This is a genomic window from Woronichinia naegeliana WA131 (assembly GCA_025370055.1).
GTDB classification, from domain to species: Bacteria; Cyanobacteriota; Cyanobacteriia; order Cyanobacteriales; family Microcystaceae; genus Woronichinia; species Woronichinia naegeliana.
The window spans coordinates 7,149,718-7,207,388 of the sequence record CP073041.1; the positions used below are offsets into that span (position 1 = coordinate 7,149,718).

Below are 57,671 nucleotides of genomic sequence, written 5' to 3' on the forward strand. Positions count from 1 at the left end.
ACTCAGTATTAAAAACGCTTGTTTTCCCTCTTGAATCACATTTCTTATGTTTACCTTTGGCAAATCTACCAGATTTTCTAGAAAAAATAACATTGATGCCATCCTCATATAGTGTATCTTATTATACATCTTCTACCGCAAAGCCAGAAGAACCAAAAGTTGTAGAGTCGTTTTTCTTGTGAAAAATGGTGTTAATTTTCCTCTCTTTTGTGAGGAGTGATTTGTGTTGACCTTTTTAGACAGAAAGGAACAATAGATTAAACAAAATCTGTATTTTGATTTGTTTCCATAAGGATAAGTTATCTATGCTTTTTCAGTCCATACTTCCCTAACCCACATTTCTTTCGTTTTTTGACTTTTTCAGCAAGCCCTACTTATTTTCATATTTTTCCTTATCTGCTCTAGCGTTGAGCCATCTGCTATCCACACTGCACTAAACTTTTCTCTTATTTTTTCCCATTTTTCTCCTACTTGGAGCTTCTTCCCTTTTTCGGCTGCTTTTTCTAACACTACCTTTAGTAATATTGCAAATATTTCGGCTGGCACATTCATCATTCTTTTTGATACTGCCTGTTTGCTTACTTTTAATGATGCTACCCATAGCAATCCCTCTTCCTCTAACAGTCTTACCGCTTCACTTATACCCGCTATTTGACGATACACTATACTTAACACTAATGCCACCATTACTGGTAAATTTAACACCCTATCTCTCATCATTTTCTCATGAGTTCCCTGTAAATATTTTAATGGTGTAAACATTGTGGGTTCTAGTAATTCAAACAACTCTTTTGTTATTTCAGGGATTTCTACCCCTGGCTGATTTGTCTTACGACGTAAGTCTGGGTTTCCTTTTCTCCGAGGATGTTGTCTTGCCATTTGTTTTTTGCTCACTTTTTTATATACTAACCTTTTTTTCAGCCTACTCTTACTTCCGCCTGCTTTTAGGCTAATCTTTTGTGAGTAGGCATTTTGGCTTAAGTTGACACCAATGGCAAGCCTTGCGCCCCTACAAAATTGCTGTTTTGAATCGAGAATTATCAACTATTCACTATCAACTATTCACTAATCGGCGATTGCTTATAATATACTTAGGGCTTGCTGAATAAGTATAGAACCCTTGCCAGATAATGCTTTCAAGCATTTTAAAAACGATCAGGTGCAAGGTTATGGCCTTTGGAGGCTCAAAGCCCATGCACGTCGTTGGAAAACTGGGGGTTGAAATTGGAAACTACTCTCTGAAGTCACCATTTTTCGCCTCCTGTGGCATCTAGGTTCGTTTTGTGGACTTTTTCAGCAGACCCTACTTAGGGCTTGCTGAAAAAAGCTGAGACCTTTACGGAGAAAAATAGTAGGCGAATTAAGAACCGCTAGAATGCACGAAAATAGGGTAGAATGCCTCAAAACCATTGCATTAAGAAGAGAGAAAGCAGATGTACCGAAAGCAACAGTACTCAATTGAAACACCAGAAAACTTGAAAAATCTGTTCGGCGGGCAGTTAGACGAAGAAAATCGTTGGATAGAAATGTCAAAAATGATTCTTTGGGAAGAATATGAGGAAGAATATGCAAAAAACTTCACAGAAAAAAAAGGAGCCCCAGCCAAATCATTTAGAATGGCATTAGGAGCATTAATTATCAAAGAAATTTCAGGAAAAAGTGACAGAGAAACAGTAGAACAAATAAAAGAGAACCCTTATTTACAGTACTTTATAGGAATGGAAAGCTATAGTAGCAAAGAAGCATTTAATGCGTCAATGATGGTTCATTTTCGTAAAAAAATAGGAATGGAATTAATAAATAAAATTAATAAAGAAATAGAAAAAAAAGCGACGGGTGTAGCGTCAGAAAAAAAAGAAAATGAAGGAAAGTTATTGTTAGATGCGACTTGTACACCAGCAGATATAAAATATCCAACGGATATAGGAATATTGAATGATGCCAGAGAAAAAACAGAAAAAATAATAGATAAGCTGTATGAAGAAATAAAAGAGAAAAGGAAAGAAAAGCCGAGGACTTATAGGGAAGTGGCAAGAAAAGAGTACTTAGCCATAGCAAAAAAACGTCGTGTGTCAAAAAAAGAAAGAAGAAAAGGAACAAAAAAACAACTAGGATATATAAAAAGAAACTTGTCTCATATAGAAAAAATGATAGAAGAGGGAGCAAAGTTAGAAAAACTAACGAAAAAAGAGCAAGAAGAGCTTGTAACGATAGGAAAAGTGTATGAGCAACAGTTAGAAATGTATGAAAAAAAGACAAATAAAGTAGAAAACAGAATTGTGAGTGTAAGCCAACCTCACGTGCGTCCAATAGTGCGTGGAAAAGCGGGAAAAGCAGTAGAGTTTGGAGCTAAAATATCGGCAAGTAATGTGAATGGCTTTGTCTTCTTAGACAAATTAAGTTGGGATAATTACAACGAATCGGGAGATTTACAAGCGCGAATAGAAGAATATAAAAGGGAAACAGGATGTTATCCGGAATCGGTTCATGTGGATAAAATCTATCGAACAAAAGCGAATCGAGCTTATTGTAAAGAAAGGGATATAAGAATGAGTGGTCCCCGATTGGGAAGACCGCCGAAAGAGGTGAGCAAAGAAAAAAAGAAAGAGGCACGCTCAGATGAAAGAGTGCGTAATGCCATTGAGGGTAAATTCGGACAGGGAAAGAGGAAATTTAGTCTTGGTCGAGTGATGGCCAAACTACCTGAGACCTCGGAAACGGTAATTGCGATGAACTTTTTGGTAATGAATCTTTCTACTCTACTTCAGAAGACAAAAAGTAAAAAGTTGTAGAGTCGTTTTTCTTGTGAAAAATGGTGTTAATTTTCCTCTCTTTTGTGAGGAGTGATTTGTGTTGACCTTTTTAGACAGAAAGGAACAATAGATTAAACAAAATCTGTATTTTGATTTGTTTCCATAAGGATAAGTTATCTATGCTTTTTCAGTCCATACTTCCCTAACCCACATTTCTTTCGTTTTTTGACTTTTTCAGCAAGCCCTACTTAACAGTTCTTTGAATGAGCCATGACAACCACACCCACTACAGTTAGCTATACCCTCGAAGATGTTCTAGATCGCTTTGAGCAAAAAATGGACAGGTAGTTTGCCGAAGTCAACAAGCAATTTGCCGAAGTCAATAAACAGTTTGCTGAAGTCAATCAGAAAATAGACAGGCAGTTTGCCGAAGTTAACCAAAAGCTTAATAAATTGGAAATTGGGCAAGTGGAAATGTCGGGCGAAATTAAAACCCTAGACGAAAAAGTCAGTGGCATTGATAAACGTCTAGATAATCAGGAATTTATTAATCGAGGAGTCTTAGTTGCACTGATTGTTGCTCTCATTGGTGGAGCCGCTAAACTGTTTGGATGGTTGCCGACCAGTTGAACTCTCTCAATTTTGAAAGCGATCACTTTTTTCTTTTTTGCAGAGTTAAGGGGCGATCGCACTATCACTATATGTGGATTGCACAACTTACGAATTGAGATAAAGCCGTCGTAGAACGACGGGGTTTCTACCCATTTTTTTGATAAGCGGGTGATGAGACTCGAACTCACGACATTCACCATGGGAAGATGACGTTCTACCACTGAACTACACCCGCAACGAAATCTATCTTATCATTAACCTTCTCCACTGCCTAATCAACTATCTAGAAAATATTAGAAAGAGGCCATGGCTGGAACCTGGGCTAGGGCAGAGGACAAGAATTGCAGAGCGAGAATCGCTAAGATCGGAGAAAAATCCATACCGCCCAGAGGGGGAATAATAGAGCGAAAAATATTGAGATAGGGGTCAGTGATCGGAGCTAGAAAACCCATCGCACTACTTGCCCAGTCTGCGGTTTGGAACCAGGACAATAAAATTCTAATAAAAATCAACAATAAATAAATATTGATGAAATTAAGCAGGGTTTGTATAACTAATCCAGTTGCGTTCATAATTTTAGGCTTTTCCCTGAAGCTATTGATGTAACAATTTTTATCCTGATTTTAGCTTGAAGCTTGTCTGATCGCTAGGATTGAGCCAGAATTTGTCGAGCAACGGTCAAGGCCGAATAGCTAACGCCGGCAGTTCCTTCTCCTGGATGGGTAGAATCTCCCACTAGCCAAAGATTCTGAAAAGGAGTACGAGTGGCAAGGCCAAAGGGGCCAAAGCTGGAAAGCCGTTGACCGATTCCCCCCACAAAACCCTGTTCCCTGGCGGTAAAGGTGGCAAAGGTACGAGGAGTGGCGACTTCTTGATGCAAAATAGTCTGGGAATTTAACTGAAAATAGCGGTTTAAATGGGCGATCGCCGTTTCGGTGTAATTTTTTTTAAGGGCTTGATATTCCTCTGGAGAAGCTGACCACCAGGGTTTAACCTCGACAAAAGAAGAGGCGATTAAAGTTCGTTGACCCAAGGGAGCGCGACCATCACCTGGCTTGCTGACGGAAACAAAGAGAGAATTATTTTCGCCAAGGGGGCCATCCTGATCGTAGAGAAATTGGAGATGGGGAGGACAGGCTGCCGGTATGGCGGCTTCAGTAACGCCCAAATAGACCACAAAGGCTCCAGAGGGTTCCGGTAATTTATCTAGCCGTTGTTGATAGTTAGCCGGCACAAAATCTAGTAATTTTCCTAAATTTTGAACTGTGACATTGGCAACAATGTGATCGGCCGTTTTTCTCTGAGTTTGGCCCGTGCGGCGATCGCGAACAGTGATACTTTTAACGGTTTTTCCTTCCGTCTGAATTTGCTCAACGGTATGACGCAAGTGAATTTGACCGCCATATTTTTCTAAACCCGCTACCAGGCGATCGCTTAACACCTGCATACTGCCCTGTAAATGATAAAGTCCCTGGGGAGCCTGGGAAACCGCCAACGCCGTCGCGCCATAGAGCAAAGCCGTTTCTTCCGCATTTACCTGGGAATAAAGTTTCAGTTGCAAATCTAAAAAAGTTTTGAGACGCTGATCTCGCCCTAAACCATACAACCGCAGCGCATCCCCTACAGTTAACAAGGCAAAGGGAAAAGTGATTAACGTATCGGGTCGTAAAGCGGCCACTAACTGCTGAAGATCCCAGAGATTACGAGGTGGTAAAACCGGATCACGGGTTTGGAATTGCCAACTAGCTTGAAACAATTTACTAAGCAATTGCCAAAAGGGTTCACTACCAGGAAATTGGAATTGTCGTTCCTGTTGCCATTGCAGGGGATCACGCCAAATGTTAATCGGCTCTTTTTCGCCAGGCAAAAACACAGCACAGGCTGGATCACAAAAACTGGCTTCCGGTAAGGGGATCTCTAACAGTTGAAAAATACGCTGATGAATACCACCCATTTCTAGTCCAGCGACCTGGGTGGCTCCCACATCAAAGATAAAATCGCGCCGCCGAAAGGTTGATGCACAGCCCCCTACCGCGATCGCCTGTTCATAAACCGTAACTTGATAACCCCAACGGGCCAACAGGGCTGCGGAGGTCAAACCGCCAATTCCTGCCCCAATGACGATTACTGTTTGAGTCATTCTGAGTTTTTGGGCTAATTTTGTTACATTTCTTTACATTATTACAAATATGGCAAAAAATTATTGACAAGCTTCCTCTCATAATGAGAGTATGATCAGGAGGATTGGAAAAATGACCCTTACTTTTAATCCCTCGCCCGTAGAAACTTCAATACTTCCCTTCGTTATTCAAACCTAGTTCCGCATGAGTTTGTGGCTACGAGAGAATAAGGCTTTGAGCCTCCTGAATCCCGTTCAAAAGTTCTTTGATGGCGTGTTTTTCGCTCAATAACACTCATTGGAAGGTACAAAAGACGATGTTTGATGTATGTTTTTCCGTAAAGCCCTTGAGCAAGAAGCTTTTAGAAATACAAGAAGACACAAACTAATTCGGAATCAGCCATTTTTAACACATTTTTCTGGCTTCTTTATTAACTCTTTTACACAGGGAAACCAGATTTTCTCTATACTTAGTTTTTCCAGATTTAAAAATCTCTGTATTTTTCTCCTTCTACTTTCCATTAAGATGGGAATTGGTAGAGCTTCCGCTATTCTTTCTAACCTCATATCTTGTAATATTTGCAAGCATCCTACTACTACAAATAGGAATAAGTATTCGGCTCGACTTAGATTCTCTTGTAGAGTGGCTTCATATTCTTTTGCTATCATGTTTTCCTTTTGGGGTTATTGTACTTTTTTATAGAGTATCTTGTCTTGTTTCTTTCTACTGTAATCCTTGCTACACAGGACTTTTACCTACTCTTGTCGCCCCACCAGAAGGCGTATATTAGCAGGGCAAACGCATCTAAATTCTAGACTCCTTATCTGATAAGCCTTTCAGCGTTTCATAAAAAATCAATCATGATCTCGAAAACCCTTATCCAGCCTACCTTTCAAAAATAAGATGCGTTCGCCCTGCGTATATTAGAAAATAGCAGGAAATATTAGGGAGTTTTAAGCAAACTTTCCAATTGATTACTTAGGTCAATCCATTGAGACAGACTTAATTCTTCGGCCCTTACCTGGGCTTCAATCTGCAAGTCTTTCAATATTGGCATTAAGCGATCGCCGTCTAGTAAACTTTTGAGATTATTGCGTAACATTTTACGCCGATTAGCGAACCCTAACTTCACCAATTGCTCCAGAAAACGGGGATTATGGGCTGGACTTGTCAAGGTATAGGGTGATAGGCGAAGGATGGCTGAATCGACCTGGGGAGGCGGTTGAAAGGCTTTTTTGGGAACCTCGGCAATCCATTCACAACGGGCTAAATACTGGACTCTGACCGACAATCCACCATAGAGTTTGGTTCCAGGTTGAGCTACCAACCGTTCGGCCACCTCCTTTTGCATTAATAAAACAATGCTGTCGTAACTGGGTTGTCTGGGTTGAGCGATCGTGCCTAGTAATTTTTCCAAAATGGGGCCGGTAATGTTGTAAGGAATATTGGCAACCACTTTGTTAATGGGGCGAAAATGGGGAAAGGCTTGTAAACAGTCCTCTAAACTGAGATTTAAAATATCCCCAGATAATAGTAAAAAATTCTCAACTTTTCCTAAACTTTTGCTTAATTGCTGACAGAGATCCCGATCAATTTCCACTGCTACAACTGAAGCCGCTTGGGGAAGTAAACGACGAGTTAAAATCCCTGTTCCTGGCCCAATTTCTAAAAGATGATCCTTTTGTGAAAGTTCTGCGGCCGCTACAATTTTAGACAGGGCTAACTCACTGCGTAACCAATGTTGTCCAAAACGTTTACGGGGACGAAAACTCATGGTTAAACCCTAAGAACGGGACAGAAAACCTGAAAAGACCAAAATTAATATCCCAAATACTAATCGATACCAAACAAAAACCCAGGTGCTTTGTTTCTTCAAAAATTCCAGTAACCAGGCAATAGAAAGGTAAGAAAAAACGGCGGCTGAAATGACTCCTAAGACTAACGGAAGTACAGTGGTTCCTGAAAATCCTGCTTTAAAGGCATCTTTTAATTCCAATAAACCGGCTAAGGTAATGGCTGGAATACCTAATAGAAAAGAAAATCTGGCGGCGGTTGCCCTTTCCAAGTTAATAAATAAACCGGCTGTCAGGGTAGAACCAGAGCGAGATACTCCTGGAATAATGGCCATAGCCTGGGCCAATCCCATCGTTACTCCATCCTGCCAACGTAATTTCTCAAACTGCCGACGGTGGGTTCCCAATTTTTCGGCTAGGGCCAATAGCAATGACATGACAATAGAGGCGATCGCGATCGTCGTTAAACTGCGTAAAGGAGAATTATCTAAATCGGACACGAAGATTTTTAACAATAGTCCAAAAAGGACAATAGGAATCGTGCCTAAACCGATACCTAGAGACAGTTTAAATTCGAGGGAATCATATTGCTTCGTTTGAATAGCCTGGATCATTCCTAGGGTAATTTGACTTAAATCCTGCCAAAAATACCAAATCACCGCCGCAATACTTCCCAATTGGATAACCGCAGTATAGGCAACCCCTGGATCACCCCAACCCAGGGCCAAAGGAATAATTTTTAAATGGGCAGTGCTACTAATGGGCAAAAATTCTGTCAACCCCTGGATGAATCCCAGAACAATTCCCTGAAACCAATTCAATGTGGCGATCGCCTCTTTGGGAGCCTCGACAACCGGTTGGGCAGCAACCCAGGCACCGTGAAAGAGAACCGTGATCACCGTTGTTAAACTGACGGCACTAAAAAAACTGAGTTGACGGGAAAACATTCAGGACTTCATCAAAAGGGTCTAGAAGATTTTAGCCTACTTGGGTTCTCACGCACGGCAAAGCATCGGCTTAAGATCATGTAAACCACTCCCCCACATCGCCCCTAAAGCCTGGTAACAAAACACTGGTTAACTGATCGCCAGGGTATAACGTCACCGCTAATTTCAAAACGCCATTTTCCCGCCGATAAACTTCTACCTGTTTTCTTTGGCGATCGCAGATCCAATATTCCTGCACCCCTTGCACCGAATACAATTTAAACTTCAATTGGCGATCGCGCTTTTCCTGATTTTCCCCAGAGGATAAAACCTCGATCACTAATTCCGGTGCGCCGGTTAAATGTCCTGCCTCATCTAGCAGTGTCGCTAACCGTTCCTGGCTAATCCAGACCACATCAGGAATCACATTGTCATGATCATCAAAAATAATTCCCGGAGTTGTTGCTGCTTCCCCCAAGCCGGATTCCCTAGACCATCGTTTTAAGGCCAGACAAATATTATCCGCCACAACTTGATGCCGCCAATGAGGTGCTCTAGTCACCAGTAACTCTCCGCCAATAATTTCATAACGATTGTCGTTATCGGGAAAGAGGGCTAAATCTGCTGTTTTCCAATAAACCCCTTCAGGCCGAATCGCGATCATCACCCCAGCCTCGTTATCTACTCCATTGTTAGCCCCATTCTAGCGAGCACAAATCTAACTAGCACTATCGGATTCCACCTTGGCCGCCGTCTTTTCTTCCTCTAAACGAGCCTGCATCTTGACCGATTCTTCGATATTTTGAGCCTCGCGCTTAAATTCACTTTCAAATTCCTTAGAAGCATCCTGAAAGCCCCGCAAGGCCTTACCCATACTGCGACCAATTTCCGGTAACTTCTTCGGGCCAAAAACTAAAAGGGCAATGACCATAATCAAGGCCATCTCTGGCAAACCAATCCCAAAAACATTCATCGCGATCGCTCCATCATCACAAAAAAGAGAAAAAGACCCCGGAGAACCGGGATCAAGCGGTCAATAATTGACAAAAAAGGTAAAAGGACAGAAGTTCTAACCTCCCCAATTTACGGAGAACCCTTCTAGAACCAGAGAGGAGTTGTAAATTTGTAGGATGATCAATAAAAAGACGAGAAAGAGACCCATAAAAACACCCATAACAGGGGTGGTTCCCCAACCTGGAACAACTTTACCGTACTCAGAGTTGAGAGGTCTGAGGATATCTCCTAACCAAGTGCGCTGTGCCATAGATTACCCGCAGTATCGCTAAATTAGATTTTGTAACGTTCTGTAATATTATAGGAAAAGCGGTATCACAATCAATCTAACCTATGGAACCTGCAATAGTTCTTAGCATCACCTTCGCGGTCATCCTGATCGGCATTACTGGATTTGCTATCTACACGGCCTTTGGCCCGCCTTCTGCCAAGTTGAGCGATCCTTTTGAGGATCATGAGGACTAACTTATCGTGTCCTTCACTACCTGACTCTTGCTGTTTATTTGCGTACCAAATCTAAATAGTACTTTCTGGCGAGACAGTCTTAACTATCCCAAGGCACCAGTGCTTTGATATTTATCGGGCAACATCTTAACGACTGGACAGTGCGAAGTTTATGGATGCCAGATAAGGTAATAACTATGCGGCCAAAGTAAGCATATCAGGGCTTGGGGAAGAGGCAAGTTTAGCGGCAAGGAATTTAGGCAAAAGCAGACTGGGTGGACTTTGAGGAAAAATCATTTGGGCTTGATGTTGAAGGGCTAGTTGAGCAATCCGTTCACTAGGGTAGCCATGGGATGGTAATGTCCGAAACCATCGAGGAAAATTAGCCCAAATCCCCTGGGGGGTGCGACCTTCAGTTGATAAAAGCTGTTGTAATCAGGGTTCTACAGGGAACCCATATTGATCAAGTTTTGCCCAAAATTGACTCCATCGTTCCTTGGTCAATACCAAAGCTCGTAGGCTCAAAATAATTCCTGCTCCTTTTTCCTTCCATCGCATCCCTGAACAACATAATCGTTGTTTGACCAACGTCTTACAAGCTGCTTCCGTAACACCTGAACCAATCGGATACTTTTTCTCTATGTATTCAGCATAATCCATTTGATGCTGATGATTCTCGTAATAAGTAATCGCCGCTTGTAGTTTCTCGGTAAGATTCTTAGAATGACTTTTTTCTTCTTTGACTTCTTTCATCAGATTTAGCAGTTCTCCTGCTTTTCCTTTTTCATGCTTGAGTTCTCGACAATTTTCAGTCAACCATTCTTTTTGTTTTGACACGGTATTCGGATGCAACGCTTCTGCCAAGGCACCTAAGTAACCAGAGGCATGATAGAAATCTAATATCTGTTCTTCCGTTTGCTTTTCTAAAAACTTCCAATTTGATTCTGCCCCGTCTGCTATCCCGACCAATGTTGCCTCTGGATAACGTTTTTTCGCTCGCTCAATTTCTCTTTCTAATCTTTCTAGAAAACTCTTTTTTCCATACTCTGGTGCCGCACCTAGATAGATTGTATGTTGACGTTCTCCCTCACTATCGTATAGGGAAACGGTTCCCACCATTGCTTCACGGTAGCCATCCTCACACATCAGCATACAGGTTCCATCTAATCCTATTCCCACTGTTGCAATTTGGCTATCCTCCTTGGGCGGGGCATAACTCCACGCTTCTTCTTTTGCCTGTACCACACTTCCTACTGCTTCACTCAATCTTTGGATATAGGATAGCGCTACTTTTCTACCATGATTTTCTAATAAATCATTTTTCACCTCTTTGCCTGCCATCCCTGACATTTTTGAGCAGGGCGAACGCATCTAAAAATGATACAGATACAAGAACATTATAGAGGGATGGATAAGGGAAAATAAGGGAAAGTGCATAGAAAACAAAAGCGATGAAACTCCGACCCAAATATAGACTGGTAGAACACTTTGCCGAAATAGATGACCCTCGCATCGAACGAACAAAACGGCATAAACTCATTGATATTCTAACGATTGCCATCTTAGCCGTCATTTGTGGAGCAGAAGGTTGGGTAGCCATGGAAAGTTTCGGCAAGGCTAAACATCAATGGCTAAAAAAAATTTTGGAATTGCCAAATGGCATCCCCTCCCACGATACGTTTGCGCGTGTATTTGCTAGTCTGAATCCAGAGCAATTTCAAGACTGTTTTCTGCATTGGGTCAAAAGTATAGCGGAGGTAAGTGAAGGGGAAGTGATAGCGATTGACGGCAAAACCCTTCGCCACTCCTATGATAATGCCAACGGAAAGGGCGCAATTCAGATGGTAAGTGCATGGGCAACAGCAAATCGTCTAGTACTAGGACAGTGCAAGGTGGAAAGCAAATCGAATGAAATCACGGCGATACCCAAACTCCTGAAAATGCTAGAGGTCAAAGGTTGTATCGTAACGATTGATGCCATGGGAACTCAGACAAAGATTGCCCAACAGATAGTAGGGCGAGGGGGAGATTATGTTTTGGCATTGAAAGGCAATCAAGGTAATCTATGTGAGGATGTTGAACAATTATTTGCTCATGCTCAATCGGTTAATTTTGCGGGAATTAAGCATGATTTTCATCAAACAATAGACAAGGGACATGGACGGATTGAAATTCGCCGTTGCTGGACGATGGAACAAACAGAATTTTTGCTGGGTGGGGAGAAATGGGCAAAGTTGACGAGCATCTGTATGATTAAAGCGGAGAGACGATTGAAAGACAAAACAGAGTATGAGACCCGCTACTATATCAGTAGCCTGCCGAGTAATGCTCAAAAATTATCCCAATCTGTTCGTAGTCATTGGTTGATAGAAAACTCTTTACATTGGGTTCTAGACTTGGCCTTCAACGAGGATGCTTGTCGCATTCGTAAGGATTTTGCTCCTGAGAATTTAGCCGTCTTACGCCATATCGCTCTTAACTTGCTCACAAAGGAAAATACTCTGAAACTTGGTATCAAGAATAAACGGCTACGCGCTGGTTGGGACGAGGACTATCTCCTTAAGGTTTTACTCGGATAAGATGCGTTTGCCCTGCATTTTTGAGGATACCTGTTTTGCCAATAATGGCGTTGATGTTATGATTATCCTTGCTTCTCTTTCTAAGGGGCAATACGTTTTTCCTCAAAGGTGAACGCTGATATACATGACGATTCACTATAACCTCACCATAAGGTGTTTGATATTCTTTCGGTTGCTCTCCCTTACTCTTCCAGATTTCTTCACCGATTTTTAAGGGTGAACCATCTGTATCTAAATATTTCAAGGCTTCTTTGCTGGCGATGCAACCTACTTCGTTTAAGCCTTTTTGAATATTTATTTCTGTATCCAACATTGAACGACTGAGTTCTAATGTTAGTTCTATTTTTATCTTTGAACCCTCTACATTAATTAGTTTTGCTGTCATCATTGTTTCCTCTTTGTCACTTTTCATCTCATGTTAACACTTTTCTTTTCCTTCATCAACTAAAGGTCGCACCCCCTGGGGTAACTCTAAGGCGAGAATTTGAAGTAGCCCTAAAGCAATGGCATTAAGGTTAACAAAACGCTCAAAGGCTTCTACCTTGTTTAAAATCTGAGTCTGAACAGCTTGTGGATAGTCACTGAGGATAAGATTGCTGGGCCAGGTAGGTAAAGTCTAAGTACAGGACAAAAAATGTAGGGAGTCGAGAAAAAGAGAAAAATTGGGTAGAGAAGGATTAAGAACAAGATGACGAAGATGGTCAAAACCAAGACGAAAAAGACTCTGCGCTAGGCGACCATGTTTCTTGAGGGGAATGGGATGAAGATGATGAATTGCTAGACCAGTTTTGAGAGACCAAGCCAAAGCTAAAGTCAGTAAAGCCAAAAGCTTACGAAGACGCTTGGGGTCAGTAAAGTGAGTAGATTCCAAGCAAAAGCCACGAGTCTTAAAGATGCCAAAAAGGGTTTCAATGCCCCAACGCAGGGCATAATCGTGAATAAGACCTTGGGAATCGGGATGTCCAATGACGATGAGTAGAGAATTATCAGGCAAGCGAAGAGCCTCTACAGAAACAGGATATCCCCAAACCCGACAACTCCCTTGAAGACGTTGAGATTCACTCTTTTGCAAGATGGGCAAAAATGACTTTGGCGGCCAAAAGCTTGCCATTGTGCTCAATCTTGTCCGTAGCCCGAATTCTCAGACAGAAAGCCAGTAGCGGTTCGAGCAGAAGATAGCGAAGCCAAGCCTGACCAATAAACTCACGGTCGCCACATAAACAACGAATCAGGGCGGTGGGAAAAATCTTGAGCATCTCCTCGATAAAACGCATTCGTTCATCACTGTTAGAATTGCCCTTTTTCTTGCTAAGCATCCACCACAAGATGGGAATGGCTACTCCTTCATGGACAATGCCGACAGTGAGGATATTATAACCATGACTGCCAAACTCCCAGGTTGTGCGGTCAATACTTAATACCCAAGGTTGAGGGATATCCAGCCAACTGACTACAATACGGGCAATGTGATGGTAATCCAGCTCAAATCCTGAGAAAAAGCGTTGTAAGCGTTTGTAATGAGAATCCACCAATGCCCGACCTTCAAAACCCAGAGCCAATTCTTTAAGGTTAACCGTTTTCACTTTGAGGAGGGCGAGTAAGAACAAGGCTAGGAAGGAGAGTCTGGCACCATGCCATCCCAAATGGGGTTTTAGGGCTTGTTTCAATGCGTTATATTGGTTCATGGGTTTTCTTACATTACGTTCATCTTCCATGAAACCCCTTTCTCGTATACTTTTCAAGCCTTTTGTCCTGTACTTAGATTCTCATTATCAAACGAAAGGTAACGGGGAACGTAAAATGTTCATTTGTCAAGAATGTAGTTCTTGTTTTGCTGAGACTTATGGTAGCGTAATCGCTGGCTTAGAAACCCCATTAAGTGAAATTGTAAAAGTATTAAAAGCCAGAATGGAAGGAATAGGATTGAATGCAGCAGCCCGAGTATTCGGCTACGCGAAAACAACAATATTGAATTGGGAAAAGAAATTATCAGGATTACAAGAGACATTATTTTTATACGCCTTAGTGAATGAATTTGTTAAATTAGTAATAGAAGGGGATGAACTATACACAAAAGTTGGAAAAAATAAAGAAGCAAGTGCCTCTGAGGGGTGGACAATCGTCCTCATGGACAGGGCTAGCCGCTTTATTTGGCATTTAAAATGTGGTCGAAAAGAGCAGAAATTATTTCTAGAAGCAATGATGACGGTAGCGGAATTATTTGAAAGGAGTGCAGAATCTCTCCAGTTATTTACAGATGGAGAAAAGCGATATAGTCAACTGCTATTTAATATTTGTCACGAAGTATTAAGGACTGGAAAGCGAGGTCGTCCCACCAAAGTATTACCGAAGGGTCTTGTGGTAAGACTAAAAAATAAGAGTAGTAAACGTCGAGATTCTGAGGGTAAACTAAAGAAAGTAGAAACTCCGAAACCAGAACATCCAGAGACAACAGAAAAACCAGAAGAAAAGGACGTCCATGCCAACCACGTTGAGGCATTTAATAGTGCTATCCGACGCTATTTAGCCGCCTTTCGTCGTCGTACAAATACTTATGCTAAATCTGTTGTGGGATTACAGCGAGTCCTAGATATTTTCTGGATGGTTCATAACTTTGTTCGCAGCCATTTTACGACTAGAGAAGTTCCTGCTGTAGCTCTCGGTATAATTGAAAAAGGGTTAACTTGGGAGGACTTACTCCAAATTCGCCTGATTTCTTGAACCTCTCGTATTGCAACGTTTGTAGCTTCTAGCTAGACGATACCAGTGCCAGACCTAAGCGTAGTGGAAAAATGTCATTACGGTCATCGAGGTAAGCCCCGACTCCATGAACAGCCGATTCGTCGTAGCTACCCTGCTCAAGCCACTTTAAGTCTCAATATGGCGAAAGTTGAACTTGCGGAGCGGGCAGCAGGACGTTTTGTCTTGGCGACGAATCAGCTAGATGGAGACTCTTTGAGCGATGAGCAACTGCTTGTCCACTACAAGCAACAGCAAGGGGTAGAGCGAGGTTTTCGCTTCCTTAAAGACCCTCTGTTTTTTGCGTCCAGTGTTTTTCTCAAAACCCCTGAGCGGATTATGGCATTGAGTTTCATCATGGTGTTGTGTTTACTGGTGTACAGCTTGGGACAACGTAAACTGAGACTGGCTCTGGCAGAGCAGGAGGAGACTGTGCCTAACCAGTTGGGAAAGCCGACTCAGCGTCCGACACTGCGTTGGATTTTTCAGATGTTGAGAGGAGTTCATTGGGTTGTACTGGATAATTGTCCCCAAATAATCAATCTAACGCTTGAGCGAGAGAGGATTTTGCGCTTTTTTGGGGCTACTACTTGTCAGTATTATCTTTTGTCATAATGACTTTTCTTATTTTCTTTGTTCTTTTTTTATGTACGGAATGTGGGTTACACCATAACTTTTTCCAACTTTCCAACTTTGATCAGACGATACCAGTTCCAAAAGAGAGGCTTTTTCGCACCAGTCGAGAGATTCTTTGTCGAAAGGTATTATTTAATCTTTCAACATGATTAGTTTGTCCCGTCTCTTTACCGACTGCTCGATGACGTTTACTGGGAATAACTTTCTCAGAAGATACCCAAAAATCCGTGTAAGCAACGGCACATTGTCGGTAAACAGCAGGCAAACTTGCCCAAAGTTTTTTGGCTGATGCACGGCTTCTGCCCCCAATATAACAACCAACAATTTCTCTTGTTGTTCTGTCTATAGCTAACCAGACATAAAACTTATTTTCTTTGGAGAAAACAAATGACCAAAGCTCATCACATTCGACTGCTGGGGCGACAAGATAGCTAGAAGACAGACATAGCAAGCTCCATAGCCCTCTGACCTCGAATGTAATCCCTCAACCGATGACGACTAATTTGCATTAGCTCTTGAATTATTTTTTCATACATCTGCCGTAGTCCCAGCCACAAATGGAGGTGTTGACCTACATAAAAGCTACTGTGACGACGTTTACTCGTTCTTTTCGATTCTGGTCTGACCACATATTTTTGAATTCCTTTTTCCTTGACCATTTGACCTTGTAGAATTGCACTCGTATGGGCAATCGCTGCCACAATTAATAGCTTTGATAGTCGTTCTGCCTCTAGATTTGTTCCCTCTAGATTATAGCCTCCAGACTTCAAATCCCTAAACATTTCCTCGATACCAAATCTTTTTTGATACGATTTAATTGCCTCCTCTAGGCTTCCTAAATTTGTCAAGATAAACCAAGGCTCTTTTGTCTTAAATCCGCCGTAGGTCTTTTTCCATTTACAGGCTAAATTAAATCCTCCAAATCCTTTCATTTTGGTAACGTTTACTTCGTTAAAAAATAGACTTGTTCCCGGGGATAATCCCAACGCTCTCATTTCTTGGTAAAGCTGCTCATCTTCCGACACATTTGTCGTCTTTTTCTGTCTCAAACAAAAGTATAGACCCTTCTTTCCTAGCCACTTTCCCAGTGTGACTGAACAGAATTCTCTGTCCCCTAATATCACTATTTTGTATTCTGAGAATAGGCTTATTGCCTTCTCTAATACCCTTTTTTGAGCCGTTAAATTACTATTTCCTTTTTTGTCTAAAAATTCCCAATATACTAGCACCGCTCTTTTCTCATAAATTAAGCTTACTGTCAGGATGTTTATTACACCCTAATTTGTTCTATCTATTGCTAGATATCTAAGTACAGGACAAAAAATGTAGGGAGTCGAGAAAAAGAGAAAAATTGGGTAGAGAAGGATTAAGAACAAGATGACGAAGATGGTCAAAACCAAGACGAAAAAGACTCTGCGCTAGGCGACCATGTTTCTTGAGGGGAATGGGATGAAGATGATGAATTGCTAGACCAGTTTTGAGAGACCAAGCCAAAGCTAAAGTCAGTAAAGCCAAAAGCTTACGAAGACGCTTGGGGTCAGTAAAGTGAGTAGATTCCAAGCAAAAGCCACGAGTCTTAAAGATGCCAAAAAGGGTTTCAATGCCCCAACGCAGGGCATAATCGTGAATAAGACCTTGGGAATCGGGATGTCCAATGACGATGAGTAGAGAATTATCAGGCAAGCGAAGAGCCTCTACAGAAACAGGATATCCCCAAACCCGACAACTCCCTTGAAGACGTTGAGATTCACTCTTTTGCAAGATGGGCAAAAATGACTTTGGCGGCCAAAAGCTTGCCATTGTGCTCAATCTTGTCCGTAGCCCGAATTCTCAGACAGAAAGCCAGTAGCGGTTCGAGCAGAAGATAGCGAAGCCAAGCCTGACCAATAAACTCACGGTCGCCACATAAACAACGAATCAGGGCGGTGGGAAAAATCTTGAGCATCTCCTCGATAAAACGCATTCGTTCATCACTGTTAGAATTGCCCTTTTTCTTGCTAAGCATCCACCACAAGATGGGAATGGCTACTCCTTCATGGACAATGCCGACAGTGAGGATATTATAACCATGACTGCCAAACTCCCAGGTTGTGCGGTCAATACTTAATACCCAAGGTTGAGGGATATCCAGCCAACTGACTACAATACGGGCAATGTGATGGTAATCCAGCTCAAATCCTGAGAAAAAGCGTTGTAAGCGTTTGTAATGAGAATCCACCAATGCCCGACCTTCAAAACCCAGAGCCAATTCTTTAAGGTTAACCGTTTTCACTTTGAGGAGGGCGAGTAAGAACAAGGCTAGGAAGGAGAGTCTGGCACCATGCCATCCCAAATGGGGTTTTAGGGCTTGTTTCAATGCGTTATATTGGTTCATGGGTTTTCTTACATTACGTTCATCTTCCATGAAACCCCTTTCTCGTATACTTTTCAAGCCTTTTGTCCTGTACTTAGAATGAGAATGTATTTTTACATTTTCACTATAGCAATGAGGACAGTTTTTCTTGAATAAGGCATCCTCTTTTTCTTGGCACAAGCCAACATCATTCAGGATTTCCATAGAGCTTTTCTTTAATATTGACATTGTTTTCTGTTTCCTTCTTCTTTGATATAATGACAATAATAATAGTATAATAAAAACGGGCCGATGTCTAGTCTTAAACTATTTTTCTATTTTCTCAAAGCCTTACACCATAACTTTTTCCAACTTTGATCAGACGATACCAATTCCGAAAAACTAAGGGGAATAGACCCAAACCCCTATCGTCATCAAATAGTAGAGATACCGCCCATCGTTCTAGAAATAGTAGAACATAGGCTACATGAAAGAGTTTGTGATAATTGTGGACAAAAAACGAGAGCGATATTACCCCCAGAAGTAGAAAGGAGTGGTTATGGGGAAAGAGTAGTAGCTAAGAGTGTCATTGATGAGTGGGATGTATCGTCATTCTCACCGTATGGTAGTGTCAGCCCTGTCGGATTATTTTGGATTGAAAATAGGATTAGGAACAGTTAGTCGTTTGAGAAATCAGGGCAGTGAGGCCGTATCAATAGCTGTAGAGGAAGCCAAAGTTTATGTACAAAGTCAGAGAATAGTGGGAGCGGATGAGACAGGATTCAAGCAGGGAAATGCTGATGGCAAAAATCCAGAGAAAAAAAAGGCTTGGTTATGGGTGGCTGTGACTCCCTTAGTGACTCTGTTTCAAGTGATGTTGGCGCGTTCGACAGAAGCGGCCCAATCCTTATTGGGTGAAAAGTTTAGTGGAATTCTCAACAGTGACCGCTATAACGCCTACAATTGGCTTAATGTCTCCCAAAGACAACTGTGCTGGGCGCACTTAAAACGAGAATTTACCAAAATCTCAGAACGAAAGGGAGTGTCGCGTCAATTAGGGAGAGACCTTTTAGCGCAACAAAAAAGGTTATTTCGACTGTGGTCTAAAGTTCGAGATGGGACTTTAAGTTTTGAGAATTTTCAGGCTGCGGTTTTACCCCTACGAGAACGATTGAAAAAACTCTTGCAACAAGGGGCTGATTATCAGATTGCCCATAGGGAAAAGACACCTTTGGCTCATACAGTACGAACTTGCCGGCAACTCTTAAAAGTAGAACCCGCATTATGGCTGTTTGTTGCGGTTGAGGGGTTAGAACCCACTAACAATGCTGCGGAAAGGGCGATTCATCCTGCTGTCCTTTGGCGAAAAAACAGTTTTGGCTCTCAGAGTGAGGAGGGTAGTGTTTTTGTGTCCAGAATGCTGACGGTTATTACCAGTTTGCGCTCTCAGAATCGCAATATTTTAGAATTTATGACTGACGCAGTTAGAGCTAATCGCAAAGGAACCACTCCTCCTTCTTTGTTACCTCAGTAGCTGTTACACTCCCTCCGAACGATTACTGTACATCGCTATCATTTTGAAGAATTACCCTCTAACACAGAAGTCGAAGAAATTAGCATAGATGGTGGGAAGGTACGACTCAGAACTCCCAAGGGAGAACCCTTAATTTGGCGTGATTATAAAGGAGTCAGTTTTCATCAATTGGGGGTAGCTGCCTTTTTTCAAGATAACTCGGCTTTATTAGATTTGGTTAATTCTCAAATTTTGGCTAAGCCTTTAATTTGTTTGGGAGATGGACATGATGGTACCTGGAACTTATTTCGTGAGATAGGACAGAAACATGAGCGAATTGAAATTTTGGACTGGTATCACTTAATTGAAAACCTCTATAAAGTTGGGGGGTCATTCCAGCGAATTGAGGAGGTCAAGTCTTTTCTTTGGACGGGTGAAGTGGATGCCGCTATCTCCTGTTTTGAGGGATGGTCAGAGCCTCAAGCTGAGAATTTTATCATTTATTTAAACAAGCATAAACATCGGATTGTCAATTATGGTTATTTGCAGGCAGAGGGCATTTCTATTGGCTCTGGCTCTGTCGAATCTCAAGTTAAACAAATTGGTCATCGTCTTAAAATTACTGGTGCGAGTTGGAATTCTGACAATGTACCACAAGTCCTTCGTCATCGCTGTTCCTATTTAAATGATTACCTTTTTTGACTCTTTCATTTACCTCGTTAAGTATTTCTACTTATTGCAAAGGTGAGATGCTCCCGATTTCCACTGCTTTTAGACAAATTCCTACAAATAAACGACTGATGCCAGCCATAAAAATTAAATCTAATACTCTTCCCAGACGGTCATCATTCAGGTCGCTGGCTTTTATTCCTTTTCCTAAGAGATGTTCTAGGGGTTTATCTTCAAAAAAACGACTGAATAAATACAAGGGAGAATTAATAAATCCTAAGCCATTGAGAATCATGGCTTTAACCACCAGACCCGCACTGATTTTCGCACGGTCATTTTCTTGTAACTGTTCATTGATATAATCCACTAGACCTAGTTCATCAACTACGGCCGCGATTATTCCTAAATGGTCGAGATTTTTAACGTTTAATTGGGTCATTTTCTCCTCGGTTTGTTAGCTTTTTTATTTTAACTATTCTGTTGCTATTTTTGAATCTATTTTTATTTTTCAAAATTAGTACGGGATATGGGGTAGAGAAGGATTAAGAACAAGATGACGAAGATGGTCAAAACCAAGACGAAAAAGACTCTGCGCTAGGCGACCATGTTTCTTGAGGGGAATGGGATGAAGATGATGAATTGCTAGACCAGTTTTGAGAGACCAAGCCAAAGCTAAAGTCAGTAAAGCCAAAAGCTTACGAAGACGCTTGGGGTCAGTAAAGTGAGTAGATTCCAAGCAAAAGCCACGAGTCTTAAACCCACATTCCGTACATAAAAAAAGAACAAAGAAAATAAGAAAAGTCATTATGACAAAAGATAATACTGACAAGTAGTAGCCCCAAAAAAGCGCAAAATCCTCTCTCGCTCAAGCGTTAGATTGATTATTTGGGGACAATTATCCAGTACAACCCAATGAATCCCCCTCAAAGTCTGAAAAATCCAACGCAGTGTCGGACGCTGAGTCGGCTTTCCCAACTGATTAGGCACAGTCTCCTCCTGCTCTGCCAGAGCCAGTCTCAGTTTACGTTGTCCCAAGCTGTACACCAGTAAACACAACACCATGATGAAACTCAATGCCATAATCCGCTCAGGGGTTTTGAGAAAAACACTGGACGCAAAAAACAGAGGGTCTTTAAGGAAGCGAAAACCTCGCTCTACCCCTTGCTGTTGCTTGTAGTGGACAAGCAGTTGCTCATCGCTCAAAGAGTCTCCATCTAGCTGATTCGTCGCCAAGACAAAACGTCCTGCTGCCCGCTCTGAAGCTTGAACTTTCGCACTATTGAGGCTGAAAGTGGCTTGGGCATGATAGCTACGACGAATGGGCTGTTCATGGGGACGGGGTTTACCTCGATGACCGTAATGACATTTTTCGACGACAGTTAGGTCTTGAAGAAGATGCCATTCTAAACTCTTCTCCCATCGGCTCAGGGCGGTTAAAGCATCCTCCCGACAAGCAAATTCCTGACGCTGTAATTGTTCTAATTGTCTTTGAGCTTGAGCCGTTGCTTTCTCTGTCTTCTTCGTCAGTTGTTTGAGGTCTAAAGCTTTTTTTGCTCGCTATCTACCACTATCCAACGTTGTTTGACTCCCCCATATTCACTTTCTAAGGAGGTAAGACGATAGCCCTCTAAATCAGTTGTGATGAATTGCTCCGAGGCTAATTGACTGACCGCATCCTGCACTTCTCTAATCGTTTTCGGCACAGAACATAACCAGTATATGCCGGTTAACTTTTGCAAGTTATCGGCACTGTATAAGGCTGAATCTGCTATATACAAACCATCGAATTGCCACTGCTCATTGAACTTTTTCAAGAGTTTAGCAAACTCTTTTTTATCACTTTGATTGCCATCTCCTAATTCGAGAAAAGCGGGAATGTCGCCATCCCCCCAACAGACTAGATTCAAGACAAATTGTTTCAAGTCTGGTCGCTTATCCTTTGAATAGCCATGAGTGATATGGATTATTTGGCTTTCTTTGTCTTCTCTCTCCACCGATAATTTATATTCCCCTTGTACCGATAATGAACTGGAGTCTAAATGGGAACTTTTCATCACTATTTTGAAGATTTCTACGGCTTTTAGACAAATTCCGAGAAACAAACGGCTGATGCCGGCCATAAAGATTAAATCTAAGACTCTCCCTAAACGGTCATCATTCAGGTCGCTGGCTTTTATTCCTTTTCCTAAAAGATGTTCTACTGGTTTATCTTCAAAAAAACGACTGAACAAATATAAAGGAGAGTTGATAAAGCCTAAGCCATTGAGAATCATCGCTTTCACTACCAGACCCGCACTGATTTTAGCACGGTCATTTTCTCCTAGTTGTTCATTGATATAATCCACTAGACCTAGTTCATCAACTATCGCCGCGATTATTCCTAAATGGTCGAGATTTTTAACGTTTAATTGGGTCATTTTCTCTTGGGTTTATTAGCTTTTTTATTTTAACTATTCTGTAGCCATTTTTGAATCTATTTTTATTTTTTCAAAACTAGTACGAAATACGGGCTCTACCCAATTTTTCTCTTTTTCTCGACTCCCTACATTTTTTGTCCTGTACTTAGGGCTTGCTGAAAAAAGCTGAGACCTTTACGGAGAAAAATAGTAGGCGAATTAAGAACCGCTAGAATGCACGAAAATAGGGTAGAATGCCTCAAAACCATTGCATTAAGAAGAGAGAAAGCAGATGTACCGAAAGCAACAGTACTCAATTGAAACACCAGAAAACTTGAAAAATCTGTTCGGCGGGCAGTTAGACGAAGAAAATCGTTGGATAGAAATGTCAAAAATGATTCCCTGGGAAGAATATGAGGAACTGGACAGTGCGAAGTTCTAGGAAAATCAACGAGTTTACTAGGGTTTCAGCCCCCAACTCCCTTCAACCCTCTTCAAAACACACAATCGCTAAAAGGCTTTCAAAGCAAGGTTTTTAGGCATTCTGTCAAAATACCTGACAGAGAACTTCGCACTCACCAGTGAGGAAGAATATGCAAAAAACTTCACAGAAAAAAAAGGAGCCCCAGCCAAATCATTTAGAATGGCATTAGGAGCATTAATTATCAAAGAAATTTCAGGAAAAAGTGACAGAGAAACAGTAGAACAAATAAAAGAGAACCCTTATTTACAGTACTTTATAGGAATGGAAAGCTATAGTAGCAAAGAAGCATTTAATGCGTCAATGATGGTTCATTTTCGTAAAAAAATAGGAATGGAATTAATAAATAAAATTAATAAAGAAATAGAAAAAAAAGCGACGGGTGTAGCGTCAGAAAAAAAAGAAAATGAAGGAAAGTTATTGTTAGATGCGACTTGTACACCAGCAGATATAAAATATCCAACGGATATAGGAATATTGAATGATGCCAGAGAAAAAACAGAAAAAATAATAGATAAGCTGTATGAAGAAATAAAAGAGAAAAGGAAAGAAAAGCCGAGGACTTATAGGGAAGTGGCAAGAAAAGAGTACTTAGCCATAGCAAAAAAACGTCGTGTGTCAAAAAAAGAAAGAAGAAAAGGAACAAAAAAACAACTAGGATATATAAAAAGAAACTTGTCTGATATAGAAAAAATGATAGAAGAGGGAGCAAAGTTAGAAAAACTAACGAAAAAAGAGCAAGAAGAGCTTGTAACGATAGGAAAAGTGTATGAGCAACAGTTAGAAATGTATGAAAAAAAGACAAATAAAGTAGAAAACAGAATTGTGAGTGTAAGCCAACCTCACGTGCGTCCAATAGTGCGTGGAAAAGCGGGAAAAGCAGTAGAGTTTGGAGCTAAAATATCGGCAAGTAATGTGAATGGCTTTGTCTTCTTAGACAAATTAAGTTGGGATAATTACAACGAATCGGGAGATTTACAAGCGCGAATAGAAGAATATAAAAGGGAAACAGGATGTTATCCGGAATCGGTTCATGTGGATAAAATCTATCGAACAAAAGCGAATCGAGCTTATTGTAAAGAAAGGGATATAAGAATGAGTGGTCCCCGATTGGGAAGACCGCCGAAAGAGGTGAGCAAAGAAAAAAAGAAAGAGGCACGCTCAGATGAAAGAGTGCGTAATGCCATTGAGGGTAAATTCGGACAGGGAAAGAGGAAATTTAGTCTTGGTCGAGTGATGGCCAAACTACCTGAGACCTCGGAAACGGTAATTGCGATGAACTTTTTGGTAATGAATCTTTCTACTCTACCTCAGAAGACAAAAAGTAAAAAGTTGTAGAGTCGTTTTTCTTGTGAAAAATGGTGTTAATTTTCCTCTCTTTTGTGAGGAGTGATTTGTGTTGACCTTTTTAGACAGAAAGGAACAATAGATTAAACAAAATCTGTATTTTGATTTGTTTCCATAAGGATAAGTTATCTATGCTTTTTCAGTCCATACTTCCCTAACCCACATTTCTTTCGTTTTTTGACTTTTTCAGCAAGCCCTACTTAGATTCCTGACAAGGAAACTCTCAACAATGAAATTGCTGCTTGGGAAAAACACCGAAATGAACAATTGCGTACCATTGATTGGCAATTTACCACTGATGATGCTCGCATCAAACTCAAGCGGCTTTATCCATCAGTTATACCTTGACTGACTACTAGCTCCCACCTGTTTAATCTTAGACTCCACATCACCAGAACCAATCACAATACCAAGCTGTTGATAGTATTGGTAATCAGGGATACGCTGATAATGCTTCGTCAAATAGGCTTGAAAATTCTTTGCCCTCTTGCTTTTGACTCCATCAAACGCATCTATTGCCTTGTTCACAAAACCCCGCCACAGTAAATGCTCCACTGCTTCTAGCCGTTTGAGAGAGCCACCCACTTTGAACAGATTCTCCTTGAGATGATACCAATCCAACACCTCTCGTCGTATCAGCCACGATTGAGTGGCGAAACTCTCTACCGCATTCCAGATTGCGGGATGACCATCTCCCAAAAAGGTCACTATTGGGGACAAAGGTTGAACATTGCTCCAATTCTTTAAGCCCTCTGGGTCTTGGAAAAAGGCTTCACAGACATTGCCATGAAGACTCACCAGTTTATAATCTCGCCACTGTCCCCCTTCCTTCTCCTCGCCCCGCAGACAAATCTTTCCCCCATCTATACTGACCCCCGCACTCTCTGACTGAGCTTGAGCTAAGGGCAGTTCTGTCCGTTCTACCAAGCGATGTAAACTGCTATGTCCTACTTTTATCCCCATCAACTCCTCTATATCTTCTTCTGCTTGTTGGTAGGATGTTTTCGCACTGGCTCTTAGACAGCATTTCTCTAAACCTGGACTTAAGACGATTTTTGGCGACACCTTTAGTTTTCTGGCTTGTTTTTGGCTTATTTCCACTTCTCCGACTAGGGTTTTGATTTTCCGCTTGTTTCCAGACCGTGGCACTGGTATCGTCTAGCTAGAAGCTACAAACGTTGCAATACGAGAGGTTCAAGAAATCAGGCGAATTTGGAGTAAGTCCTCCCAAGTTAACCCTTTTTCAATTATACCGAGAGCTACAGCAGGAACTTCTCTAGTAGTAAAATGGCTGCGAACAAAGTTATGAACCATCCAGAAAATATCTAGGACTCGCTGTAATCCCACAACAGATTTAGCATAAGTATTTGTACGACGACGAAAGGCGGCTAAATAGCGTCGGATAGCACTATTAAATGCCTCAACGTGGTTGGCATGGATGTCCTTTTCTTCTGGTTTTTCTGTTGTCTCTGGATGTTCTGGTTTCGGAGTTTCTACTTTCTTTAGTTTACCCTCAGAATCTCGACGTTTACTACTCTTATTTTTTAGTCTTACCACAAGACCCTTCGGTAATACTTTGGTGGGACGACCTCGCTTTCCAGTCCTTAATACTTCGTGACAAATATTAAATAGCAGTTGACTATATCGCTTTTCTCCATCTGTAAATAACTGGAGAGATTCTGCACTCCTTTCAAATAATTCCGTTACCGTCATCATTGCTTCTAGAAATAATTTCTGCTCTTTTCGACCACATTTTAAATGCCAAATAAAGCGGCTAGCCCTGTCCATGAGCACGATTGTCCACCCCTCAGAGGCACTTGCTTCTTTATTTTTTCCAACTTTTGTGTATAGTTCATCCCCTTCTATTACTAATTTAACAAATTCATTCACTAAGGCGTATAAAAATAATGTCTCTTGTAATCCTGATAATTTCTTTTCCCAATTCAATATTGTTGTTTTCGCGTAGCCGAATACTCGGGCTGCTGCATTTAATCCTATTCCTTCCATTCTGGCTTTTAATACTTTTACAATTTCACTTAATGGGGTTTCTAAGCCAGCGATTACGCTACCATAAGTCTCAGCAAAACAAGAACTACATTCTTGACAAATGAACATTTTACGTTCCCCGTTACCTTTCGTTTGATAATGAGAATGTATTTTTACGTTTTCACTATAGCAATGAGGGCAGTTTTTCTGAAATAAGGCTTCCTCTTTCTCTTGGGGTAAGCCAATATCACTTAGGAGGTCAATTGAGCTTTTATTCAATGTTGACATTGCTTTCTGTTTTCCCTTTCTTTAATATAATGACAATAATAATAGTATAACAAAAACGGGAATATGTCCAGTCGTAAGTTATTTTCTATTTTCTCAAACTCTTACACCATAACTTTTTCTAGCTTTGATCACACGATACCAGTACCCAGACCGTTTTTTTCCCCCTTCTGAAAAAAAAACTCCCCCATTGTTGGCCCCACAATTTCTAACATCTGGGTTCTGACTTCTACTTCGATGCTTCCAAAGTCCTTCTGTTTCTCTGGTTCCGTACAGCAATTCTAAATTTGCCCTGTAGCAAGGGTTTCAGGTTTTAGTTCGCGTAATACGGGGTAAAATTCAACGGGATTAACAAGTTCATTTTACGAGTCTTCAGGCTTTCAGGCATGGTAGTACACATAGGATTGCCCCAAAAACCCCCTTTGAAATGTTCTTTAAATCCCTAAAAGGCTTGCTGTATCTAAAACTGAGAATTGCTGGGTTCCGTATATTTGCGTAGGATGCGGGCTGATTCGGTGAGATACTGGTTTAACAGTGCTTTTTCTTCTGGGGGAATCGGTAACATACTTTTTTCGCTCATCAGTTTTTTTCCATTTTACCCCAGATTCTATGTACTATTTTATCCGGGATGTACCCAAGTAGAAACTCCGAAACCTGAGCATCCTGAGACAACAGAAAAACCAGAAGAAAAGGATGTTCATGCCAATCACGTTGAGGCATTTAATAGTGCTATCCGACGCTATTTAGCCGCCTTTCGTCGTCGTACAAATACTTATGCTAAATCTGTTGTGGGATTACAGCGAGTCCTAGATATTTTCTGGATGGTTCATAACTTTGTTCGCAGCCATTTTACGACTAGAGAAGTTCCTGCTGTAGCTCTCGGTATAATTGAAAAAGGGTTTACTTGGGAGGACTTACTCCAAATTCGCCTGATTTGTTGAACCTCCCGTATTGCAACGTTTGTAGCTTCTAGCTAGACGATACCAGTGCCGGAAAATCATATTGGGGCAATTTGGTACTTTATACACGACTACAATGCCCAATTAGCAAAGGCTTAAGCCGCCACCACTACTATCGAATCACTACCATGAGCTTTGGTCATTTGTTTTCTCCAAAGAAAATAAGTTTTATGTCTGGTTAGCTATAGACAGAACAACAAGAGAAATTGTTGGTTGTTATATTGGGGACAGAAGCCGTGCATCAGCCAAAAAAACTTTGGGCAAGTTTGCCTGCTGTTTACCGACAATGTGCCGTTGCTTACACGGATTTTTGGGTATCTTCTGAGAAAGTTATTTCCAGTAAACGTCATCGAGCAGTCGGTAAAGAGACGGGACAAACTAATCATGTTGAAAGATTAAATAATACCTTTCGACAACGAATCTCTCGACTGGTGCGAAAAAGCCTCTCTTTTTCCAAAAATGTGGAAAATCATATTGGAGCAATTTGGTACTTTATACACGACTACAATGCCCAATTAGCAAAGGCTTAAGCCGCCACCACTACTATCTATCGAATCACTACCTCCCAGTATTCCCAATCTTGTTAAATATCTGCTATACTTCAAACGTTCATAATCTGAGATTTATCAAAGCGTTGAAATCGTAAGGTGAGCAGAGAATCAAGCTCCTCCTTATATTTTACGTTAGCATCCTCAAGACATCCTGAAATTGCTGCAGAAAACTGCGTAAAATCTTCATAATATTTTGCGTATAAACACTTCTTCTTCACAAACTTCCACAGTCTTTCAATTAAATTCAAGTTAGGAGAATAAGGAGGTAAGTACAGTAACTCTATTCCTAATGATTCTGCCAACTCCTGTACAATTCGGCATTTTTGATAACGAGCATTGTCTAATACCAACGTAATCGGTATTAATAGTCCTAATTCTGCTATCTTTTCTAGGAGTTCACAAACCTGAGTTCCCGTAATATAAGAACTGTTCGTTACCATAATTACTTCATGGGTAATTGCATTTAATGCTCCTAACACATTAAAACGTTTTCTCCCTGATGGTGACTTAATAAAAATCCTCTTGAAGCACCATATAAAATTTACAAATGCTCCCATTACAAAATGAGAGGCATCTACAAAGAAAACTGCCCTTTTTCCTGCTTTTGCCTCTTCTAGCCTTGGTTCTAGCTCTTTTTCTCTATAGCTATTCTGAGCTTCTACATCTGCTTTTGATGGAATTGTTCCCACCTTTAGACACCTCATTCCTATTGACTTTAAAAATTTTCTGACTTGCGTCGGACTTCTTTTTATTCCTGTTAATTCTTCTATTCTTTTTACTGCTTCATTTATTTTTGCTGGTGGATTTGACTCAAAATATGCCTCAATTTTCCCTTGATGCTCTGTTAACTCGCTTTTCGGGCGATTAAATTTTATTTCTTTTAGTTTTTCTATCCCGCCCTCTTGATAATCACGGATATAGCTTGTCACCGTATTTACTGAAACTCCTGCGAATTGAGCAATTTTTTGATGAGACAATCCCTGACTTTTTAGCCATAAAACTTCCATCTTTAGCTGCACTCTAGGATGCGGGTGATTAAACCGACCGTAAGACAACAGTCTTTTGTCTTCTTCTGTAAATTCTAACTTAATCATTTCTCAGCCTCTTGACTAATTTTTCTATTTTTATTATATTATCTCTTATTTTTAGAATTCGCAACCTGTGACCGTGTTTAGTATAGGACTATCAATTCTGAGTGGATTAGGGCTTTATCTGAACCGTCGTAAAATTCCAAGCTAGGACAAGCCGGAAGACAACGAATCTTATGTTAAGTTTTATAAAGTAGTTTTTGGATGGACAAGGACGATGGCATTGGAAATTCCGGCCTCCGTAAAGGTGTGGTCACAGTTCGGACATCCCCTCGTCATGTGGGGACTTTTGGGGTTAGCTCTCTATGCGATGTACTTGGGTTTTCAGGCTCGCAAAATTCGCAATGCGGATAAAGAAATTCGCAAAGAACTGATTCAAAAAGATGTGCGAGGTAAGCACTTTATTTTGGGATCGATTTTGATGGCTATGATGACCTTGGGAACCATTGGTGGTATGGCCGTTACCTACATTAATAATGGTAAATTGTTTGTGGGTCCCCATCTTTTGGTCGGGTTAAGCATGGTAGGTTTGATGACTTCGGCGGCAGCCCTGGTTCCATGGATGCAAAAGGGCAATGATCTGGCGCGTTATCTCCATATCACGCTGAACATAACAGTAGTGGGTCTGTTCGGATGGCAGGCAGTGACGGGCATGGATATTGTGCAACGCCTTATCAGCAAACTCTAAATTCCAAATGCGTCCGTATAAAATTTTGAACCGTTTCTAGTGTTGGTTGGGCGGCGATCACACCTGGTTGGGTGGTGGTCAAGGCCCTGACGGCACTAGTAGTCTAAGGCGTAAGTTAAGATACTATTATTAGGCAACCGATAAAAAGATAAATATAGGTATATAGGAGAAAAAGTCATGCCCCGATTAGCCCCCAAAGAGTTAAAGTTGGAAGCAAAAGAACGAGAACATCTAGAAAAACTGATAAATCGTCATACAACAGAGCAGCAAATTGCCTTAAGGGCAAAAATAGTGCTTCTGGCAGATGAGGGAGAAAATAATCGAGAAATTGCTAGAAAATTAAAAATCAGCCGAAAAATGGCAAGTCAATGGAGAGAAAGATGGATAGCAGGACAGAAAAGTGAAATAGAAATAACAGAAACCCACATTCCGCAAACGCTACAGATAGCGTATAAGTACAAATAGATGCTCTTTCTGTATGGCGTTAATTTGTTCCAATGCACTATGAATAGAGTAGTTTAAATTAATTACTCTATAGGTGGCGGCAACCTGCGGAATGTCGGCAGAAAGAATCAAAGATGCTGAACGTAGTGGAGCACCCGCCAAGTTTAAACGCGAACAAATCTTGAAGTTGTTCAAATTAGCCTGTGATGACCCAAAGAATTATGAGCGTCCGATAAGTCACTGGACAGGACGAGAATTAGCCGAGGAATTAGTAAAGCAAGGAATAGTGGAAAGTATATCTCCTCGACAGGTAGGAAGATTATGGGAAGAAGCAGATATTAAACCCCATCAGTCAGGATACTGGCTGAATCCCCCCCCTGACCCAAATTTTGGGGAAAAAGTGAATGATATCTGCCAAGCCTATGAGAGTGCAATTTTAGGAGAGGAAAAGGGAGAAAAGACTATTTCTCTAGATGAAATGACGGGAATTCAAGCATTAGAGCGGAAAGCACCAGACCTTCCGATGTCTCAGGGGAAGATTCAAGGTCGAGAATTTGAATATATTCGTCACGGCACTCAAACGTTAATAGCCAGTTTTGATGTGGCCAAGGGTCAAGTAATCTGCTCTACAGTCGGAAATACTCGCACAGAGGCAGACTATTTAGGGCTTGCTGAAAAAAGCTGAGACCTTTACGGAGAAAAATAGTAGGCGAATTAAGAACCTGACTTTTCCCGTTAAGTGCGGATTGCAAGCTGCCAGCCTTGGCAAAGGTCATGCAACTTCAACCAACCGCGCCAAAGGACTTGGATACCGAGAGGAGTTTTACGACGATGTTCAAGATAACCACCAAGAAAAGCAACAGACTCGACAGCCCAAGCAACAGTCAAAATAGGGGGAAGTTTTTGAGAGGCGGCTGCTTTTAACACCTGAAGTTGAAGAGGATTAAGAATTTCAATCGCGAGAGCATCGGGCTGGGTACGATGAAGATAAGTAACGTGTAAAAGTTCAACAGCAATGACACTTAAAAAACCCAAAAGAGTTTTCATTCCATCAGAGGCAAGTCGATAACGCTCACTCTGACAACCAGACTTAAGGACTTTATGAAATTCTTCAACCCGCCATCGGTAGGTGTACCAACGAAGAATAGTGACAGCCATCTCAATAGTCTCAACAACTTCTGTAGTCAGAAGCATCCAAGATAAAGGAGTTTCGCCTTCGGGACAATCGATTTCTGTCGCATAAACAGCATAGACATTCAACGGGTCACGATTATCAAAACGATAGGGAGTTCGTAGATTAACTGAGCAAAATCGGACGGCAAGCTTAACCTTCCGTGCTTTTCTTTTTCCTGTACTCGGAATCTCGATTTCTTGATGAAAACGAATCGGTTCTGATTCCAAATGTTGCCAAAGTCGTTCACTATTTTTGTCTAAACTACGATTATGAGACGCTCTGACCAGCACTCCTGTATGCTTGAGTTGACGCACTGAGTCAAAGACTTCTGAAACATCTCCTTCTCTGTCAAATACATGAATTACCCTCGTTGAACTTTCTACCTGTTTCTCACAGGTGTTTAGAGCCTCTACCCATTTGTAGGATTCTTTTTCCTCAAATGGTCTTTGACGAGCTGCTTTTCTTTGTTCTTTCTGTCTTTCTTTTTTCTGCTTCGCCGTTTCATCTGTTGGGGGCTTTTCTTTTACCTCCCTATTCCACAGTTTTTGCCATAATAAACCTAATACTTGTCCTTTTTCTGGCTCAATTGCTAAAGCACTATGCAGTATTAATCCATTCCCTCCTTTTCCAGTCGGCCCATACCCTTCCCTTTTTTCCTTGATATTGCGATAATCTAAGAAGGTCGTATCTCCGACTGATAGCATTATCTTATATTCTTCTACGGCGGCAGTTGTCATTTCACAGTGCGGCTCTATTATCTTGACAAAGTCTGTTTTCGGATTCCCAAAAATTCATAGGCCCTCTTTAACTCGTTTCCTCCCTTAAACACTTCTGATAAGGCTTTTCCAAACCCCTCACTTAACTTTTTCCCAATCGAGAAGGCACGATTGTTTAGCCTCTCGTCTCCCAATTCACAACTGGCAAAGTTTTTTGTCCACCATTCCAACATTTTTTGACCTGCCCTTTAAGATTTTCTCCATTTTACAGTCTCATACTCCCTTCATCCTTTGTTTTTGAAATTTGAACGATAAGCGGGATGATGGCTTCAGAATATTTTTTTCCTGTCAAGAGAATCATTACTCAAACCCTTGCCAGATAAAGCCTCTAGAAGTTTGCATTGCTGGATTTTGGACTTAACGGGAAAAGTCAGAATTAAGAACCGCTAGAATGCACGAAAATAGGGTAGAATGCCTCAAAACCATTGCATTAAGAAGAGAGAAAGCAGATGTACCGAAAGCAACAGTACTCAATTGAAACACCAGAAAACTTGAAAAATCTGTTCGGCGGGCAGTTAGACGAAGAAAATCGTTGGATAGAAATGTCAAAAATGATTCTTTGGGAAGAATATGAGGAAGAATATGCAAAAAACTTCACAGAAAAAAAAGGAGCCCCAGCCAAATCATTTAGAATGGCATTAGGAGCATTAATTATCAAAGAAATTTCAGGAAAAAGTGACAGAGAAACAGTAGAACAAATAAAAGAGAACCCTTATTTACAGTACTTTATAGGAATGGAAAGCTATAGTAGCAAAGAAGCATTTAATGCGTCAATGATGGTTCATTTTCGTAAAAAAATAGGAATGGAATTAATAAATAAAATTAATAAAGAAATAGAAAAAAAGCGACGGGTGTAGCGTCAGAAAAAAAAGAAAATGAAGGAAAGTTATTGTTAGATGCGACTTGTACACCAGCAGATATAAAATATCCAACGGATATAGGAATATTGAATGATGCCAGAGAAAAAACAGAAAAAATAATAGATAAGCTGTATGAAGAAATAAAAGAGAAAAGGAAAGAAAAGCCGAGGACTTATAGGGAAGTGGCAAGAAAAGAGTACTTAGCCATAGCAAAAAAACGTCGTGTGTCAAAAAAAGAAAGAAGAAAAGGAACAAAAAAACAACTAGGATATATAAAAAGAAACTTGTCTGATATAGAAAAAATGATAGAAGAGGGAGCAAAGTTAGAAAAACTAACGAAAAAAGAGCAAGAAGAGCTTGTAACGATAGGAAAAGTGTATGAGCAACAGTTAGAAATGTATGAAAAAAAGACAAATAAAGTAGAAAACAGAATTGTGAGTGTAAGCCAACCTCACGTGCGTCCAATAGTGCGTGGAAAAGCGGGAAAAGCAGTAGAGTTTGGAGCTAAAATATCGGCAAGTAATGTGAATGGCTTTGTCTTCTTAGACAAATTAAGTTGGGATAATTACAACGAATCGGGAGATTTACAAGCGCGAATAGAAGAATATAAAAGGGAAACAGGATGTTATCCGGAATCGGTTCATGTGGATAAAATCTATCGAACAAAAGCGAATCGAGCTTATTGTAAAGAAAGGGATATAAGAATGAGTGGTCCCCGATTGGGAAGACCGCCGAAAGAGGTGAGCAAAGAAAAAAAGAAAGAGGCACGCTCAGATGAAAGAGTGCGTAATGCCATTGAGGGTAAATTCGGACAGGGAAAGAGGAAATTTAGTCTTGGTCGAGTGATGGCCAAACTACCTGAGACCTCGGAAACGGTAATTGCGATGAACTTTTTGGTAATGAATCTTTCTACTCTACTTCAGAAGACAAAAAGTAAAAAGTTGTAGAGTCGTTTTTCTTGTGAAAAATGGTGTTAATTTTCCTCTCTTTTGTGAGGAGTGATTTGTGTTGACCTTTTTAGACAGAAAGGAACAATAGATTAAACAAAATCTGTATTTTGATTTGTTTCCATAAGGATAAGTTATCTATGCTTTTTCAGTCCATACTTCCCTAACCCACATTTCTTTCGTTTTTTGACTTTTTCAGCAAGCCCTAAATAGGAAGCTAACCCTATCAATGCCGAAGCACGGTAGGATTTATAATCAATCCCTCTGGCAATTTCTAAGGCTTCGGATAACAAACTTTCAGGTAAATGGGAAGCTAATCCTGTCAATGCCGAAGCACGTTCGTATTCATCCCCAATGGCTCTGGCAATTTCTAAGGCTTCGGATAACAAACTTTCAGGTAAATGGGAAGCTAATCCTGTCAATGCCGAAGCACGGTCGTATTCATCCCCAATGGCTCTGGCAATTTCTAAGGCTTCGGATAACAAACTTTCAGGTAAATGGGAAGCTAATCCTGTCAATGCCGAAGCACGGTGGGATTCATAATCAATCCCTCTGGCAACTGCCAAGGCTTCGGATAACAAACTTTCCGATAAATAGGGAGATAACCCTGTCAATACTTCTGCACGGTATTTTTCATCCTCAATTGTTTTGGCAACTTCTAAGGCTTCGGGTAACAAATTTTCTGGTAAATGGGGAGCCAACCCAGTCAATGCCTTTACACGGTATTTTTCATCCTCAATTGTTTTGGCAACTTCTAAGGCTTCGGGTAACAAATTTTCTGGTAAATGGGGAGCTAACCCTGTCAATGCCTTTTCACGGTAGAATTCATACACAATGGCTCTGGCAACTGCTAAGGCTTCGGGTAACAAACTTTCTGGTAAATAAGGAACTAACCCTCTCAATGCTTCTTCCCGGTAGTATTCATCTCCAATAGCTTTGGTAAGTTCTAAGGCAGTAGGTAACACTTCGGGTAAATGGGAGGCTAACCCTGTCAATGCCATCGCACGGGAGGATTCATTCTCAATAGCTCTGGCAATTTCTAAGGCTTCGATTAACAAACTTTCCGGTAAATAGGGCTTGCTGAAAAAGTCAAAAAACGAAAGAAATGTGGGTTAGGGAAGTATGGACTGAAAAAGCATAGATAACTTATCCTTATGGAAACAAATCAAAATACAGATTTTGTTTAATCTATTGTTCCTTTCTGTCTAAAAAGGTCAACACAAATCACTCCTCACAAAAGAGAGGAAAATTAACACCATTTTTCACAAGAAAAACGACTCTACAACTTTTTACTTTTTGTCTTCTGAAGTAGAGTAGAAAGATTCATTACCAAAAAGTTCATCGCAATTACCGTTTCCGAGGTCTCAGGTAGTTTGGCCATCACTCGACCAAGACTAAATTTCCTCTTTCCCTGTCCGAATTTACCCTCAATGGCATTACGCACTCTTTCATCTGAGCGTGCCTCTTTCTTTTTTTCTTTGCTCACCTCTTTCGGCGGTCTTCCCAATCGGGGACCACTCATTCTTATATCCCTTTCTTTACAATAAGCTCGATTCGCTTTTGTTCGATAGATTTTATCCACATGAACCGATTCCGGATAACATCCTGTTTCCCTTTTATATTCTTCTATTCGCGCTTGTAAATCTCCCGATTCGTTGTAATTATCCCAACTTAATTTGTCTAAGAAGACAAAGCCATTCACATTACTTGCCGATATTTTAGCTCCAAACTCTACTGCTTTTCCCGCTTTTCCACGCACTATTGGACGCACGTGAGGTTGGCTTACACTCACAATTCTGTTTTCTACTTTATTTGTCTTTTTTTCATACATTTCTAACTGTTGCTCATACACTTTTCCTATCGTTACAAGCTCTTCTTGCTCTTTTTTCGTTAGTTTTTCTAACTTTGCTCCCTCTTCTATCATTTTTTCTATATCAGACAAGTTTCTTTTTATATATCCTAGTTGTTTTTTTGTTCCTTTTCTTCTTTCTTTTTTTGACACACGACGTTTTTTTGCTATGGCTAAGTACTCTTTTCTTGCCACTTCCCTATAAGTCCTCGGCTTTTCTTTCCTTTTCTCTTTTATTTCTTCATACAGCTTATCTATTATTTTTTCTGTTTTTTCTCTGGCATCATTCAATATTCCTATATCCGTTGGATATTTTATATCTGCTGGTGTACAAGTCGCATCTAACAATAACTTTCCTTCATTTTCTTTTTTTTCTGACGCTACACCCGTCGCTTTTTTTTCTATTTCTTTATTAATTTTATTTATTAATTCCATTCCTATTTTTTTACGAAAATGAACCATCATTGACGCATTAAATGCTTCTTTGCTACTATAGCTTTCCATTCCTATAAAGTACTGTAAATAAGGGTTCTCTTTTATTTGTTCTACTGTTTCTCTGTCACTTTTTCCTGAAATTTCTTTGATAATTAATGCTCCTAATGCCATTCTAAATGATTTGGCTGGGGCTCCTTTTTTTTCTGTGAAGTTTTTTGCATATTCTTCCTCATATTCTTCCCAGGGAATCATTTTTGACATTTCTATCCAACGATTTTCTTCGTCTAACTGCCCGCCGAACAGATTTTTCAAGTTTTCTGGTGTTTCAATTGAGTACTGTTGCTTTCGGTACATCTGCTTTCTCTCTTCTTAATGCAATGGTTTTGAGGCATTCTACCCTATTTTCGTGCATTCTAGCGGTTCTTAATTCGCCTACTATTTTTCTCCGTAAAGGTTTCAGCTTTTTTCAGCAAGCCCTAAATAGGGAGCTAACCCTCTCAATGCCCTTGCACGGGAGAATTCATCCCCAATCGCTCTGGCTACTTCTAAGGCTTCGGGTAACAAACCTTCCGGTAAATAGGGAGCTAACTCTGTCAATGCCTCTGCACGGTATCCTTGATTCCCAATGGCTCTGGCAGTGTCTAAGGCTTCGAGTAACAAAGTAGGAGGAAGATAGGGACTAATTGCTGTTAATCCTTTGGCTTGCATTTGATCATCTTGATTTTGCCTTACATAAGCCAATCCCTGGGCAGGTGTCCAGATTTTATTATTAACCAGCGCAGCAATCAATTCTGGTGGAATATTCCCCGCCAAACTATTGAGAGAAGTGGTTATCAAAGCATAACGCACCTGTAAAGCGATCGCCTGACTGGGATTGTTCGCAAAATCAGCTTCCGCCAGTTGCCAAGCCGTAGAAACATCCTTAATAAAAGTCGCCGTTTTCCCTTCTTTCTCACATTTGCTATACCAACCATTGCCTCCTTCTGCCGTTTCTTCCCTCAGTAAGTGATGAATCTCTGTAATCTTTTCCGCCTTTTCCAAATGCCAAATCAATTGATTATAAATGTACCCATCATCCTCTAAACTGTGCCATAAACCATTTTTAGTCTGTTTTTGATACCGATTTAAAAGTTGCTGATGTGCTTCAGCAATCGATAAACCCAAACCCGATAATTGATAAGGGCAACTTGGCTCAAAGTCCCCCAGCATTGGGGGATTTAGGGGGCTTATTCTCTCAGAATGAGGAGACGCTTGTAAAAGATTCCGTGCTAAATCATGTAAAAGGTCATGGACACGATAATTCGTAATTTGTTCACTAGAAACCCCCGTTAATAATAAAGCCTTACCGTGTAAATATCTGAGAGTTTTCTTCGCTTCCGTGAGCCGACAATCCCATAAAGTCGTTGCCATTTTTTCCGTAATCGTCACATCATCAGGTAAAACTCCCAACCAAATAAATTGTTGCAACCTTTGGGGCGATAACCGTTTTAAACTGAGATTAAAAGAAGCAATTAAACTATAATGTTTGCGTTTTTCTTCATTTGTAGTATCTCCAGCTTCTAAGCGATCTAAAATTTCTAAATTAGCGATTTCTGCTCGTAAATCTTCTAATAATTCAGCCCAATGAATGTCGTCTTCAATTTGTGCCGCCGTCAACTCCAACGCTAACGGTAAATAACCAACAATTTTAGCCAAGTTTTTGGCTTGTTTCTGGTCTTCTAAAGTTAATTCATGCTTTAAATAACCCCTTAATAACGCTAAAGACTGTGTTTCCGTCATGATGTCCAAATCATAACGAATTGCCCCTTTTACGGGAGCTTCCCTGGTCGTTATCAACAATTTACAGCCAGCCCCCGCCACCCGAAACGGTTCCACATCCTCCGCATTCCACAGATCATCTACTACTAATAACGCTTTTTTATCTGCTAATAAAGTCCTTAATTGTAACGATGCCGCATCAATCCCCGTCGGCTTAAAATCATAATCTCCTAAAGCCTGTATCCAACTATGAAGAAAGGATAAAATATCGGGTTGTTGCCCTAAAGTAGCCCAGAAAATCCCATCAGGAAAATAAGCTTGAACCGCTTTATCCTGTGCCAACGCCGCCGCTAAAGTTGATTTACCAATTCCTCCTAACCCATAAATCGCACTAATCACTAAGGTTCCTGCTTCGGCTGTTTCTTCAGACAACAAAAGTTTTTTTACCTCAACACTAACCTCTGGACGCTCCACAAAATAACTTGGTTTAGGAGGAGCTTGATTCCGATAGGAAGATATTTTCAACGAAGCTGAGATAACGGGTTTAGGCTCAGGATCAATGTCATATTTTCTAATATCTCACACCACTCTTGATTATTATAAATCCTCGCCAAAGATTCAGCTTCTAAAGATGTCGGACGATCTCTAATCGGATGTCTTGATTGTACCCCAATAACTAACCCATTACAAACAATAGCCGCCCCTGATGTTCCCTCCCAAGGTGATTGATTTTCTGCTAATTTTTCTAATTGTTTATCTGTCGGTTGGATGTCTATATTATCTTTAATATTTAATAACAAACGATTATGCGGCGCACGATTAGCTATATCAATAATTCCTTCAATATGTAACCCTGTCGCGTATTTTATCTCATCTTCAGAATATCGTAAAAATTGAGGAAAACCCAAAAACTCAAACTTCACTTTTTCCGAACTATTAGCATCAGGTAACTGACCAAAATTGACAGGATCACAAGCTTCGATAGTTTCAGGTAATTCTACTAAGACAATATCGATATTATCTGGGGCTTTCCAAATTACCTTAGCGTCTATATCTTGCTTATCAGAATAGTTTAATAGCGCTCTAAATCTTACCTTACAGCGATTATCATCATCAAATAAATGCTTACAAGTCAACACCAAACGTCCCCCAATTCTATAGGCACTGCCATATTTAGGAGCAACAATTTCTACAGCATGATTAGGATGGAATTTTGGCATCATTTTAAATCACTCCTCTGGCCAATCTCCAATTCCCGTGATCGCATCTAAAACAACCTCTAACTGTAATTAGTCACAGCAATAAGTGGGGCTTAATTCTCATTAAGCCCCAAAAATACTAGAGAGGAAGAAAGTCATCAATGGAAGGAGGAGAAAGACCAGAGGAAGATAAAATAAGAGATAACTGTTCGACCGCACTTTTACCTTGAAGTCTCATGGTTTCAAGAAAACTAAACATCATGGCAACAAGTTGTCCGCCCCAATGACTTCTAGCACCGCCACTAACCTTACGATGAATAACAACAGGACGCAAGGCTCTCTCGGCATCATTGTTATCAGGTTTAACTTCAGGAAAAGTAAGAAAAGTAAACCAATCATGCCAATAACGTCGAAAGCGATTAGATAACAATTGGGAATCACTTGCCCATCCCGTGGGCGGCGGATTATCCAGAACCTCTTGAAGTTGAGCTTCTACTAGGGGTCGCTGTTGTTGTAAAGCTTCTAAGCTCAGTTTGCCTTGATGATAATCTCGATGGGATTGACGAGCTTGCTCTAGAATAGGAAAAACTCTCTGAGCAAAAAGTTTATTTTCAGAAAAGTGGGAAGTTTCCAAGGCCTTCAATTCCCGCCCAATATGAGCCAGACATTTCTGTTTATGCTGGGCATTTTGGCGATGGTAAGCCCCCCAACAGTCCGTACTGAGAAGCCCATGAAAATCTTTACCTAATAGGGAATGAACCTCATCGGAACTCCGGCTGGGAGCCAGAAACAAAACACAAACAGAGGAGGAAGTAGCCACCCACATCCAATAGTTAACCCCATTGACGCGATAGCTGGTTTCGTCCACACAACGGACTCCAGGCTCCTGTATGTAAGTCCACCACTGTTCATAACTAGGATACAAGCTTTCGCAAAACCATCGGTGCATTTTAGCTAAACTCCCTTGAGACAGAGGAATGCCAAAGACCGTTTCTACCAAGTATCGTTGTTTTAGCCAAGTCAAATTTCCCCCATATCCCAGCCATCCCACTAAGCTGGATAAGGTTGCACCGTAGCTAAAATCTTCACGACATCCCAAAGGAAGTGGGGCATAACCTTCCCAATCACATTTTGAGCATTGATACTTTTCCCTAACATATTCCCTTACCTCTACTGGTTTACTGACTAATTCAGCTATTTGATTTTTTTTGATGATAGTCTCCTTTTGCTTTTCCACTGACGCACCACATTTTGGGCATTTTTCCATCCTTAAATCTACTATTTCATCTACCCGACCAAACCCGTTTCTGGTTTTACCCACATGGTCGTACTTTGGACCTCTTTTTTTTCCTTTTTGACCGAAGGTTTTGGCGACTTTCTTTTTGTAACCGTCACTGCTTGGGGGCTGAGAGCTATTTTCACTCGTTCTTTGGTTAAGCTTTTTCAGCTTTTCTTTCAACTTTTCTATCTCTTTCTTTAACTCTACCAATTCTTTTCTCAGCTTTTCGTTCTCTTCTTTTTCTTTCTGATAATCTTCATACCAATCTTTTGCCACTTCTTTTTGCCATGGCATTTTCACTTCTTCTTGGTTTAAGTCTGGAACTGGGTCTAGTTTTTTCATAGTCTCCCTATTCTAACCTATCTCTTTAACCGCCTTTCCTTTCTTCATTATTCTTTACTTTTTTCATTTGCTTCTCATTCTCAATAATTTCCTTCTTTATTGCGGTGACTAATTACGAAAATAACTTTAATTATGACTTAGTTCCGCTTGCATTAATCAGGAATATCATCACTTCCCGTCCAGACTGGTTTCCCGTTTTTCCAAATCGGTTTAAAGGGAATTTTAATCTTATGGGTTATGGAATCCTTAGCCGCCATGCCACCACCCATTTCCACGACCCAAAATTTAACCCCGCCCTTGCCCTCTTTGGATTTTTCAATAACGACCTGCATTTCCAGTTCAATTTCTCCCATTTCAAAACGAATCTCCTTACCCTCAGAGAGCAAAATAGATTCACTAATTTCAATTCGCAATGCCTGCAGCGTTTCTTTGAGTCCAAGTTTTTGAATATCCATAGATTTATTTGCACAAACAGAAAAATCAATTTTTACGATTCTACAAGATTATTGGCTGTTTTGTAAAGACAAATTGTAAAATAGTGATACATCAGTTGATTGTTTTCAGCGATCGCAGTTTTCCATGCTGTTTTAAAGAGCGATCGCCCCTTACCCAAAGATAAAAAGCGATCGCTCTTTATTAAGATTCTAAGAAAAACGGAGAGAATGATTAGATTAAAGACTCTTTAAGCTTAGATAATTGCCCAATCTTTCTTTACAACTTCTTTACTTTCTTTTGATAGCTTAGGTGAGCAAGGGTGAATTGACTAACTTAAGACGGAGTAACAGACAATGAGTATTTCTACTGTAATGGATCTAGCAATTGTTTATGATCAACTAACAAGTTTTGCAAATTTAGAGAATTTTTGGCAGTCCTTTGATGCCATTTATGGGACTCAATATAATCAAGCGATCGCTGCAACGTTACAGACCCAATGGCAAACAGGAAACTTTAGTCAACTCCCCCCAATAGAAGTTATTAGTAATAGTGCTTTAGGGGATGCCAAGGGAGCCTACGCCAGTAGCACCAATACAATTTACTTATCCGATAGCTTTGTTAAAAACGCCTCTCAGAATAGTTTAAGTGCTGTTGTTCTAGAAGAAATTGGACATTTTGTGGATGCTCAAATCAATGCTACGGATACCCAGGGCGATGAAGGAGAATATTTTGCCGATGTTGTTCAAGGGATAAATTTAAGTGCAGCGAAATTAGAGCAACTCAAAACCGAAGACGATCATGCGGTGATCACGCTACAAGGGCAAAGTCTGTCCATAGAACAATCCAGTTTTAACTTGGGCCTCATCGACAAAGCAACAACCAATGACGGAGATTCCTTAACCGCTAGTAATCCAACCGATGTTTGGAGTTTTCAACTGGGTACGTTAGCAGGGGGCGGCAGTAATATTTCCTTAACTTCTCCCAATACCTATGGTGATTTAACTCTTACTCTCTACGATGAACTTAATAATTTGATCGTCCAGTCTGCTAATCCTGCCACTAATACCGAACTTCTTTCCCTAGTAGGACTCAACCCTGGCAACTATCATTTGGAAATTTCAGATGCTAGTACTATTGTTGAGGATGTGGATTATAACTTCAGTATTAATGTTACTAATGATCCTATTCCCCCTACTCTGCCTGAACTTTCTATAAATAATATCAATGTGGTTGAGGGGACTGCCAATGCTCTGCTGACAGTGACGTTATCGGCAGTAGCAAGTAGTAGTGTTAGCGTTAACTATGCCCTAACCCCAGGAACGGCAAGTCCGGGCAGTGACTATACCAATATTACTGGCACCCTTACCTTTGCCCCCGGAGAAATCAATAAAACCATTGCTGTTCCGATTCTCAATGACACTTTAACGGAAGGGAGTGAAACCTTTAGTGTCAATCTAAGCAATCCGACTAATGCCGCGATCGCCAATGGTATCGGAACTGTTACTATCATCGATGCCACAATTATCGTCAATAACACGATTGAATCCACTGTCAGCACGACCCTACCCGCTAACATAGATAATCTTGTTCTCGTCGGAACCAGCAATATTGATGGTACAGGAAACGCCAATAATAATAGTCTGACCGGCAATGGAGTTGATAATACCCTAAGCGGAGAAGCTGGCAATGATGTTCTTTATGGCTTAGGAGGCAATGATACTCTGCTAGGAGGGGATGGCAACGATACCCTAATCGGTGATGGAGATACGACAACGAATTCGGGTGGAAGTGTTTTAACGCCAGATGCCAATATTTTCACTCCCTTTGACACTTCTCTCACCGCCTTTGATCTCGGTAATCATATTTTAGGCACGAATAGCGGTATCACTATTACCAGTGCCACCTATACCGGAGCCTTGACCGCGACTTCTTTGTTTAGCTCAGTCAATTTTGGCACAACCAATACTAGCTCTTTCGTTTTAGGAGCAGGAATATTATTAAGTACTGGTGATGCTCAACCGCCCCTAAGCAATACGTCTTCTTCCTATAGTGTGGTTAACGATACGCTAGGGGATGCCAATATTGAACAAATTATTCAAAATGTTTTTCCAGGGGCCGGCATTACCTATGACGCAAGCATACTAGAACTTAGTTTTGTCACCCCAGCGAATACGAATTCGGTCAGTTTAGATGTAATGTTTGGTTCGGATGAGTATCCCGAATGGGCCGATACTTCCTATGTGGATATTGCCGGGATTATCGTTGACGGGGTTAATTATGGCCTATTTAATCAAAATGCGAATCAACCCTTGAGCATTCTCAGTCAAAATGTTATCGATGGTAATTTAACCGATAATACGACTGGAATTCTCTCCATTGAGTACGATGGTATTTCTTCCCCCTTACGAGTGGTGGCAGCTTTAAATTCGGGAACCACTCACACCATCAAAATTGCGATCGCGGATACGGGAGATCAGGTTTATGATTCAGGCCTATTTGTATCCAATCTTCAGATCGGCAACGGGGGGGGTAATGGTGTCTCTCTGATCAACAATGATGACCTCTACGGTGGCAATGGCAACGATGCCCTAGAAGGCGGAATTGGCGATGATTGGTTGGATGGCGGAACGGGGATTGATACCCTAACCGGAGGAACGGGAAATGATATCTATGTTGTTGATAATTCAGGGGATTTAGTCACAGAAACCTCCACTATTGTCGATGAAATTGATACGGTGCAATCCTCCATTACCTATACCCTAGGAAATAACCTTGAAAACTTGACGTTAACCGGAACAGCCGCCATTAATGGGACAGGCAACGGACTGAATAATCTTCTCACCGGCAACAGTGCTGCCAATACCCTCATCGGTGGGACAGGCAATGATATTTACATTGTCGATAATACTGGCGATATTGTCACAGAAACTTCTACCTTAGCCACTGAAATTGATACCGTACAATCTTCTGTCACCTATACCTTAAAAGCCAATATAGAAAACCTGATCTTAACAGGAACTACAGCAATTAATGGCACAGGAAACACCCTCAACAATGCAATTACCGGCAATGATGGCAAAAATACGTTGAATGGTGGGACAGGGGCCGATACGCTAATAGGTGGCCTAGGAAATGACATTTATGTCGTTGATAATCTCGGAGATTTAGTCACAGAAACCTCGGCTTTAATCACTGAAATTGATACCGTACAATCTTCTGTCACCTATACTTTAACGGCGAATGTAGAAATGCTCACCTTGACGGGAACCACCGCTATTAATGGGACGGGCAATGCCCTCAATAATACCTTGACTGGAAATAGTGGGGCCAATCTCTTGACCGGCGGTGGTGGCAACGATACTCTCACGGGCAATGCGGGCAGTGATGTTCTGGTCGGTGGTCTGGGCAATGACACTCTCAATTTAGGTCTTAATGATGGGGCTGTCGATATCGTTCGCTATACCTCTGGAGATGGCACTGATATTATTAATCAATTTGTTAAAGGAAGTGATAAACTCGCCTTTACGGGTATCGCGGCTATTGACGTTAAGGTATCAGGCACAGACACCCAATTGCGACTAGGGAATGGCATTGCTGGCGATACGGGATTTGGTTCGGGAACACTATTCGCTACCATTAAAGGCGTGACAGGTTTTACTACCGCCGAATTAGGCACGGGCGGCACTAGTTTGGATACAACCAACACAGCTAAATTCCTATTCAGTTAACCTCGTTTTTTGCTATGAGAATTCTGCTAGTTGAAGATGACCAACGAATCGCGATCGCCCTTGTAGAAACCCTACAGGATCGACAATATCAAGTGGATCTAGCCCAGGATGGTGAAGCCGCTTGGGAACTACTACAGTCCTTTAGCTATGAGCTAGTCTTACTAGATGTTATGCTGCCCAAACTCAACGGCATTCAACTTTGTCAACGGTTACGAAAAGCCGGAATGCAAACTCCTGTTTTAATGTTAACCGCGAGAGATAGCAGTAATGACAAGGTATTAGGTCTCGATGCTGGGGCTGACGATTATGTGGTTAAACCCTTCGACTTAGCAGAATTGACGGCACGAATTCGGGCTTTATTACGGCGGGGAAACGTTGTTTTACCGAGCGTGTTAGAATGGGGTGAACTTCATCTCAATCCCAGTAATTATGAAGTAACCTATGGGGATAAACTATTACATTTGACCCCCAAAGAATATCAATTATTGGAATTATTTCTCCGTAAACATCAGCTGGTTTTAAGTCGTAGCTTAATCCTGGATCATCTCTGGTCTTTTGAAGAACCACCAGGAGAAGAAGTCGTCAAAGTTCATCTACGGGCTTTACGGAAAAAACTAACCATAGCTGGTGCTGCTCCTGATTTTATTGAAACCGTTTATGGCTTGGGTTATCGCCTCAAACCGCTCTAATTCGTCTTTTGCTCTCAGTCCCCGATTTCAGATCCTACGCTGGCAATTATTGGGGGCTTATTTGGGCATTATGATGGTGATTAATCTCATTTCTAATATTTTAGTTTATCAGTTTTTTGCCCGTAGTCTCCATCAACAAGTTGATCAGAGGTTGCAAATTTTAGCTGACTCTGCGGCCCATAGTCTCGAAGAGATTCAAAGAGATAATATCAATATTAAAAAACAGGCCAAACGCCATCTTGATTATGACCATGACTTAGATTTATCCTGGCAAAATTTACAACAATCCGATCAGAGTATCGAATGGTTTGATGCTCAAAAGCAACTCTTAGGGCGATCGGGAAAAATCTCGATTGCCAGTCCTTTGTCCCTAGGCTTTAGTACTTTGTCCCAATCTTCTCCGATTCGAGTACTACTTGTTCCTGTTTATAACAAAAAACATCCCAATAAACCGTTGATTGCCGGTTATATTCGCGTTGCAGAATCAACGGAGGAAGTGGAAGTTATTCTCCATCAATTGTTTTGGGGCTTTGGCATAGGAGAGGTGATCTCCTTAATCTTGATTGGTGTTGGTGGTATGTTCTTAACTCGACAGTCCTTAAAACCATTAGAAAAAAGCTATCAACAACTTAAGCAGTTTACGGGGGATGCTTCCCATGAATTGCGGAGTCCTTTGACTGCGATTAAACTCTCAGTAGAAGTGCTACAAACTCACCCAGAACGGATTCACCCGCAGGATGTGGAGAAACTCAATAGTATTATTAGTGCCACCAATCAAATGGGGCGTTTAGTGGAAGATTTATTGCTATTAGCTCGTACCGATAACGAGTTAGATCTTATTCATCAAGATCAGGGAATCATTCCGTTGGAAGAATTACTGGAAGATGTCATTACGCTACTGGAACCTCAGGCAGAACAAAAGTCTATTTTAATTACGATCCATTGTTTAGCGAATGGCATGGTTCAGGGAGATACTTTTCAATTACAACGACTCTTTACTAATTTATTAGAGAATGCGATTAAATATACCCCGGCTCCAGGTCAAGTAGATATAACGCTACAGGCCACTGAAAAGTGGGCAACGATTACGATTCAAGATACGGGAATTGGGATTGATCCGCAGCAACTCCCCTTTATTTTTGATCGTTTTTGGCAAGCAGAACAAGCTCGATCGCCTATTCCCTCAACGACATCAACCCAAGCTCAGGGAACAGGTTTAGGATTAGCGATCGCCCAAAGTATTGTTAAAAGACATGGGGGAGAAATTACGGTGAAAAGTATGTTAGGAGAGGGAACTTGTTTTACGGTTCGGCTGCCGGTGGCCTCAACTTTTCTGAAAGCAGACTTCACTCTGAGCTTAACCAATGGCCAAATTCCGCCAAAAAACGATCGCCAATAATAGCTGCTCGAATGCGGGTTGTAAAACGGATTAGTTCCGTAATATTGTGCAGCGACAAAAGAATATAACCTAACATTTCCCGCGATCGCACTAAATGATTAAGATAGGCTCGACTAAAAGTTTGACAGGTATAACAGTTACAAGTTTCATCTAATGGCCGAAAATCTTCCCGAAAAGGGGCATTTTTTAAATTCCACCGTTCTCCTTGTACCAAAGCCGTTCCATGACGGCCAAAACGGGTCGGAATTACACAATCAAAGAGATCAATGCCAGCAGCGATCGCGATCGCCATTTCTCGATAGGTTCCCACACCCATTAAATAACGCGGCTTATGGGACGGTAATAACGGCGTTGTTGCCTGCACCACTTGATGAACTAACTCTGGAGCCTCGCCCACACTGACCCCCCCGATCGCATAGCCGGGTAAATCCAATTTAACCAGTTGTTCCACGGATTGAGCGCGTAGATCTAGATAGGTTCCCCCCTGCACAATGCCAAATAAGGCTTGATCTAGAGGTCTTTGATGAGCCAGGAGACAACGCTCCAGCCAGCGATAGGTGCGTTCCGTTGCCGCTTGTACCACTTCTCGACTAGCCTGACCCGGCGGACATTCATCAAACGCCATGATCACATCTGCACCCAGGGCATTTTGAATTTGAATAGACTTCTCTGGGGTAATTTCAATCAAGCGACCATCCCTCGGCGATCGAAAGATGACACTGTGATCAGAAATCGTTCGCAATTGACTCAAACTAAACACCTGAAATCCCCCCGAATCTGTCAACAGGGGGCCAGACCAGCCCATAAAACGATGTAGTCCCCCCGCTTGCTCCACAATGCTTTCCCCAGGTTGTAAATGGAGATGATAGGTATTTGCCAGCACCATCTGAGCATCAGTCTTGGCCAACTGCTCAGGCGTAATCCCTTTAACCGTAGCCGCCGTGCCAACGGGCATGAAACGGGGGGTTTCAACGGGGCCATGGGGAGTCTGGAAAATTCCCGCTCTGGCCTTGGTATGGGAACAATTTGCTTGACAATGATAGGAAAAATTCACGGTATAAATCAGCAGTTAATCAGCTAAACGACTCACAGGCAAAGGGATTCAAACTCTTATAATCAAGAATTGAGGAGAAGAAATTGGAAAAAAGTGTCACAGCCAATCCCTCCTGGTTCAAGAAATCCCATTATAAATTAGGCGATCGCTTTCCCAAATCAGTTCAGAATGAGCAATTCCGGCTTAAAAAAGTTTGCTATGGTGAAGGATTAGCACTTCTCAAGCCCGTTGCCCCATTTTTAACGCGATAACATGATTGCTGATTCTGCTGCGATTACATTTTCCTCCCCAACTCAGATCTCCAAAACCCTTCGCCCTGTTGCTGCTGTTTCCATCTATGGGATTGTCTTTGACTATGGTACTGACGGGACAGAGCCGCCTCGCCTTTTGGCAGTAGATAGTAAAAATGGTTATTTATTGGCCATTGATCCTCTCACCCAAAATACTCAAATTCTCAACGCTCAACATTGGCAGGAATTTGTGGGAGCAATGGGTTTGGCGATCGCCGATGATCAATTATGGTTTACCTCTGGCCAAAGTGTTTATTCCTGTTCTCTAAAAGAGGGAAACTTTTTACCCGAACGATTTGCCTGGTTAGACTATCCGGCCAGTGGGGTTGCGGTATATGAAAAAACGGTTTACATTACCTGCCAAAAAACCGGCGATATTCTGGTCTATAGCGGAGAAACAAGAGAACTGATTACCCGTTTCTACGCCCCTGGTATTGGCATGGAAAATATCACGGTCAAGGGTGAAGAATTGTGGATTTCCGATAGTTTAGAACAAACGGTATATTGTCTGGATCGGGCAACGGGCAAGATTTTATTTAGTATATTAACTCCCTTTGAATGTCCGACAGGATTGGCCTTCTATACCGATCCCAAAACGGGTCAAGAAACGCTCTATGTGGCCTATATTCAACAGGAACCTTATATTCGGGATAATCCCAACGCTGACCCGAACCATGAGTTGCTCTATCGGCCTCGTACCTTTATTCATCCCCTCTACTTTCACTACGATCCTGAACAGCATTTCACCCTGTCCAATGGCTTTTTAGTGGAAATGACCTATGCTGAGGAGTTAGCGGCCCTAGATCCCATTGAATTAAATCAGGTGGAATGGCGCATTGCCCTACCCGCAGAAACAGCCCGCCAAAAAATTCGTAGCATTGAACCGATCGGGATTCCTTTTTCAGAAATTATTGAAGAGAATGGACAGCGAATTGCCATCTTTCGCTTTGATCAATTGACAATGGATTCCCGTGCCATTTTTGGTTGGAAAGTGGTGATGGAAGTATGGAGTATTAAATATCGGATTTTGCCCAAGGATTGCGAAAATTTACCCGCTTTACCCCCAGGCTTCAGCGATCGCTATTTGGTAGATAATGACAACCTCAGTATGGACAGCGATATTATCATTCGGGCCGCTGCCGAGGCGATCGGACGAGAAACCAACTTACTCCGTAAAATGCACAGTATTCGCAACTATGTCTATGACCATCTTTCCTATGGCATCAAACCTCATATTGATACACCTGACTTAGCTTTGCGGCGTGGCGTAGGGTCTTGTGGCGAATACGTCGGCGTTCTATTAGCCCTAGCCCGTTTAAATGGCATTGCCTGTCGTACCGTTGGCCGCTATAAATGTCCAGCCTATCCCCTCACCCGTAATGTGCCGATGGAACCCGATTTTAACCATGTTTGGATGGAATTTTATCTGCCTGGCATTGGTTGGCTACCGATGGAGTCCAATCCCGACGATATGATCGAAGGTGCCCCCTATCCCACCCGCTTTTTCATGGGATTAGCTTGGTATCACGCCGAAATGTCTAAGGATGTTCCCTTTGAGGCTTTGATTAGTGAGGGGATTCCGGTCAATAAGCAACGAGTTTCCATCGGTCAATTGGCGATTAACCATGTCCAGTTCACCATTTTGGAGGAGTTAGTCCCCCAACCTCTCTAATACCAAATCCTGTTTTCAAATTTCTTTTTATTCCAGGTAGGGGCTTAGTTTCTAAGCCTTACACTCTATGGATTTGGGAACCAAACCCCTACAAAATATTAACGGTGTTTTACAAGCGGATTTGGGATAAAATTCTCAAGGAAAAAAGTGACAAGGATTAATTTCCCCATCACTTTCTGCTCAAAATGAAGCTAGATAGCCATCTTGAGAAACTACTTCCAACCTTTTGCCGCTTGGTCTAATACATAGGCCGCAACGTCTTGAATATCTTTTTCGCTAATTTGTCCTCCAAATTTAGGCATAGCAGCTTTGCCATTGGTTACTTGAGCAATGATGGCTTCGGGGGTATCCATTCCATATTTGGTCAGATCTGCTTGTTTTAACGTTTTTTGAGGATTGACCGCATTGTTCCCGCCCATGTGACAAGCAGCACATTTATTGCTAAAAATTGCGGCTCCATTGGCGAGATCGGCAGCTAGGGCAGGACGGGGTAATGCGAGTCCAACTAAGGCAACTAGTAGTACTAGGATGGCAAAAATTCTTTTCATGAGTCTCTCCTAACAAGGTTAATCGGTTTACACCTTTGCTCATCGTTAATAAAAGCTCATTTTTTGTCAAACGACATTCTGTCAAACAACTCAGATGATTTTAAAGACAAAAAGGGGCGAGCATTAACATCCCTTGATTGGCCCCCTGTTGTTTAGAATGGTTGAACGTTTAATTTTGTTCTATGAGGCTTGTTATGGCTGACCCCCTTACTCCGACGATTAGTGATCGCATTTGTAAACATATGAATGAAGATCATGCTGAGGCTGTTGTTCTTTATGCCCAGGTCTTCGGCGATCGCCCCCAAACTGAAAAGGCCCAAATGGTGGCTGTCGATCCCCAGGGAATGGATCTGAGTATTGAGGTTCAAGAAACAATGGAAATGCTCAGAATTCCCTTTGATCACGTTTTACAGGATTCGGAAGATGCCCATCAAACTCTGATTGCCATGGTCAGACAGGCCAGAACTCGGCCCTTGCAAAACGAGAAACAGGCAACGCATTGAGTTTTTTCTCCACAGTTCCACTAATTTCACCAAAATAACCCAAATTGGTAGTGATTCGGTCTTAGTGGCGGCCTGAAAAGCGGCGTTGCTAAGTGCCGATTCATTAACTTTATGCTCAATGCTTTGGCGTTCAGTCACGTTTATTAGAGAATAGAGAATATTATCACTACGGCCAATGAGCGAGATCTAACCATGAAATCTAAAATTATTGTTTTTTTACTTTTGATCACTGCCATAATAGGCTGTGGCAATGCTTCTGATGACAAAGATCAAGATCAAGATAAAACTCCCTTACCTTCTTCTAGCACTAATTATGATGATAATGGGGGTAAAAATTCTTCTCCTGATGTAAAGAATCAAGAGGAAGAAAATGATAATAACAAAGACAAGAAACACAAAGAAAAAAAGGACAAAGACGAAAAGGATAAAGATGATAACGACTAATTTGCTTTACCATGCCTAAAATTTCTAACTGTGATCACTGCTCTAGAGAGTGTAAATTAGCAAGAGATAAGTTTTGTGGCTATTAACATCGAAGTTGCAGACCAGTTCGGAAAATTGATTGCTAAAGCCGACTATGGAGCCGCGCACGTCTTTCTCACAAAAGAGGTACAGGAAGTTTACTCGCCAGTCGATGCTCTGCTGCAACAGCTAGATCGTAAATATAAATTTCACTTCGTTCTTGCTCAAACTTCTGGAGTTCGTAAGCGACGAGACCTCCAACTACTGATCCATTTTTTAACGCTGCAAGTGCGATGAAATAATGGCTACTTAGTAAACGCTTGAGATAGGTATGGCTTGGACGAGACGAGCTATACCTATCAACTTCTTCAAAAGCTTCACCGAAGACAGCCAATAATTCTTCCATAAGTGCCAAGTCTTTGGCTGAAAGCTGGCAAATACTAAATGGTTCAAAAGATATCATTAGACATCTCCATAATACTATAAAATCGACAAATATGCTATAATCATAGAAATTTAGACAGGAGTAACTATGCCTGAATACATCTATATGTGGGCTTATATTCAAAAACAGCCTCAAGAAACAAAGAGGTTGTTAGGAATAGAGTACCCAAAATTATTAGAGCTTATAACCTATGGCAAATTACTTAAAAAAGAATTTGAAGAAAGCAAAACCACACTGATTAAAGCAGGTGGTGGAAATAAACCGAAATTATCAGAGGAGGAGCAAATAGTTTTAATGCTAGTTTACTTAAGGCATTATCCGACCTTTCAGCTACTAGGAATAATGTTTGAAATAAGTGAATCGTCTGCCCATAATATATTCAATTATTGGCAGTCACTATTCGGAGAAAATTTACCAGCAAGTCTATTTGAACAACTAAAAAAGTTGCCAGAAGAAATAGAAAAAGTTAAAGAGGAGCTAATCCAACATGAACTAATAGTGGATGCGACAGAACAACCAGTAGAAAGACCTTTAGGGCAGGAGGCACAAAAACCATACTACTCAGGTAAACAAAAAAGGCATACCTCAAAAAGCCAAATAATCATTTGCCCAAAAATCAAGGAGATTGTGGATGTTGTGATAGGAGAAATAGGTTCAAAGAGCGATGTACAAATATTACGTCAAAGATTGGCTAAATTCCATCAAGAACAAGGCTTTCTAGGTGATAAAGCCTACGAGGGAGAATTCCAATTAACAACACCAAAAAAGAAACCAAAGGGGCGAGAATTAAGCAAAGAAGAAAAAGAAAGAAATAGTTGGTTATCGTCTCGACGAGTAGTGGTTGAACATATGATTCGATTGCTCAAAGTATTCAAAGTGATGCAAGAAAAATTTAGACTAAGAAAGGGAAGATATAAGTCATTAATCTCAACAGTATGTGGATTGGTGAGACTAAGGATAAATGCGCTGATATTAAGCATTATAAAATGTAGCGAATCAGGGCAGGTAATTGAGGTAAAGATGAGTCATTGTTTTTTGCCAGAATTGAATTTGGAGGTCTGAAAGCCCTGTAAACTCGTCTATGTACCAAGAAGTCTACTGAGTCTAGATTTAGCTACACTGCTTGCTAGACTAGGCTTTCCAGTTTTTGGAGATGTCTATTGGGAAAATTACTCCAGATTGTGTGTTAAGTCAATCCTGATCGCATTAACAATCTATCTTCTAAAGTCGATCGCTATTACTGTGAGTCTTGATTTCTCGGCAATATTTGTAACCTGTATCGGTTCTTCTGGCTTTGCGGTAGAAGATGTATAATAAGATACACTATATGAGGACGACATCAATGTTATTTTTTCTGGAAAATCTTCTGAATTTACCAAAAGTAAACATAAGAAATGTGATTCAAGAGGGAAAACAAGCGTTTTTAATACTGAGTTGTCAAGAGGAAGAAGTCAAATGTAATTATTGTGGTAGCTTAACGGATGAATTACATCAGACGAACAGTGTATTAGTAAGGGACTTGTCTATCTCTGGTCAAATGGTATATCTGAAAGTCCCTCGTCGTAAATTTTACTGTAAAGATTGTCAAAGGTTTTTTACAGAAAATCTAGAATTTATGGAAGCCCGTAGGAAATACACAGTGAGGTATGAAGAATATATTTATGGACGAGTAAATGTGAGCAGTGTGGAACAAGTAGGTAGAGAGGAATCTCTATCATGGGATCAAGTGAATGGAATTTACCAACGTCAATGTGAAGCTAAAAAAAAAGATTGGCAAGGAGTAAAACACCTCGGGATGGATGAAATAGCGAAACGAAAAGGTCATCAGAATTTTGTAACAGTGTTAGGAGATATAGAGAAAGGAGAATTAATAGAAGTGATAGATAGTCATCAACAAGATAAAATCATCGAAGTGCTGATGGAGAAAGAATTAGAGGTGAGGGAAGGAGTAGAACAAGTGAGTGTAGATATGTGGGGAGGATTTCCTAAAGTAATAGAAAAAGTATTTCCGAATGCAGTAATTGTAACAGATAGATTTCATGTAATGAAGGCGTTGAATGAAGAATTGAATAAAATCCGTAAACAGACAAAATTGAATGTAAAAATCAAGGGAGAAAAGTGGCTATTATTAAAAAATAAAGAAGACCTAAAAGAGGAAGAGTTAGAAAAACTAGAATTGGTGTTAAAGCAATCTGCTCGTTTGCGTAAAGCGTATGAATATAAAGAGTCATTTAGAGAGATATATGAAAAAGTAAATGATAAGGAAGAAGGAAGATTAAAATTTACAGAATGGTTAGAGAATGCAAAGAGCATTTATACAGATGTAATTAGCACAATTCGTAGGAATTTGGACTCTATTTGTAACTACTTTTTGAGTCGAACGACGAATGGGGCAATGGAAGGCATCAATAATCGTCTTAAACTAATCAAGCGTCAAGCTTATGGATTTATGAACTTTGATAATATGCGAAATCGTTTTTTAGCTTGCTTTTCATGATAAGCTTTAATTATCACTCTTTGTTCAGGAGAACCCCTGTATCTGCTTGAAATATTTCTTAATCAACCTTTCTGATACATATTTATCTCCCCAATATCCACAGCGTTTGAAAGTGTTAAAATCCATTCAATTGAAGAAATTATGTCTGTAAGTGGAATTGGAACTTGTGCTGTAAATCTACCCTCTTCGATATCTGCCACTACTTCTTCTGTAGCGATATTGCTTGGGTTAATGACCGTAATACCAATCTTGTAATCACGGAGAGCTAGCTTTAATGCCTGAGCTGCTCCTCTTAACCCAAACTTAGACGCTGTATTAGCTACCTCGATTGTTGGAGAGTTATCCAATCCTGATAGTGCGCCAATAAATATAGCTCTTGGGTTGTCAGATTTAGCAAGATTCTTGGCAAGCTGCTTGGTCAGTTCAATCGGTGCAATCGTATTTACAGCTATCACGAAGCGAGTTTCTTGATCAGAGCTTGTCATAAAGTCATATTGATCGGTAAATGCACCGTTTTCCCAAACTCCCCCCATAAACAAAAGGGCATCTACAGTTGATTCACTAATGCTACTGACAATTGATTTGATTCCTTCTGGAGTGGAAATATCCGCTTGAATCCATTTTCCTGCAATAGGCTGACCTCTAGAAATCGAGAACACAGAATCACCTTTTTTGGTAAAGTGCTGTGCTACGGCTGCACCAATCCCACGACTAGCTCCTACCACAACAATTTTTCTTTTTTCAGATTCCATATCTAACTCTTGAAGTATGCACTTTCTGAGATCTAGCTCAAAGTTCTAACGCAGTTATGGTTTAATTATTCTACTGATGACAAAGTACCATAGATTTATACTTTGGGTCAAGTGAGATAGATTACCTCAATTATCTATCTGCTAAAGGGGTTTGGTGTAGGCGATCGCTATTACTGTGAGTCGTGATTTCAAGGTGATCGCCTCAATTATCTATCTGCTAAAGGGTTTGCTGAAGGCGATCGCTATTACTGTGAGTCGTGATTTTTAGGCGATTAATGGTTTGCGAAGGATGATCGCTGTTTAATTTTTTCGTGAGGTAGCGATCACCTATAAACTTGACATTACTGGGAGGATCGACTGTAAGATTAGCAAAAATCTAAATCAGAATGAAAGAACTAAATGAGTGTAGATTCGCAAACCGAGTACATTGACGCTTTGATTGACTTACATCGAGGGATTGAACGGAAAGGACCTGGCGACAATGCTTTCTCACTCAATATTTTGAGCAACCTCTCTACTTTACCTCCCCATCCGCAGATAGCCGATCTGGGATGCGGGAGTGGTGCTGGCGCGTTGCTACTTGCACAATATTATCAAAGCCCTGTTATGGCGGTAGATTTTGCATTGGGTTTTATTGATGAACTCAAGATTCGTGCGAAACAATGTGAACTGGAGCATCTGATCAAGCCGATTCATGGTGACATGGCAAAGCTCGATTGGGCAGATGGTTCGATTGATTTACTTTGGTCTGAAGGGGCTGCTTATAATCTTGGGTTTGAGCAAGCTTTGGCAATCTGGCGATCGCTGCTTACAAACACAGGCATTGCGGTTATATCGGAAATGAGTTGGTTTGCCGATCATGTACCAGAACCTGCTGCTTTGTACTGGCAAAATGCCTATCCGATGATTGCTAACGAGGCAGAGAATAGCGATCGGGCGCATCGTTCTGGCTTTAAGGTGATTTCTACGCATCGGCTTCCAAGTCAGGCTTGGTGGAAAAATTATTACGAACCACTGCGCGAACGGATGAGTCAGGTGGAAATTTCACCCGTCATTCAATTAGTTATCGATGAAATTGAAGAGGAGATGAACCTATTTGAGAGATTTAGCGACTTTTATGGATATACGTTCTATGTGCTACAAGTACGACAGTGATTGTATTTGTAGCAATCTGCCCTTAAAAAGGCATAATCCCACGAACGTAATAATCCAAGAAAATACGGCTATTTTGTGGCGATCGCGATAATAATCTGTCGTCTGAGCCGATCGCTATTACTGTGATTCATAATTTCTAGGCGATCGCACCAACAATCTATCTCCTAAAGGTGATCGGTATTAATGTGAGTCGTGATTTCTAGGCGATCGCTTCAACAATCTATTTTCTAAAGGTGATCGCTATTACTATGAGTCGTGGTTTTTAGGCGATCACCTTAATTGTCTTTCTACTAAAGGGTTTGCGGCATTGCGATCGCTATTACTGTGAGTCGTGATTTCAAGGTGATCGCCTCAATTATCTATCTGCTAAAGGGTTTGCTGAAGGCGATCGCTATTACTGTGAGTCGTGATTTCAAGGTGATCGCCTCAATTATCTATCTGCTAAAGGGTTTGCTGAAGGCGATCGCTATTACTGTGAGTCGTGATTTTTAGGCGATCGCATTAACAATATATCTCCTCAAGGCGATCGCTATTACTATGAGTCTTGATTTCTCGGCAATATTTGTAACCTGTATCTGCTTGAAATATTTCTTAAGAGAACACCAGAAAAAAGATGATCCAATGATTATAGCGGTTTGGCAAAGATTTCCACAAACCATTTTTTGAGGCTAGGAAGGCGATTAATCCGTGCTTCAACCTTTTCCATCCCAGCCTTGCTCAGCTTCACTCCTGTCTCATAAACTTTTTCTATCAGTTTCACTACAGGATTTTGACCCCTGAATGTTAGCGTTTTAGCAAAATTAAGCACGGTTTCAACCGTATCCAGTAAACTCCCATTCCAATGTTTTTCTAACCAACCAAAACAACGCTCTATCGGATTATACTTGCTGTGATACGGCGGATAATAAGTCAATTGTATATCTAGGGCTTGCTGAAAAAGTCAAAAAACGAAAGAAATGTGGGTTAGGGAAGTATGGACTGAAAAAGCATAGATAACTTATCCTTATGGAAACAAATCAAAATACAGATTTTGTTTAATCTATTGTTCCTTTCTGCCTAAAAAGGTCA

48 protein-coding genes, 1 tRNA gene and 15 pseudogenes are annotated in these 57,671 nt (G+C 40.9%); 28 read left to right on the forward strand and 36 right to left on the reverse strand.

Translation table 11 applies throughout. The features are described 5' to 3' along the window. Positions 1-360: 360 nt before the first annotated feature. Positions 361-894, reverse strand: coding sequence for a hypothetical protein (locus KA717_36320; protein ID UXE60862.1), 534 nt, complete (start codon positions 892-894; stop codon positions 361-363). A 539-nt stretch (positions 895-1,433) separates the two neighbouring features. Here KA717_36320 and KA717_36325 point away from each other — a divergent pair. After that, positions 1,434-2,771, forward strand: a pseudogene (locus tag KA717_36325) (IS5 family transposase). Positions 2,772-3,206: 435 nt separating this feature from the next. Further along, positions 3,207-3,383 carry a hypothetical protein gene (locus tag KA717_36330; GenBank protein ID UXE60863.1) on the forward strand — a complete coding sequence of 59 codons (177 nt, stop codon included), beginning with the start codon at positions 3,207-3,209 and terminating at the stop codon, positions 3,381-3,383. Between the two features lie 145 nt (positions 3,384-3,528). Here the strand turns inward: KA717_36330 and KA717_36335 are convergent. The 9 genes from KA717_36335 to psbH form a co-directional block, all read right to left on the reverse strand. Next, positions 3,529-3,600, reverse strand: a tRNA-Gly gene (locus tag KA717_36335). Positions 3,601-3,658: 58 nt separating this feature from the next. Further along, positions 3,659-3,937 (reverse strand): YggT family protein, encoded by a 279-nt coding sequence (locus KA717_36340; protein ID UXE60864.1) that lies wholly within the window; start codon positions 3,935-3,937, stop codon positions 3,659-3,661. Positions 3,938-4,011: 74 nt separating this feature from the next. Continuing rightward, positions 4,012-5,505 carry a C-3',4' desaturase CrtD gene (crtD, locus tag KA717_36345; protein ID UXE60865.1) on the reverse strand — a complete coding sequence of 498 codons (1,494 nt, stop codon included), beginning with the start codon at positions 5,503-5,505 and terminating at the stop codon, positions 4,012-4,014. Positions 5,506-5,880: 375 nt separating this feature from the next. Beyond that, positions 5,881-6,153 (reverse strand): hypothetical protein, encoded by a 273-nt coding sequence (locus KA717_36350; GenBank protein ID UXE60866.1) that lies wholly within the window; start codon positions 6,151-6,153, stop codon positions 5,881-5,883. Between the two features lie 275 nt (positions 6,154-6,428). Continuing rightward, complete coding sequence (gene rsmA / locus KA717_36355; protein UXE60867.1) at positions 6,429-7,259, reverse strand: 16S rRNA (adenine(1518)-N(6)/adenine(1519)-N(6))-dimethyltransferase RsmA; 831 nt, start codon at positions 7,257-7,259, stop codon at positions 6,429-6,431. Between the two features lie 9 nt (positions 7,260-7,268). Next, entirely contained in the window at positions 7,269-8,225 is a 957-nt protein-coding gene (locus tag KA717_36360) for an undecaprenyl-diphosphate phosphatase (protein ID UXE60868.1), read from the reverse strand. A 76-nt stretch (positions 8,226-8,301) separates the two neighbouring features. After that, a complete protein-coding gene (locus tag KA717_36365) occupies positions 8,302-8,868 on the reverse strand; it encodes a Uma2 family endonuclease (GenBank protein UXE60869.1) in 567 nt (188 codons plus the stop codon). Between the two features lie 54 nt (positions 8,869-8,922). Further along, positions 8,923-9,177 (reverse strand): TatA/E family twin arginine-targeting protein translocase, encoded by a 255-nt coding sequence (locus tag KA717_36370; protein ID UXE60870.1) that lies wholly within the window; start codon positions 9,175-9,177, stop codon positions 8,923-8,925. 96 nt (positions 9,178-9,273) lie between these two features. Further along, positions 9,274-9,468: a photosystem II reaction center protein PsbH gene (gene psbH / locus KA717_36375; GenBank protein UXE60871.1), complete on the reverse strand. Its 195-nt coding sequence runs from the start codon at positions 9,466-9,468 to the stop codon at positions 9,274-9,276. An 83-nt stretch (positions 9,469-9,551) separates the two neighbouring features. Between psbH and psbN the strand changes: the two genes are divergently transcribed. After that, positions 9,552-9,683, forward strand: a complete 132-nt coding sequence (gene psbN / locus KA717_36380; protein UXE60872.1) for a photosystem II reaction center protein PsbN — start codon at positions 9,552-9,554, stop codon at positions 9,681-9,683. Positions 9,684-10,097: 414 nt separating this feature from the next. On the opposite strand, the gene KA717_36385 is transcribed toward psbN, so the two are convergent. After that, positions 10,098-11,012 carry an ISKra4 family transposase gene (locus KA717_36385; GenBank protein ID UXE60873.1) on the reverse strand — a complete coding sequence of 305 codons (915 nt, stop codon included), beginning with the start codon at positions 11,010-11,012 and terminating at the stop codon, positions 10,098-10,100. A gap of 101 nt (positions 11,013-11,113) precedes the next feature. Here KA717_36385 and KA717_36390 point away from each other — a divergent pair, with 101 nt between their 5' ends. Further along, positions 11,114-12,241 carry an ISAs1 family transposase gene (locus tag KA717_36390; protein ID UXE60874.1) on the forward strand — a complete coding sequence of 376 codons (1,128 nt, stop codon included), beginning with the start codon at positions 11,114-11,116 and terminating at the stop codon, positions 12,239-12,241. Here KA717_36390 and KA717_36395 read toward each other — a convergent pair. Together KA717_36395 and KA717_36400 are read right to left on the reverse strand one after the other, a co-directional pair. Continuing rightward, positions 12,222-12,653 carry a hypothetical protein gene (locus KA717_36395; protein UXE60875.1) on the reverse strand — a complete coding sequence of 144 codons (432 nt, stop codon included), beginning with the start codon at positions 12,651-12,653 and terminating at the stop codon, positions 12,222-12,224. The genes KA717_36390 and KA717_36395 overlap by 20 nt on opposite strands. A gap of 204 nt (positions 12,654-12,857) precedes the next feature. Then, positions 12,858-13,926: pseudogene (locus tag KA717_36400) on the reverse strand (IS4 family transposase). A gap of 115 nt (positions 13,927-14,041) precedes the next feature. Between KA717_36400 and KA717_36405 the strand changes: the two are divergent. After that, a complete protein-coding gene (locus KA717_36405) occupies positions 14,042-14,962 on the forward strand; it encodes an IS1 family transposase (protein UXE60876.1) in 921 nt (306 codons plus the stop codon). A 45-nt stretch (positions 14,963-15,007) separates the two neighbouring features. Beyond that, positions 15,008-15,595, forward strand: a complete 588-nt coding sequence (locus KA717_36410; GenBank protein UXE60877.1) for an IS1634 family transposase — start codon at positions 15,008-15,010, stop codon at positions 15,593-15,595. A gap of 100 nt (positions 15,596-15,695) precedes the next feature. Here the strand turns inward: KA717_36410 and KA717_36415 are convergent. From KA717_36415 to KA717_36425, 3 genes and pseudogenes are all read right to left on the reverse strand, one after another. After that, positions 15,696-16,028, reverse strand: a pseudogene (locus KA717_36415) (IS1 family transposase). 19 nt (positions 16,029-16,047) lie between these two features. Further along, the gene (locus tag KA717_36420; protein ID UXE60878.1) at positions 16,048-16,845 is read right to left on the reverse strand and encodes an IS4 family transposase; all 798 of its coding nucleotides are present in this window, start codon (positions 16,843-16,845) and stop codon (positions 16,048-16,050) included. Positions 16,846-16,921: 76 nt separating this feature from the next. Next, positions 16,922-17,990 (reverse strand): annotated as a pseudogene (locus tag KA717_36425) (IS4 family transposase). 550 nt (positions 17,991-18,540) lie between these two features. Here KA717_36425 and KA717_36430 point away from each other — a divergent pair. Together KA717_36430 and KA717_36435 are read left to right on the forward strand one after the other, a co-directional pair. Further along, entirely contained in the window at positions 18,541-19,482 is a 942-nt protein-coding gene (locus KA717_36430; GenBank protein ID UXE60879.1) for an IS66 family transposase, read from the forward strand. Between the two features lie 27 nt (positions 19,483-19,509). After that, positions 19,510-20,163, forward strand: a pseudogene (locus tag KA717_36435) (ISKra4 family transposase). A 31-nt stretch (positions 20,164-20,194) separates the two neighbouring features. Here the strand turns inward: KA717_36435 and KA717_36440 are convergent. From KA717_36440 to KA717_36455, 4 genes and pseudogenes are all read right to left on the reverse strand, one after another. After that, on the reverse strand, positions 20,195-20,569 hold the full coding sequence (locus KA717_36440) for a DUF4277 domain-containing protein (GenBank protein UXE60880.1): 375 nt from the start codon (positions 20,567-20,569) through the stop codon (positions 20,195-20,197). A gap of 75 nt (positions 20,570-20,644) precedes the next feature. Further along, positions 20,645-20,887, reverse strand: a pseudogene (locus tag KA717_36445) (IS4 family transposase). Between the two features lie 47 nt (positions 20,888-20,934). Further along, positions 20,935-21,657: an IS1634 family transposase gene (locus KA717_36450; GenBank protein ID UXE64892.1), complete on the reverse strand. Its 723-nt coding sequence runs from the start codon at positions 21,655-21,657 to the stop codon at positions 20,935-20,937. 11 nt (positions 21,658-21,668) lie between these two features. Continuing rightward, positions 21,669-22,547: an IS1634 family transposase gene (locus KA717_36455; GenBank protein UXE60881.1), complete on the reverse strand. Its 879-nt coding sequence runs from the start codon at positions 22,545-22,547 to the stop codon at positions 21,669-21,671. Positions 22,548-22,818: 271 nt separating this feature from the next. Between KA717_36455 and KA717_36460 the strand changes: the two genes are divergently transcribed. From KA717_36460 to KA717_36470, 3 genes and pseudogenes are all read left to right on the forward strand, one after another. After that, positions 22,819-22,968 carry a hypothetical protein gene (locus KA717_36460; protein ID UXE60882.1) on the forward strand — a complete coding sequence of 50 codons (150 nt, stop codon included), beginning with the start codon at positions 22,819-22,821 and terminating at the stop codon, positions 22,966-22,968. Between the two features lie 141 nt (positions 22,969-23,109). After that, a pseudogene (locus tag KA717_36465) lies at positions 23,110-24,315 on the forward strand (IS5 family transposase). 243 nt (positions 24,316-24,558) lie between these two features. Next, positions 24,559-24,702, forward strand: a pseudogene (locus KA717_36470) (IS630 family transposase). Here KA717_36470 and KA717_36475 read toward each other — a convergent pair. Then, on the reverse strand, positions 24,688-25,455 hold the full coding sequence (locus KA717_36475) for an ISKra4 family transposase (protein ID UXE60883.1): 768 nt from the start codon (positions 25,453-25,455) through the stop codon (positions 24,688-24,690). The pseudogene KA717_36470 and the gene KA717_36475 sit on opposite strands and share 15 nt — an antisense overlap. A gap of 93 nt (positions 25,456-25,548) precedes the next feature. Next, positions 25,549-26,628: an IS1 family transposase gene (locus KA717_36480; GenBank protein ID UXE60884.1), complete on the reverse strand. Its 1,080-nt coding sequence runs from the start codon at positions 26,626-26,628 to the stop codon at positions 25,549-25,551. 512 nt (positions 26,629-27,140) lie between these two features. On the opposite strand from KA717_36480, the gene KA717_36485 reads away from it, so the two are divergent. Together KA717_36485 and KA717_36490 are read left to right on the forward strand one after the other, a co-directional pair. Continuing rightward, positions 27,141-27,566, forward strand: coding sequence for a hypothetical protein (locus KA717_36485; protein ID UXE60885.1), 426 nt, complete (start codon positions 27,141-27,143; stop codon positions 27,564-27,566). Positions 27,567-27,714: 148 nt separating this feature from the next. Beyond that, a pseudogene (locus tag KA717_36490) lies at positions 27,715-28,114 on the forward strand (IS1 family transposase). A gap of 71 nt (positions 28,115-28,185) precedes the next feature. Here the strand turns inward: KA717_36490 and KA717_36495 are convergent. Next, positions 28,186-29,229, reverse strand: coding sequence for an IS630 family transposase (locus KA717_36495; GenBank protein ID UXE60886.1), 1,044 nt, complete (start codon positions 29,227-29,229; stop codon positions 28,186-28,188). 211 nt (positions 29,230-29,440) lie between these two features. Between KA717_36495 and KA717_36500 the strand changes: the two genes are divergently transcribed. The 3 genes from KA717_36500 to KA717_36510 all read left to right on the forward strand — a co-directional run bounded on the left by KA717_36500 (position 29,441) and on the right by KA717_36510 (position 31,040). Continuing rightward, complete coding sequence (locus KA717_36500) at positions 29,441-29,911, forward strand: DUF4079 domain-containing protein (protein UXE60887.1); 471 nt, start codon at positions 29,441-29,443, stop codon at positions 29,909-29,911. A gap of 177 nt (positions 29,912-30,088) precedes the next feature. Then, a complete protein-coding gene (locus tag KA717_36505) occupies positions 30,089-30,376 on the forward strand; it encodes a helix-turn-helix domain containing protein (GenBank protein ID UXE60888.1) in 288 nt (95 codons plus the stop codon). Between the two features lie 91 nt (positions 30,377-30,467). Further along, the gene (locus tag KA717_36510; protein ID UXE60889.1) at positions 30,468-31,040 is read left to right on the forward strand and encodes a helix-turn-helix domain-containing protein; all 573 of its coding nucleotides are present in this window, start codon (positions 30,468-30,470) and stop codon (positions 31,038-31,040) included. A gap of 50 nt (positions 31,041-31,090) precedes the next feature. Here the strand turns inward: KA717_36510 and KA717_36515 are convergent, their stop codons facing one another. Both KA717_36515 and KA717_36520 read right to left on the reverse strand, forming a co-directional pair. Next, positions 31,091-32,266, reverse strand: coding sequence for an IS4 family transposase (locus tag KA717_36515; GenBank protein ID UXE60890.1), 1,176 nt, complete (start codon positions 32,264-32,266; stop codon positions 31,091-31,093). 17 nt (positions 32,267-32,283) lie between these two features. Then, positions 32,284-32,478 (reverse strand): transposase, encoded by a 195-nt coding sequence (locus KA717_36520; GenBank protein UXE60891.1) that lies wholly within the window; start codon positions 32,476-32,478, stop codon positions 32,284-32,286. 276 nt (positions 32,479-32,754) lie between these two features. Between KA717_36520 and KA717_36525 the strand changes: the two are divergent. Then, a pseudogene (locus KA717_36525) lies at positions 32,755-34,091 on the forward strand (IS5 family transposase). A 155-nt stretch (positions 34,092-34,246) separates the two neighbouring features. On the opposite strand, the gene KA717_36530 reads toward KA717_36525, so the two are convergent. The 6 genes and pseudogenes from KA717_36530 to KA717_36555 all read right to left on the reverse strand — a co-directional run bounded on the left by KA717_36530 (position 34,247) and on the right by KA717_36555 (position 41,429). Continuing rightward, positions 34,247-35,170 carry a hypothetical protein gene (locus tag KA717_36530; protein ID UXE60892.1) on the reverse strand — a complete coding sequence of 308 codons (924 nt, stop codon included), beginning with the start codon at positions 35,168-35,170 and terminating at the stop codon, positions 34,247-34,249. A 242-nt stretch (positions 35,171-35,412) separates the two neighbouring features. After that, positions 35,413-36,750 (reverse strand): annotated as a pseudogene (locus KA717_36535) (IS5 family transposase). Between the two features lie 102 nt (positions 36,751-36,852). Continuing rightward, the gene (locus tag KA717_36540; protein ID UXE60893.1) at positions 36,853-38,589 is read right to left on the reverse strand and encodes an NB-ARC domain-containing protein; all 1,737 of its coding nucleotides are present in this window, start codon (positions 38,587-38,589) and stop codon (positions 36,853-36,855) included. Between the two features lie 86 nt (positions 38,590-38,675). Next, on the reverse strand, positions 38,676-39,377 hold the full coding sequence (locus KA717_36545) for a serine protease (GenBank protein ID UXE60894.1): 702 nt from the start codon (positions 39,375-39,377) through the stop codon (positions 38,676-38,678). Positions 39,378-39,492: 115 nt separating this feature from the next. Beyond that, positions 39,493-40,896 (reverse strand): annotated as a pseudogene (locus KA717_36550) (IS66 family transposase). Between the two features lie 230 nt (positions 40,897-41,126). Then, a complete protein-coding gene (locus KA717_36555; GenBank protein UXE60895.1) occupies positions 41,127-41,429 on the reverse strand; it encodes a hypothetical protein in 303 nt (100 codons plus the stop codon). An 8-nt stretch (positions 41,430-41,437) separates the two neighbouring features. Here KA717_36555 and KA717_36560 point away from each other — a divergent pair, with 8 nt between their 5' ends. From KA717_36560 to KA717_36575, 4 genes and pseudogenes are all read left to right on the forward strand, one after another. Continuing rightward, positions 41,438-41,593: a hypothetical protein gene (locus tag KA717_36560; GenBank protein ID UXE60896.1), complete on the forward strand. Its 156-nt coding sequence runs from the start codon at positions 41,438-41,440 to the stop codon at positions 41,591-41,593. A 1,090-nt stretch (positions 41,594-42,683) separates the two neighbouring features. Then, positions 42,684-45,137 (forward strand): annotated as a pseudogene (locus KA717_36565) (choice-of-anchor L domain-containing protein). 14 nt (positions 45,138-45,151) lie between these two features. Then, positions 45,152-45,826: a response regulator transcription factor gene (locus tag KA717_36570; GenBank protein UXE60897.1), complete on the forward strand. Its 675-nt coding sequence runs from the start codon at positions 45,152-45,154 to the stop codon at positions 45,824-45,826. Beyond that, positions 45,765-47,225: a HAMP domain-containing histidine kinase gene (locus KA717_36575; GenBank protein UXE60898.1), complete on the forward strand. Its 1,461-nt coding sequence runs from the start codon at positions 45,765-45,767 to the stop codon at positions 47,223-47,225. The genes KA717_36570 and KA717_36575 overlap by 62 nt, the downstream gene beginning before the upstream one ends. Here the strand turns inward: KA717_36575 and tgt are convergent. Continuing rightward, positions 47,173-48,294 carry a tRNA guanosine(34) transglycosylase Tgt gene (gene tgt / locus KA717_36580; GenBank protein UXE64893.1) on the reverse strand — a complete coding sequence of 374 codons (1,122 nt, stop codon included), beginning with the start codon at positions 48,292-48,294 and terminating at the stop codon, positions 47,173-47,175. The genes KA717_36575 and tgt overlap by 53 nt on opposite strands. Before the next feature lie 237 nt (positions 48,295-48,531). Between tgt and KA717_36585 the strand changes: the two genes are divergently transcribed. Then, on the forward strand, positions 48,532-50,241 hold the full coding sequence (locus tag KA717_36585; protein ID UXE60899.1) for a transglutaminase family protein: 1,710 nt from the start codon (positions 48,532-48,534) through the stop codon (positions 50,239-50,241). Positions 50,242-50,453: 212 nt separating this feature from the next. On the opposite strand, the gene KA717_36590 is transcribed toward KA717_36585, so the two are convergent. Beyond that, entirely contained in the window at positions 50,454-50,789 is a 336-nt protein-coding gene (locus KA717_36590; protein ID UXE60900.1) for a c-type cytochrome, read from the reverse strand. 194 nt (positions 50,790-50,983) lie between these two features. On the opposite strand from KA717_36590, the gene KA717_36595 reads away from it, so the two are divergent. Next, the gene (locus tag KA717_36595) at positions 50,984-51,292 is read left to right on the forward strand and encodes a DUF2470 domain-containing protein (protein ID UXE60901.1); all 309 of its coding nucleotides are present in this window, start codon (positions 50,984-50,986) and stop codon (positions 51,290-51,292) included. 192 nt (positions 51,293-51,484) lie between these two features. After that, on the forward strand, positions 51,485-51,736 hold the full coding sequence (locus KA717_36600; GenBank protein ID UXE60902.1) for a hypothetical protein: 252 nt from the start codon (positions 51,485-51,487) through the stop codon (positions 51,734-51,736). A gap of 187 nt (positions 51,737-51,923) precedes the next feature. Here the strand turns inward: KA717_36600 and KA717_36605 are convergent. Next, positions 51,924-52,217 (reverse strand): annotated as a pseudogene (locus tag KA717_36605) (AAC(3)-I family aminoglycoside 3-N-acetyltransferase). An 87-nt stretch (positions 52,218-52,304) separates the two neighbouring features. On the opposite strand from KA717_36605, the gene KA717_36610 reads away from it, so the two are divergent. Beyond that, complete coding sequence (locus KA717_36610; protein UXE60903.1) at positions 52,305-53,261, forward strand: transposase; 957 nt, start codon at positions 52,305-52,307, stop codon at positions 53,259-53,261. 280 nt (positions 53,262-53,541) lie between these two features. Continuing rightward, positions 53,542-54,696: an ISL3 family transposase gene (locus KA717_36615; protein ID UXE60904.1), complete on the forward strand. Its 1,155-nt coding sequence runs from the start codon at positions 53,542-53,544 to the stop codon at positions 54,694-54,696. Between the two features lie 62 nt (positions 54,697-54,758). Here KA717_36615 and KA717_36620 read toward each other — a convergent pair whose 3' ends face one another. Next, on the reverse strand, positions 54,759-55,448 hold the full coding sequence (locus KA717_36620) for an SDR family oxidoreductase (protein UXE60905.1): 690 nt from the start codon (positions 55,446-55,448) through the stop codon (positions 54,759-54,761). A 399-nt stretch (positions 55,449-55,847) separates the two neighbouring features. On the opposite strand from KA717_36620, the gene KA717_36625 reads away from it, so the two are divergent. Both KA717_36625 and KA717_36630 read left to right on the forward strand, forming a co-directional pair. After that, positions 55,848-56,603, forward strand: coding sequence for a class I SAM-dependent methyltransferase (locus KA717_36625; GenBank protein UXE60906.1), 756 nt, complete (start codon positions 55,848-55,850; stop codon positions 56,601-56,603). A 324-nt stretch (positions 56,604-56,927) separates the two neighbouring features. Continuing rightward, on the forward strand, positions 56,928-57,095 hold the full coding sequence (locus KA717_36630) for a hypothetical protein (protein ID UXE60907.1): 168 nt from the start codon (positions 56,928-56,930) through the stop codon (positions 57,093-57,095). Between the two features lie 181 nt (positions 57,096-57,276). Here KA717_36630 and KA717_36635 read toward each other — a convergent pair. Next, positions 57,277-57,528, reverse strand: a pseudogene (locus tag KA717_36635) (ISAzo13 family transposase). Positions 57,529-57,671 lie beyond the last annotated feature (143 nt).

Excerpts from the sequence above, each read along its gene's own strand:
- KA717_36340 (UXE60864.1), bottom strand. The coding sequence starts at position 3,937 with ATGAACGCAACTGGATTAGTTATACAAACCCTGCTTAATTTCATCAAT.
- crtD (UXE60865.1), bottom strand. The coding sequence starts at position 5,505 with ATGACTCAAACAGTAATCGTCATTGGGGCAGGAATTGGCGGTTTGACC.
- KA717_36350 (UXE60866.1), bottom strand. The coding sequence starts at position 6,153 with ATGATAGCAAAAGAATATGAAGCCACTCTACAAGAGAATCTAAGTCGA.
- rsmA (UXE60867.1), bottom strand. The coding sequence starts at position 7,259 with ATGAGTTTTCGTCCCCGTAAACGTTTTGGACAACATTGGTTACGCAGT.
- KA717_36360 (UXE60868.1), bottom strand. The coding sequence starts at position 8,225 with ATGTTTTCCCGTCAACTCAGTTTTTTTAGTGCCGTCAGTTTAACAACG.
- KA717_36365 (UXE60869.1), bottom strand. The coding sequence starts at position 8,868 with ATGATCGCGATTCGGCCTGAAGGGGTTTATTGGAAAACAGCAGATTTA.
- KA717_36370 (UXE60870.1), bottom strand. The coding sequence starts at position 9,177 with ATGAATGTTTTTGGGATTGGTTTGCCAGAGATGGCCTTGATTATGGTC.
- psbH (UXE60871.1), bottom strand. The coding sequence starts at position 9,468 with ATGGCACAGCGCACTTGGTTAGGAGATATCCTCAGACCTCTCAACTCT.
- psbN (UXE60872.1), top strand. The coding sequence starts at position 9,552 with ATGGAACCTGCAATAGTTCTTAGCATCACCTTCGCGGTCATCCTGATC.
- KA717_36385 (UXE60873.1), bottom strand. The coding sequence starts at position 11,012 with ATGTCAGGGATGGCAGGCAAAGAGGTGAAAAATGATTTATTAGAAAAT.
- KA717_36390 (UXE60874.1), top strand. The coding sequence starts at position 11,114 with ATGAAACTCCGACCCAAATATAGACTGGTAGAACACTTTGCCGAAATA.
- KA717_36395 (UXE60875.1), bottom strand. The coding sequence starts at position 12,653 with ATGAAAAGTGACAAAGAGGAAACAATGATGACAGCAAAACTAATTAAT.
- KA717_36405 (UXE60876.1), top strand. The coding sequence starts at position 14,042 with ATGTTCATTTGTCAAGAATGTAGTTCTTGTTTTGCTGAGACTTATGGT.
- KA717_36430 (UXE60879.1), top strand. The coding sequence starts at position 18,541 with ATGAGTGGGATGTATCGTCATTCTCACCGTATGGTAGTGTCAGCCCTG.
- KA717_36440 (UXE60880.1), bottom strand. The coding sequence starts at position 20,569 with ATGACCCAATTAAACGTTAAAAATCTCGACCATTTAGGAATAATCGCG.
- KA717_36455 (UXE60881.1), bottom strand. The coding sequence starts at position 22,547 with ATGACCCAATTAAACGTTAAAAATCTCGACCATTTAGGAATAATCGCG.
- KA717_36460 (UXE60882.1), top strand. The coding sequence starts at position 22,819 with ATGTACCGAAAGCAACAGTACTCAATTGAAACACCAGAAAACTTGAAA.
- KA717_36480 (UXE60884.1), bottom strand. The coding sequence starts at position 26,628 with ATGTCAACATTGAATAAAAGCTCAATTGACCTCCTAAGTGATATTGGC.
- KA717_36495 (UXE60886.1), bottom strand. The coding sequence starts at position 29,229 with ATGATTAAGTTAGAATTTACAGAAGAAGACAAAAGACTGTTGTCTTAC.
- KA717_36500 (UXE60887.1), top strand. The coding sequence starts at position 29,441 with ATGGCATTGGAAATTCCGGCCTCCGTAAAGGTGTGGTCACAGTTCGGA.
- KA717_36505 (UXE60888.1), top strand. The coding sequence starts at position 30,089 with ATGCCCCGATTAGCCCCCAAAGAGTTAAAGTTGGAAGCAAAAGAACGA.
- KA717_36510 (UXE60889.1), top strand. The coding sequence starts at position 30,468 with ATGTCGGCAGAAAGAATCAAAGATGCTGAACGTAGTGGAGCACCCGCC.
- KA717_36515 (UXE60890.1), bottom strand. The coding sequence starts at position 32,266 with ATGACAACTGCCGCCGTAGAAGAATATAAGATAATGCTATCAGTCGGA.
- KA717_36520 (UXE60891.1), bottom strand. The coding sequence starts at position 32,478 with ATGTTGGAATGGTGGACAAAAAACTTTGCCAGTTGTGAATTGGGAGAC.
- KA717_36545 (UXE60894.1), bottom strand. The coding sequence starts at position 39,377 with ATGATGCCAAAATTCCATCCTAATCATGCTGTAGAAATTGTTGCTCCT.
- KA717_36555 (UXE60895.1), bottom strand. The coding sequence starts at position 41,429 with ATGGATATTCAAAAACTTGGACTCAAAGAAACGCTGCAGGCATTGCGA.
- KA717_36570 (UXE60897.1), top strand. The coding sequence starts at position 45,152 with ATGAGAATTCTGCTAGTTGAAGATGACCAACGAATCGCGATCGCCCTT.
- KA717_36585 (UXE60899.1), top strand. The coding sequence starts at position 48,532 with ATGATTGCTGATTCTGCTGCGATTACATTTTCCTCCCCAACTCAGATC.
- KA717_36590 (UXE60900.1), bottom strand. The coding sequence starts at position 50,789 with ATGAAAAGAATTTTTGCCATCCTAGTACTACTAGTTGCCTTAGTTGGA.
- KA717_36595 (UXE60901.1), top strand. The coding sequence starts at position 50,984 with ATGGCTGACCCCCTTACTCCGACGATTAGTGATCGCATTTGTAAACAT.
- KA717_36600 (UXE60902.1), top strand. The coding sequence starts at position 51,485 with ATGAAATCTAAAATTATTGTTTTTTTACTTTTGATCACTGCCATAATA.
- KA717_36610 (UXE60903.1), top strand. The coding sequence starts at position 52,305 with ATGTGGGCTTATATTCAAAAACAGCCTCAAGAAACAAAGAGGTTGTTA.
- KA717_36615 (UXE60904.1), top strand. The coding sequence starts at position 53,542 with ATGTTATTTTTTCTGGAAAATCTTCTGAATTTACCAAAAGTAAACATA.
- KA717_36620 (UXE60905.1), bottom strand. The coding sequence starts at position 55,448 with ATGGAATCTGAAAAAAGAAAAATTGTTGTGGTAGGAGCTAGTCGTGGG.
- KA717_36625 (UXE60906.1), top strand. The coding sequence starts at position 55,848 with ATGAGTGTAGATTCGCAAACCGAGTACATTGACGCTTTGATTGACTTA.